Source organism: Aerococcaceae bacterium DSM 111021, assembly GCA_020112395.1.
Lineage (GTDB): Bacteria > Bacillota > Bacilli > Lactobacillales > Aerococcaceae > Ruoffia.
On the sequence record JACCEK010000001.1, the window covers coordinates 1,153,428 to 1,211,098 of the forward strand.

62 protein-coding genes (2 of these 62 cut by a window edge) are annotated in these 57,671 nt (G+C 37.7%); 21 read left to right on the forward strand and 41 right to left on the reverse strand.

Annotated features, from left to right (window positions below; all coding sequences use genetic code 11):
* On the forward strand, positions 1-556 hold the 3' portion of the coding sequence (locus tag HYQ40_05305; GenBank protein MBZ6527188.1) for a hypothetical protein. 74 nt of this gene lie to the left of the window's left edge; only the last 556 of its 630 coding nucleotides appear in the window; its start codon lies beyond the left edge, outside the window; it ends in the stop codon at positions 554-556.
* 126 nt (positions 557-682) lie between these two features.
* Here HYQ40_05305 and HYQ40_05310 read toward each other — a convergent pair whose 3' ends face one another.
* The 4 genes from HYQ40_05310 to HYQ40_05325 all read right to left on the reverse strand — a co-directional run bounded on the left by HYQ40_05310 (position 683) and on the right by HYQ40_05325 (position 4,797).
* Positions 683-1,654, reverse strand: a complete 972-nt coding sequence (locus HYQ40_05310) for an ROK family glucokinase (GenBank protein ID MBZ6527189.1) — start codon at positions 1,652-1,654, stop codon at positions 683-685.
* Positions 1,655-1,820: 166 nt separating this feature from the next.
* Positions 1,821-2,387, reverse strand: a complete 567-nt coding sequence (locus HYQ40_05315; GenBank protein ID MBZ6527190.1) for a chromate transporter — start codon at positions 2,385-2,387, stop codon at positions 1,821-1,823.
* A complete protein-coding gene (locus HYQ40_05320; GenBank protein ID MBZ6527191.1) occupies positions 2,384-2,971 on the reverse strand; it encodes a chromate transporter in 588 nt (195 codons plus the stop codon). Before HYQ40_05320 ends, HYQ40_05315 begins: the two co-directional genes overlap by 4 nt.
* A 491-nt stretch (positions 2,972-3,462) precedes the next feature.
* Complete coding sequence (locus HYQ40_05325; protein MBZ6527192.1) at positions 3,463-4,797, reverse strand: LysM peptidoglycan-binding domain-containing protein; 1,335 nt, start codon at positions 4,795-4,797, stop codon at positions 3,463-3,465.
* Between the two features lie 412 nt (positions 4,798-5,209).
* Here HYQ40_05325 and thiW point away from each other — a divergent pair, with 412 nt between their 5' ends.
* The 6 genes from thiW to HYQ40_05355 all read left to right on the forward strand — a co-directional run bounded on the left by thiW (position 5,210) and on the right by HYQ40_05355 (position 9,281).
* The gene (gene thiW / locus HYQ40_05330) at positions 5,210-5,740 is read left to right on the forward strand and encodes an energy coupling factor transporter S component ThiW (GenBank protein MBZ6527193.1); all 531 of its coding nucleotides are present in this window, start codon (positions 5,210-5,212) and stop codon (positions 5,738-5,740) included.
* A complete protein-coding gene (thiM, locus tag HYQ40_05335; protein MBZ6527194.1) occupies positions 5,727-6,545 on the forward strand; it encodes a hydroxyethylthiazole kinase in 819 nt (272 codons plus the stop codon). The genes thiW and thiM overlap by 14 nt, the downstream gene beginning before the upstream one ends.
* Positions 6,535-7,170: a thiamine phosphate synthase gene (locus HYQ40_05340; protein ID MBZ6527195.1), complete on the forward strand. Its 636-nt coding sequence runs from the start codon at positions 6,535-6,537 to the stop codon at positions 7,168-7,170. The genes thiM and HYQ40_05340 overlap by 11 nt, the downstream gene beginning before the upstream one ends.
* 14 nt (positions 7,171-7,184) lie before the next feature.
* Complete coding sequence (gene thiD, locus HYQ40_05345; GenBank protein MBZ6527196.1) at positions 7,185-7,991, forward strand: bifunctional hydroxymethylpyrimidine kinase/phosphomethylpyrimidine kinase; 807 nt, start codon at positions 7,185-7,187, stop codon at positions 7,989-7,991.
* Positions 7,992-7,994: 3 nt separating this feature from the next.
* Positions 7,995-8,342: a DUF3850 domain-containing protein gene (locus HYQ40_05350; protein MBZ6527197.1), complete on the forward strand. Its 348-nt coding sequence runs from the start codon at positions 7,995-7,997 to the stop codon at positions 8,340-8,342.
* Between the two features lie 486 nt (positions 8,343-8,828).
* On the forward strand, positions 8,829-9,281 hold the full coding sequence (locus HYQ40_05355; GenBank protein MBZ6527198.1) for a hypothetical protein: 453 nt from the start codon (positions 8,829-8,831) through the stop codon (positions 9,279-9,281).
* A 29-nt stretch (positions 9,282-9,310) separates the two neighbouring features.
* Here the strand turns inward: HYQ40_05355 and HYQ40_05360 are convergent, their stop codons facing one another.
* From HYQ40_05360 to HYQ40_05380, 5 genes are all read right to left on the reverse strand, one after another.
* Positions 9,311-9,934 (reverse strand): TVP38/TMEM64 family protein, encoded by a 624-nt coding sequence (locus HYQ40_05360; GenBank protein MBZ6527199.1) that lies wholly within the window; start codon positions 9,932-9,934, stop codon positions 9,311-9,313.
* A gap of 116 nt (positions 9,935-10,050) precedes the next feature.
* Entirely contained in the window at positions 10,051-10,680 is a 630-nt protein-coding gene (locus tag HYQ40_05365) for a hypothetical protein (protein MBZ6527200.1), read from the reverse strand.
* A 106-nt stretch (positions 10,681-10,786) separates the two neighbouring features.
* A complete protein-coding gene (locus HYQ40_05370) occupies positions 10,787-11,215 on the reverse strand; it encodes a hypothetical protein (protein ID MBZ6527201.1) in 429 nt (142 codons plus the stop codon).
* 245 nt (positions 11,216-11,460) lie between these two features.
* Entirely contained in the window at positions 11,461-12,012 is a 552-nt protein-coding gene (locus HYQ40_05375) for a 3'-5' exonuclease (GenBank protein ID MBZ6527202.1), read from the reverse strand.
* A 178-nt stretch (positions 12,013-12,190) separates the two neighbouring features.
* Positions 12,191-12,721, reverse strand: coding sequence for a GNAT family N-acetyltransferase (locus HYQ40_05380; GenBank protein MBZ6527203.1), 531 nt, complete (start codon positions 12,719-12,721; stop codon positions 12,191-12,193).
* Positions 12,722-12,845: 124 nt separating this feature from the next.
* Between HYQ40_05380 and HYQ40_05385 the strand changes: the two genes are divergently transcribed.
* The 4 genes from HYQ40_05385 to HYQ40_05400 all read left to right on the forward strand — a co-directional run bounded on the left by HYQ40_05385 (position 12,846) and on the right by HYQ40_05400 (position 15,746).
* Positions 12,846-14,270 carry a Y-family DNA polymerase gene (locus HYQ40_05385; protein MBZ6527204.1) on the forward strand — a complete coding sequence of 475 codons (1,425 nt, stop codon included), beginning with the start codon at positions 12,846-12,848 and terminating at the stop codon, positions 14,268-14,270.
* Positions 14,267-14,635, forward strand: coding sequence for a hypothetical protein (locus HYQ40_05390; GenBank protein ID MBZ6527205.1), 369 nt, complete (start codon positions 14,267-14,269; stop codon positions 14,633-14,635). Before HYQ40_05385 ends, HYQ40_05390 begins: the two co-directional genes overlap by 4 nt.
* On the forward strand, positions 14,625-14,915 hold the full coding sequence (locus HYQ40_05395) for a hypothetical protein (GenBank protein ID MBZ6527206.1): 291 nt from the start codon (positions 14,625-14,627) through the stop codon (positions 14,913-14,915). The genes HYQ40_05390 and HYQ40_05395 overlap by 11 nt, the downstream gene beginning before the upstream one ends.
* A 288-nt stretch (positions 14,916-15,203) precedes the next feature.
* Positions 15,204-15,746 (forward strand): DUF308 domain-containing protein, encoded by a 543-nt coding sequence (locus HYQ40_05400; GenBank protein MBZ6527207.1) that lies wholly within the window; start codon positions 15,204-15,206, stop codon positions 15,744-15,746.
* A 286-nt stretch (positions 15,747-16,032) separates the two neighbouring features.
* Here HYQ40_05400 and HYQ40_05405 read toward each other — a convergent pair whose 3' ends face one another.
* The 5 genes from HYQ40_05405 to HYQ40_05425 all read right to left on the reverse strand — a co-directional run bounded on the left by HYQ40_05405 (position 16,033) and on the right by HYQ40_05425 (position 22,356).
* Complete coding sequence (locus tag HYQ40_05405; GenBank protein ID MBZ6527208.1) at positions 16,033-17,850, reverse strand: ABC transporter ATP-binding protein; 1,818 nt, start codon at positions 17,848-17,850, stop codon at positions 16,033-16,035.
* Positions 17,850-19,607, reverse strand: a complete 1,758-nt coding sequence (locus HYQ40_05410) for an ABC transporter ATP-binding protein (GenBank protein MBZ6527209.1) — start codon at positions 19,605-19,607, stop codon at positions 17,850-17,852. Before HYQ40_05410 ends, HYQ40_05405 begins: the two co-directional genes overlap by 1 nt.
* A gap of 234 nt (positions 19,608-19,841) precedes the next feature.
* Positions 19,842-20,930 carry a HAMP domain-containing histidine kinase gene (locus HYQ40_05415; protein MBZ6527210.1) on the reverse strand — a complete coding sequence of 363 codons (1,089 nt, stop codon included), beginning with the start codon at positions 20,928-20,930 and terminating at the stop codon, positions 19,842-19,844.
* Positions 20,930-21,601: a response regulator transcription factor gene (locus HYQ40_05420; protein MBZ6527211.1), complete on the reverse strand. Its 672-nt coding sequence runs from the start codon at positions 21,599-21,601 to the stop codon at positions 20,930-20,932. Before HYQ40_05420 ends, HYQ40_05415 begins: the two co-directional genes overlap by 1 nt.
* Positions 21,602-21,930: 329 nt before the next feature.
* Complete coding sequence (locus HYQ40_05425; protein ID MBZ6527212.1) at positions 21,931-22,356, reverse strand: MaoC family dehydratase N-terminal domain-containing protein; 426 nt, start codon at positions 22,354-22,356, stop codon at positions 21,931-21,933.
* A gap of 195 nt (positions 22,357-22,551) precedes the next feature.
* On the opposite strand from HYQ40_05425, the gene HYQ40_05430 reads away from it, so the two are divergent.
* Positions 22,552-23,661, forward strand: a complete 1,110-nt coding sequence (locus HYQ40_05430; protein ID MBZ6527213.1) for an Ldh family oxidoreductase — start codon at positions 22,552-22,554, stop codon at positions 23,659-23,661.
* A 42-nt stretch (positions 23,662-23,703) separates the two neighbouring features.
* Here the strand turns inward: HYQ40_05430 and HYQ40_05435 are convergent, their stop codons facing one another.
* The 23 genes from HYQ40_05435 to HYQ40_05545 form a co-directional block, all read right to left on the reverse strand.
* Positions 23,704-24,828 carry an NADP-dependent malic enzyme gene (locus tag HYQ40_05435; protein ID MBZ6527214.1) on the reverse strand — a complete coding sequence of 375 codons (1,125 nt, stop codon included), beginning with the start codon at positions 24,826-24,828 and terminating at the stop codon, positions 23,704-23,706.
* Positions 24,829-24,888: 60 nt separating this feature from the next.
* On the reverse strand, positions 24,889-26,304 hold the full coding sequence (locus tag HYQ40_05440) for a hypothetical protein (protein ID MBZ6527215.1): 1,416 nt from the start codon (positions 26,302-26,304) through the stop codon (positions 24,889-24,891).
* A 160-nt stretch (positions 26,305-26,464) separates the two neighbouring features.
* A complete protein-coding gene (gene ugpC, locus HYQ40_05445) occupies positions 26,465-27,568 on the reverse strand; it encodes a sn-glycerol-3-phosphate ABC transporter ATP-binding protein UgpC (GenBank protein MBZ6527216.1) in 1,104 nt (367 codons plus the stop codon).
* 68 nt (positions 27,569-27,636) lie between these two features.
* Positions 27,637-29,073: a glycoside hydrolase family 32 protein gene (locus HYQ40_05450; protein MBZ6527217.1), complete on the reverse strand. Its 1,437-nt coding sequence runs from the start codon at positions 29,071-29,073 to the stop codon at positions 27,637-27,639.
* Between the two features lie 2 nt (positions 29,074-29,075).
* The gene (locus tag HYQ40_05455; GenBank protein ID MBZ6527218.1) at positions 29,076-30,710 is read right to left on the reverse strand and encodes an extracellular solute-binding protein; all 1,635 of its coding nucleotides are present in this window, start codon (positions 30,708-30,710) and stop codon (positions 29,076-29,078) included.
* A 49-nt stretch (positions 30,711-30,759) separates the two neighbouring features.
* Positions 30,760-31,647 carry a carbohydrate ABC transporter permease gene (locus tag HYQ40_05460; GenBank protein ID MBZ6527219.1) on the reverse strand — a complete coding sequence of 296 codons (888 nt, stop codon included), beginning with the start codon at positions 31,645-31,647 and terminating at the stop codon, positions 30,760-30,762.
* Positions 31,644-32,507 (reverse strand): sugar ABC transporter permease, encoded by an 864-nt coding sequence (locus HYQ40_05465; GenBank protein ID MBZ6527220.1) that lies wholly within the window; start codon positions 32,505-32,507, stop codon positions 31,644-31,646. The genes HYQ40_05460 and HYQ40_05465 overlap by 4 nt, the downstream gene beginning before the upstream one ends.
* Before the next feature lie 129 nt (positions 32,508-32,636).
* Positions 32,637-33,602 carry a LacI family DNA-binding transcriptional regulator gene (locus tag HYQ40_05470; GenBank protein ID MBZ6527221.1) on the reverse strand — a complete coding sequence of 322 codons (966 nt, stop codon included), beginning with the start codon at positions 33,600-33,602 and terminating at the stop codon, positions 32,637-32,639.
* A gap of 13 nt (positions 33,603-33,615) precedes the next feature.
* On the reverse strand, positions 33,616-34,488 hold the full coding sequence (locus tag HYQ40_05475) for an ROK family protein (GenBank protein MBZ6527222.1): 873 nt from the start codon (positions 34,486-34,488) through the stop codon (positions 33,616-33,618).
* Positions 34,489-34,811: 323 nt separating this feature from the next.
* Entirely contained in the window at positions 34,812-35,369 is a 558-nt protein-coding gene (locus HYQ40_05480) for a hypothetical protein (protein ID MBZ6527223.1), read from the reverse strand.
* 49 nt (positions 35,370-35,418) lie between these two features.
* A complete protein-coding gene (locus HYQ40_05485; GenBank protein MBZ6527224.1) occupies positions 35,419-36,555 on the reverse strand; it encodes a glycerate kinase in 1,137 nt (378 codons plus the stop codon).
* A 129-nt stretch (positions 36,556-36,684) separates the two neighbouring features.
* Positions 36,685-38,037 (reverse strand): CHAP domain-containing protein, encoded by a 1,353-nt coding sequence (locus tag HYQ40_05490; protein MBZ6527225.1) that lies wholly within the window; start codon positions 38,035-38,037, stop codon positions 36,685-36,687.
* A complete protein-coding gene (locus HYQ40_05495; GenBank protein MBZ6527226.1) occupies positions 38,012-38,242 on the reverse strand; it encodes a holin in 231 nt (76 codons plus the stop codon). The genes HYQ40_05490 and HYQ40_05495 overlap by 26 nt, the downstream gene beginning before the upstream one ends.
* The gene (locus tag HYQ40_05500; protein MBZ6527227.1) at positions 38,229-38,495 is read right to left on the reverse strand and encodes a hypothetical protein; all 267 of its coding nucleotides are present in this window, start codon (positions 38,493-38,495) and stop codon (positions 38,229-38,231) included. Before HYQ40_05500 ends, HYQ40_05495 begins: the two co-directional genes overlap by 14 nt.
* A gap of 69 nt (positions 38,496-38,564) precedes the next feature.
* Positions 38,565-38,795, reverse strand: coding sequence for a DUF2922 domain-containing protein (locus HYQ40_05505; GenBank protein ID MBZ6527228.1), 231 nt, complete (start codon positions 38,793-38,795; stop codon positions 38,565-38,567).
* A gap of 46 nt (positions 38,796-38,841) precedes the next feature.
* Positions 38,842-39,042, reverse strand: coding sequence for a hypothetical protein (locus HYQ40_05510; GenBank protein ID MBZ6527229.1), 201 nt, complete (start codon positions 39,040-39,042; stop codon positions 38,842-38,844).
* 143 nt (positions 39,043-39,185) lie between these two features.
* Positions 39,186-39,323 (reverse strand): hypothetical protein, encoded by a 138-nt coding sequence (locus HYQ40_05515; protein ID MBZ6527230.1) that lies wholly within the window; start codon positions 39,321-39,323, stop codon positions 39,186-39,188.
* A gap of 512 nt (positions 39,324-39,835) precedes the next feature.
* The gene (locus HYQ40_05520) at positions 39,836-42,688 is read right to left on the reverse strand and encodes a DEAD/DEAH box helicase (GenBank protein MBZ6527231.1); all 2,853 of its coding nucleotides are present in this window, start codon (positions 42,686-42,688) and stop codon (positions 39,836-39,838) included.
* A gap of 8 nt (positions 42,689-42,696) precedes the next feature.
* Positions 42,697-43,098, reverse strand: coding sequence for a (deoxy)nucleoside triphosphate pyrophosphohydrolase (locus HYQ40_05525; GenBank protein ID MBZ6527232.1), 402 nt, complete (start codon positions 43,096-43,098; stop codon positions 42,697-42,699).
* 271 nt (positions 43,099-43,369) lie between these two features.
* Positions 43,370-44,011 (reverse strand): pentapeptide repeat-containing protein, encoded by a 642-nt coding sequence (locus HYQ40_05530; protein ID MBZ6527233.1) that lies wholly within the window; start codon positions 44,009-44,011, stop codon positions 43,370-43,372.
* Positions 44,012-44,621: 610 nt separating this feature from the next.
* A complete protein-coding gene (locus HYQ40_05535; protein MBZ6527234.1) occupies positions 44,622-45,815 on the reverse strand; it encodes an MFS transporter in 1,194 nt (397 codons plus the stop codon).
* 142 nt (positions 45,816-45,957) lie between these two features.
* On the reverse strand, positions 45,958-46,800 hold the full coding sequence (fghA, locus tag HYQ40_05540; GenBank protein ID MBZ6527235.1) for an S-formylglutathione hydrolase: 843 nt from the start codon (positions 46,798-46,800) through the stop codon (positions 45,958-45,960).
* A gap of 41 nt (positions 46,801-46,841) precedes the next feature.
* Positions 46,842-47,951 (reverse strand): S-(hydroxymethyl)glutathione dehydrogenase/class III alcohol dehydrogenase, encoded by a 1,110-nt coding sequence (locus HYQ40_05545; protein ID MBZ6527236.1) that lies wholly within the window; start codon positions 47,949-47,951, stop codon positions 46,842-46,844.
* 189 nt (positions 47,952-48,140) lie between these two features.
* Here HYQ40_05545 and HYQ40_05550 point away from each other — a divergent pair, with 189 nt between their 5' ends.
* The 4 genes from HYQ40_05550 to HYQ40_05565 all read left to right on the forward strand — a co-directional run bounded on the left by HYQ40_05550 (position 48,141) and on the right by HYQ40_05565 (position 51,549).
* Positions 48,141-48,368, forward strand: a complete 228-nt coding sequence (locus tag HYQ40_05550) for an AbrB family transcriptional regulator (GenBank protein MBZ6527237.1) — start codon at positions 48,141-48,143, stop codon at positions 48,366-48,368.
* Positions 48,365-48,712, forward strand: coding sequence for a type II toxin-antitoxin system PemK/MazF family toxin (locus tag HYQ40_05555; protein MBZ6527238.1), 348 nt, complete (start codon positions 48,365-48,367; stop codon positions 48,710-48,712). The genes HYQ40_05550 and HYQ40_05555 overlap by 4 nt, the downstream gene beginning before the upstream one ends.
* A gap of 630 nt (positions 48,713-49,342) precedes the next feature.
* Positions 49,343-51,193 (forward strand): heavy metal translocating P-type ATPase, encoded by a 1,851-nt coding sequence (locus HYQ40_05560; GenBank protein ID MBZ6527239.1) that lies wholly within the window; start codon positions 49,343-49,345, stop codon positions 51,191-51,193.
* Between the two features lie 71 nt (positions 51,194-51,264).
* Entirely contained in the window at positions 51,265-51,549 is a 285-nt protein-coding gene (locus tag HYQ40_05565; GenBank protein ID MBZ6527240.1) for an iron-sulfur cluster repair di-iron protein, ric, read from the forward strand.
* 253 nt (positions 51,550-51,802) lie between these two features.
* On the opposite strand, the gene HYQ40_05570 is transcribed toward HYQ40_05565, so the two are convergent.
* Entirely contained in the window at positions 51,803-52,156 is a 354-nt protein-coding gene (locus HYQ40_05570) for an MmcQ/YjbR family DNA-binding protein (GenBank protein ID MBZ6527241.1), read from the reverse strand.
* Positions 52,157-52,480: 324 nt separating this feature from the next.
* Here HYQ40_05570 and HYQ40_05575 point away from each other — a divergent pair, with 324 nt between their 5' ends.
* Positions 52,481-52,915: a helix-turn-helix domain-containing protein gene (locus tag HYQ40_05575; protein MBZ6527242.1), complete on the forward strand. Its 435-nt coding sequence runs from the start codon at positions 52,481-52,483 to the stop codon at positions 52,913-52,915.
* Position 52,916: 1 nt separating this feature from the next.
* Positions 52,917-53,264, forward strand: a complete 348-nt coding sequence (locus tag HYQ40_05580; protein MBZ6527243.1) for a hypothetical protein — start codon at positions 52,917-52,919, stop codon at positions 53,262-53,264.
* A gap of 142 nt (positions 53,265-53,406) precedes the next feature.
* Here the strand turns inward: HYQ40_05580 and HYQ40_05585 are convergent, their stop codons facing one another.
* On the reverse strand, positions 53,407-53,733 hold the full coding sequence (locus HYQ40_05585) for a hypothetical protein (protein MBZ6527244.1): 327 nt from the start codon (positions 53,731-53,733) through the stop codon (positions 53,407-53,409).
* Between the two features lie 465 nt (positions 53,734-54,198).
* Here HYQ40_05585 and HYQ40_05590 point away from each other — a divergent pair, with 465 nt between their 5' ends.
* The 3 genes from HYQ40_05590 (at position 54,199) to HYQ40_05600 (ending at position 56,185) form a co-directional block, all read left to right on the forward strand.
* A complete protein-coding gene (locus HYQ40_05590) occupies positions 54,199-54,612 on the forward strand; it encodes an Rrf2 family transcriptional regulator (GenBank protein MBZ6527245.1) in 414 nt (137 codons plus the stop codon).
* 67 nt (positions 54,613-54,679) lie between these two features.
* Positions 54,680-55,582 (forward strand): NAD(P)/FAD-dependent oxidoreductase, encoded by a 903-nt coding sequence (locus HYQ40_05595; GenBank protein ID MBZ6527246.1) that lies wholly within the window; start codon positions 54,680-54,682, stop codon positions 55,580-55,582.
* A gap of 75 nt (positions 55,583-55,657) precedes the next feature.
* Complete coding sequence (locus HYQ40_05600) at positions 55,658-56,185, forward strand: class I SAM-dependent methyltransferase (GenBank protein MBZ6527247.1); 528 nt, start codon at positions 55,658-55,660, stop codon at positions 56,183-56,185.
* A gap of 139 nt (positions 56,186-56,324) precedes the next feature.
* Here the strand turns inward: HYQ40_05600 and HYQ40_05605 are convergent, their stop codons facing one another.
* Entirely contained in the window at positions 56,325-56,810 is a 486-nt protein-coding gene (locus HYQ40_05605) for an S-ribosylhomocysteine lyase (protein ID MBZ6527248.1), read from the reverse strand.
* Between the two features lie 530 nt (positions 56,811-57,340).
* Positions 57,341-57,671, reverse strand: the 3' portion of a protein-coding gene (locus HYQ40_05610) for a hypothetical protein (protein MBZ6527249.1). It continues 119 nt past the right edge of the window; only the last 331 of its 450 coding nucleotides appear in the window; the start codon falls outside the window, past its right edge; the stop codon is at positions 57,341-57,343.

A 57,671-nucleotide genomic window follows, 5' to 3' on the forward strand; every position in this document is an offset into this window, starting at 1 on the left:
TCGAAAGTTAGACGATAGTCTAATTATCCAACAAAATGGAACCAACTACTTAACTGAACGTGCACAATTATTAATTACTCAAGCAATTCACGACTTAATGAATCCGCCTACTGCTGAAGATGTTCAAGTAGTTCAAGATGACTTAGCAGAAACTGCTCAAACAGTCGATATAGCTGACACATCTGAAGTAACTGCAGAGACTAAAGAGATTAAAGTGACGGAAGATGATGAAGAAGCTGCTGAGGAAACCGATAAGTCCGATACAGTGAGTGAAGATGATGAAGATAAACTTGTGAATGAATCTAGTCAAGAGATGATGGATTTATTATATGAGTGGATAGATAATTTAGATGATCAAATCGAAATTCATCAAGCACAATTGGATGTTTACCACGACCAATTAAAAGCTAAAGATGAACAAATCGATAAATTAACGCAATTATTAAATCAATCACAACAGTTACAATTACAACAACAAAAACAACAATTACAGTTGGTTGAAGATATTGAATTTGAAAAGAGCCTTACTTGGTGGCAAAAGTTATTCGGTAAGTAGTTAACCACCGTTCACTCATCACTGTATAAAGTGGTTAAAATCTTTAACCACTTTATACACATTTTTATTAAAAAGAAGTTCTAACCTCTTAAGAGATTAGAGCTTCTTTTTTTATAGCTAGACAACTTATACACCGTCATTCACTAATTCAGCTGCCCCTAAAAGAGCAGCATCGTTACCTAACGACGCAATCACAATATCGGTTTTACCTTTCAGTGCTGGAAAGATATATTCGTCACAATATCTAGCGACTAACTCACGTAAGTATTCTCCAGCTTGCGCTACCCCACCACCTAAAATTATTTTAGCTGGGTTCACCATATTAACGATATGTGAACAACCCAAACCAAGGTATTCACCAAACTGTTCTACAACATGTTTAGCAAAAACATCTTGCTGTTCTGCAGATTCGAAGATGTCTTTCGCACTCAGTTCATCTCCATTATCGATACGTTGTTTAATCTTAGAATCTCCACTATATTCTTCAGAATATTCACGGGTTAAATTCATTAAACCTGTTGCTGAAGCTAAAGCTTCTAGACAGCCAATTTTTCCACACGTACATGGGATACCACTATCTTTATCAATTGTCATGTGTCCGATTTCGCCAGCAGCGCCAGTATGTCCATGGACAATCTTTCCGTCGACAATAATACCTCCACCGACACCTGTACCCAAGGTCACCATGACAACATCCGAGGCATTCTCCCCTGATCCATAACGTTGTTCTCCTAAAGCCGCAATATTTGCATCATTATCCAAATAAAACGGTAGATCAAATGCTTCTTTAAATTGTTCTCCGACATTAATTGTCCCTTGCCAATTTAAATTATACGCACCAGTTACCGTTAACTCAATGTGGTTAACTGTCCCAGGACTTCCCATTCCAATCCCTAAAAAATCAGTGGGAGTTAATTGATATAACTCCATTCTTTCTTGAATCGATTCAATTAAGTTGGGAACAATAGCTTGTCCACCATTCAAAATAAGTGTCTTCACTGACCATTTTTGAAGTATTTCACCCTTTATAGATACAATAGCTAACTTTGCGGTTGTTCCGCCTAAGTCAATAGCGATAATTTTGTCTCTTGTTGTCATCTTCTTGCCTCCATTTTCAACTGTTACACTCCATTCGTCTATCTACAATTTCCCGAATGAAAATGCTTACTTTGATATTGTATCAAATAATAGGTGATTAATCACACACAGTGACAATTTTTTCATTAAAAAAAGCTGATTAAATTAATCAGCCCTTTTTACTTCTTTATACAGCCCCTATAATCAGTGACGCTACTACATTCAACACACCTGCTAATAACATCACTTTCACCGGATCGACTTTCCATTTTATTAATAAGAATAGACATACACCAAAGATAAGGACAGCTGTAATCTTAATTGTTTCAATTCCCATCACTTCTGTACCCCAAAACGAAGACACTAATATTGATACACCCGCTGTTGCAATCATTGCGACAACTGCTGGACGTAATGACGTTAGGATATATTGTAATACATCCATTTGTCGGTACTTCATATATAAGTAGGCTAACAAGGTCACTAATATAACTGACGGTAGAACTGACCCAAGTGTTGCAACAACTGCACCAAAGACACCAGCAACTTGTGTTCCAACAAAGGTTGCTGAGTTAATCGCAATAGGCCCGGGAGTCATCTGCGAGATGGTAATTAAATCAGTAAATTCTTGTAGACTAAGCCATTGATGTGAATCAACGATTTCTTCTTGAATCAATGGCAAAGCAGCATACCCGCCTCCAAAACTAAAGGCACCAACTTTTAAAAAGCTAACAAATAATTGCCAATATATCACTTTGAGTCTCCTCCTTTATTCTGACTAATAAAGAATTGAATTAAGCCAATTCCAGCCGCCACTAAAATGATGAACACCACATTAACATTGAAAATATAATTAGCGATAAAAGCAATAAACATCGTTGTAATTAAGAGCGGACTCTTTGTACTCGTCACTTGTTGACCCATACCAATCACAACGGCTGTAATCACAGCACCTACCCCTGCTTGCATCCCTTCAAGCATTAAAGCGATCAATGTATTTTGTCGAAAAGCATCATAAAATACCGCAATCAAGGAAATGATTGCAAAGGGTGGAATAATCGTTGCGAACACAGCGGTTAATACGCCAATAAAACCAGCCAATTTATAGCCTACAACAATGGCACCATTGACCGCAATCGCACCCGGTGCAGATTGAGCTATAGCAACTAGGTCTAACATCTCATCTTCGTCAATCCAGCCAAAATCATCAACGAAGGTCTTCTTCATTAGTGTAATAATGACATAACCTCCTCCAAACGTGAATGCACTCAACGTTAACGTCGATAAGAATAATTTCTTTAAAATTTGGCTTTTAGATTGGTTTTCTTTAATATCCATGCAACTCTCCTTTAAACTTCTACATTTTGTTTATATTAGCTTAAATAACTCCAAATGTGAATAAAATAAAAAAAGAGCAAATCATATTGACTGAATCTTTCGTTGAGCCAAATGGTGATTCCTATGTAAACTCAAGTTCTGGAAAATCAAAGATTGTTTAGTCTCACCTTTAATCACCGGCGCTATGATATCAATTCGCTTATCTATATTTTTTACCAATTGCATGTGCTCCATATATCTCACCCATTTTAGAGTTCAATACTAACTTCAACATAATTTCCGTCGCTCCAGAATGATACAAGCATGGTATTCTCATTTGTTTAATCAACTTCATAAGTCAAACCTGACTATTTCGCAATTCGTTCAAATATTGACGAGTAATAGGAATTATCGTCGCTGAGAACTTAAATTCATGCGTAGAAAATCCCGATTCCTCACGTGAAGATCAAAAAAAGCCAAAGCGATTAAATCACTTTGGCTTTCAATATATTTTAGTAAGCTGGGTTGAATGACACGTGAACATGGTCGTAATGGTTAGCCGTTAAACTTCCACGGTCTTCCATTGCTGTCCATTGGTTGTTCCAGTCACCATATATTTGTTGTTCCCAAATAACGTATGAGATATCGTTCGATGCCATATTGTTTACTGAATAGTTGGCAATATCGTCACCTTGTTGAGATCCAACAGGTACCATAAAATCAACTGCTAGTCCGGCACCGTGATCTTGTGTATCACCTGGGCGGTAAAGACTGTAATCTTCTACTCCAAACATTGCGCCCACTTCTTCTTTATACGCTGCAGCATGTGGCTGTAATCCTGCGTTTTCAGGATTTGTCATTGGGTCTGTTGCTGGCTCTTCAACAATCGGCTCCTCTACAACAGGTTCCTCATAGACTGGTTCTTCAACCACTGGGATTTCCTCTTCAACTGCTTCCCATGATTGGTCATTTTCGTCAACAGTTAAGTCTGTTTCGTAAGTTGGTTCTTCAACCGGCACTTCTTCTACAGGAGTTGCTTCGATAACTTCTTCCACAGGTGCTTCTTCTACAGGAGCCTCTTCATATACTGGTGCTTCCTCAATCGGTGCCTCTTCAACAGGTGTTTCAGGGTACACTTCTTCTTCAACAACTGGCATTTCTTCAATCACTTCAGGTTCAGTATAGACCGGTTCTTCAACCACTGGGACTTCTTCATAAACTGGCGCTTCTTCAACTGGAGCTTCTGCGACCGGTTCAGTTTCAACCCATGCTGGAACTTCTTCAATAATTGTGTTTGATGCAGGAGCACCACCGACAGTTGCTTCTGTTTCTGAATCAGTTACTGGCTCTTCTGGAGCAACATCTTCAACTACTGTTTCTTCAATAACAGGCGTTTCTTCAACCACAGGTGTCTCTTCAACAACTGGTGTTTCAGTTACTGGCGCTGCTTGTTCCACTTCAGGAATCGTTGATAAGTTTACTGGAATACTTACTTCTAATGTATCGCCATTTGGTGAATCAACGGTTAAGCTACTTGCGCGGTCATTCGCATCATATTGAGCTGTTAACACTGTTTCAGGGAAGATTAAGTCGACATCTTCAATATTGTTAATTTCTGCTAAATAACGTAATTCGATATTCATCGCTTCTGAGATAACACTTAATGTATCTCCGTATTTTACTGTATAAGATACTTTGTTGTCTTCTGTGACAACAATCTCTTCAAGGACTTCTTCTAATTGGCGAGCTTGCCATACTGTATCGGAATCAACCGCCATTGCGATTGGGCCATGTGACATCAAAGCTAAAATTGAAGATCCAAGCCATAATTTCTTTTTAAAGTTCATATATAAGTTCACCTTTTTTAATCGTATTTTTCTGACAAGAACTACTTTAGCACAGACTATTAACCAAGCCAACGACATTTCATGCTTTTAAAAGAACTGTAGTTCTTTTGTAATATTACACTTAAGTGAACATTTGATTGTAACAATTGACCCTTGTTTAATAGGGTTTCCCATTGCATACGTTTGCAACTTATTTCACTGTGTTGTACAATATTTTATAGAATTGATAATACAAATACGGGGAGCTTCGTTTGAATCGAGGCTGAGAGGAACTACTTGTTCGACCCGCTGAACCTGGCTGCTCAGCAGTGGAGGAATCATATTTTTACCACTTTGAGTTGAGGTGGAGATGACCTAGGCTGGGATTCTCTGCTTTTTTGTGTTGTAAAATCGAATTTAAAGGAGTGAAAAAATGATTCCATCACGAACCCGAAAGATTGTTTTATCCGGCATCTTAGCTGGTCTAGCTGTTATTGGAAGTTTAATATCCTTTCCGATTTTAGGCTCACGTGCTGCGCCTGTACAACATATTATTAATATTATGTGTGCGGTTATTCTCGGTCCAAGTTATGGTGTCACTGTCGCTTTTATTGCGAGTTTACTTCGTAATTTATTTGGGCTTGGCACCATTATGGCCTTTCCTGGGAGTATGATTGGGGCATTTTTATGTGGTGTCATCTTTTCTAAAACAAAGAGCCTCTTCCTTACCAGTTTGGGTGAAATAATTGGCACAGGCATCTTAGGTGGGTTAACGGCTTGGCCACTGGCTATCCTTCTTCTCGGCGAAGATATAGGAAACCTTGCTTTTTATGCGTATGTGATTCCTTTTCTCATCTCGACGGTTGTTGGAACTGTAATCGCAAGTGGCATCATTGGCATTATGAAACGAAGTGGCCATATGAATTGGTTCGAAAGGAGTGATGATCTTAATGATAGATATTGATACGTTGTGGCGTAAAGTTCGTGAGGCCAATCCGCTCGTTCACACAATTAGTAACTTAGTCAGCGCCAATGACTGTGCGAATTTACTGCTTGCAGTAGGGGCTAGCCCAATTATGGCGAGCGCAATTCAAGAGATGGAAGACATTACCCGAATTAGCCAAGCAACAGTTCTTAATCTAGGAACACCTAGTGATACAAAGTATGCAACGTGTACGAAAGCAGGCGTTAACGCCAATGCTTTTGCGCATCCAGTCATTATTGACCCTGTTGGCGTCGGTGCGAGTCGTTATCGTAAGGAAAAAATCACTGAACTTCTTCACCACGTTCAACCGACAATTATCCGAGCAAATGTTGGTGAAATTCAAAGTTTGCTCGGTTCAAAAAGCCAAGCTCGTGGGGTGGATAGCTTTGGACAAAATACAACGGATGGTCAGTCAGATGCAGTACTTTTAGCTCGTCAACTTAATTGTGTTGTGTTGATGACTGGTCCGAGTGATTTTATCACCGATGGAATGAGGTCTTATCTGATAAAAGGTGGAAGTTCATTACTTACTCGATTGACTGGGACAGGGGATATGCTCTCTGTCTTGTGTGGTGCTTTGAGCTACATTACTGACCCACTTACAGCCGCTACTTGCGCTTCATTCACATGGAAAATCATTGGAGAACTTGTCAATGACACAGCTTCCGGCTTAGGTCAAGCGCATATGCAACTATTCGATTATGCCAGCCAAATGGAGCAACTCACAAATAAAAATCATAATGTATCTATTGAAGAAGTAGGAGGCAAAACACATGACGATTAAACCAAATCAACTCACTTTATACGCCATTACAGACCGATCTTGGTTGAAAGGCAATAACTTAGAAAATCACGTGGAAGAAGCTCTTATTGGAGGTGCCACGATTTTACAGCTTCGGGAAAAAATGGTGTCGGATGCAGAGTTTCTTGAACAAGCTAAACGGCTAAAACCTTTGTGTCAGACTTATAACGTCCCACTCATTATTAACGACAATGTGAATATTGCCCTTGAAGCGGATGCTGATGGGGTTCACGTTGGCCAATCTGATATGCAAGCTAGTCAAGTCCGAGCACAGTTAGGTCCTGATAAGATATTGGGCGTATCTTGTCGGACAGTTCAACATGCGTTAACAGCTCAAGAACATGGTGCAGATTACTTAGGGGTTGGTGCGATGTTCCCAACCCAAACTAAAACTGATACAGAATCAGTGACTATAGATACATTGAAAGCCATTTGTAACGCTGTAGATATTCCTGTTGTGGCGATTGGTGGCGTAAAATTAAATAATATGGCTCAATTAAAAGAAACCGGAATCGCTGGTATTGTAGCGATTAGCGCTATTTTTGCTCAGGATGATATTCAATATGCGGCACATAATTTAAAAGAAGCCGTTTTAGACTTACTTTAAGGAGGTAACATTAAATGAAAACAGTATTAACCATTGCAGGGAGCGATTCAAGTGGAGGCGCAGGAATCCAAGCTGATTTGAAGACGATGATTAGTCACGGTGTGTATGGCATGAGCGCCATTACTGCCTTAACTGCACAAAACACCTTAGGAGTGACCGATATTTTAGAAGCTACACCTGAGTTTTTGGCCGCGCAACTGGACGCCGTGTTTACTGATATTTATCCTGATGCCATTAAAATTGGTATGGTTTCAAGTGTCCCATTAATTAAAGTGATTGCTGAGAAACTAAAGGAATATAATGTTCCTTTAGTCGTTTTAGATCCAGTAATGGTTGCGACTAGTGGTTCTTCTTTGTTAGATGATGATGCGACAGCCACACTAAAGAACGAGTTACTCCCTCTTGCGACTGTTTTAACGCCTAATATCGAAGAAGCTGAATTATTATCTGGTCTTAAAATTGAGACACATGACGATATGGTTGCGGCTGCAAAGCTAATCAATAATGAATATCATTGTGCAGTCCTATGTAAAGGTGGACACCGTCAATCGGATGCCAATGATGTTCTCTATCATGAAGGTGAAATCCGTTGGTTCAAAAGCGAACGCGTTGATAATCCAAACGCGCATGGAACGGGCTGTACCTTAGCGAGTGCCATTGCCTCCAACTTAGCCAAAGGCTTTGACTTAATCACATCAATCGGACGTTCAAAAGACTATTTAACTGGCGCTTTAAAAGCTGGACTCAATTTAGGTAAAGGTTCTGGCCCGCTAGATCATGGCTTTGATATTCAATCTAAATTCAGTCACAGGAGTGAATAAGTCATGTTACATACGATGAAATTGACTGCAAGTCCGTTCGAGATGATTCAAGACGGTCGTAAAACAATCGAACTCCGATTAAATGACGACAAACGCCAACGCGTTCAAGTTGGCGACCAGATTGAATTCGAACATCTGGACGATGTAGATAAAACGATATTGGTCGAGGTCCTCGCCTTGCATTACTTTCACTCCTTTGATGAGTTATACCAGACACTTCCATTACTGAAATGTGGTTATACTCTTGATACACTCACCACCGCTTCTGCGAGTGATATGGAAAGCTATTATTCACTGGAGCAACAAGCCCAGTACGGGGTTGTTGGAATTGAAGTGAGAATTGTTGACTAATTAAATGTAATAAAATGAAAAAAGCCAGGTAGACCTGGTTTTTTTTATGGGTAGGAATACTTAATCGACTTGTCAGGTGGTGACACGGTGAGTTAGACTGCTTAAGCGACTTGTCAGGCGGTGACACGGTGAGTTGGGCCGCTTAAGCGACTTGTCAGGCGGTGACACGGTGAGTTAGACTGCTTAAGCGGCTTGTCAGGCAATGACACGCTGAGTTAGACGGCTTAAGTGACTTGTCAGGCGGTGACACGGTGAGTTAGACCGCTTAAGCGACTTGTCAGGCGGTGACACGCTGAGTTAGACGGCTTAAGCGGCTTGTCAGGCAATGACACGCTGAGTTAGACGGCTTAAGTGACTTGTCAGGCGGTGACACGGTGAGTTGGACGGCTTAAGCGACTTGTCAGTCGGTGCCAGTTTGAATTAAGTTTCAAAACTTATAACTATTATCTGTTATAATAACAAAACAAAGGAGTTGTTTATTTACCTATGCTAACTGTTATTGTTCTTATATTAATTGCCTTATTAGGCTACATTCTCTTTCACCAAGTAAAAGCCGTGCTCCAGATTAAAGTCCGCGAAAGCCACAAACGAATTTATTATATGACGCCAGTTATTATTGCGATTATTTTTCTAGAAGTAGGTTTTGAATACGGGGAAGAGTTTATTCACTATGTCCTATTTATTTTAGTCGCTCTGAACTTTGTAGCGATTCCATTTGTATCCGGACTTTCTAAAGAAGCCGTCTATTATAAACCAAACAAACGAGGCATCACGGGCTTTATCCCGCAAGCCAGACCTTTATTAGATGTCCAGGAAAGTCATATTGAAAAAGTGGATGACCATTTTACCGTTGATTTTTCTTTTGAAAAGGAAATTGTGAGTGTTCGCTTTTCAAACGAGAACTTGGATGACGTTCTACAAATATTAGAACGCACATAAAAAGCCAGACAGTCGCCTGGCTTCTTTATTTAGAATAAATTTGATAACAGCCTCAAGAAATTATGCACGCCTGCCATATATAAAAACATCGTGACGGGTTTAAATATCAGTTGGATAATAATCATCCGCTTATACGAAAGATCACTAAAGCCCGCTATCATCAGAAACAACTCATCAGGTAAGCCCGGCACGATAAATAAAACGGCCAAAACCCATTCAATATAATACCCTCTATCAAGGTAACCCAATCCTTTTTCAACAGTTTTTTCATCTAAAAAAGCATATAAAATTGGTTTACCAAATCGCTTCGCTAGCGAGAACAAAATAAATGACCCAATAAAATTCGCTATGAACACCAGAGTGAATCCAAATACTGCTCCAAACATTGTATAGCCAATCACATTACCTAAACCACCTGGAACGATCGGATAGAATGTATTCACAATTGACAGGACAAAAAAGACGATTGGCGCAAATGTTCCAGTACTTTCCAGTCTTTCTTGAATAATCTCAGGATGATTAAATAAATCAATTTTGAAAAAATAGGTAAACATGACAATTGTAAGGATTGTCCCGAAAATGGCCACCCACTTTAACACTTTTTTATTTCGTTTAAAAAATAATACATCTTTTGAGTGTGGCACCATATCCATAAAACCTACCCTTTCCTGTCACAACGAATTATCTATTAGTCTCCTCATATTAATATACTCCTAAATAAAATTCATTAGGCTAAAGGACTAATTCAATCAAGGATAAACATTTCCCTTTAAATCTTTGCCGCAATCGTTTGAGTAAAGCGGGTTGAGAAAAACTCAATAAAAGGACCTGCTAAAAAACCTGTAATAAACGTTGCGATGCCCACTGGTCCGCCGATGGCCCAAGCAATTAAAATGACAATAATATCTTGCGCTATACGAGTCAATACGTAATTCCATGATGTCCGTGCAATGATAATCGGCGTCACTGCATCATAAGGCGAAACCCCAAAATCCCCATCCATAATCAGTGCAATCCCAAACGTAAAGAAAGCAATCGCAACGATTGTTAAGATGATTCTAATAACGAGATTCACAAAAGTTGCATCCAATGTATTGTCAAAAAATATAATAAAGAACTCAACCATATAACCAATGAAAAACACTGTATAGATTGTTCCCCAGCCGATTCGACTTGGATTGAATATCAGGACAAAGACAACTAATAATGCATTCACAATCATTGACATTATTCCTAATGAGACATTAAATACATCCGCAAAACCAGTATTAAATGCTGTAAAAGGATCCAACCCCATCCCCATCTTCATACTCAGCGCTGCTCCAAAACTGAGAAATAACATTCCTACCAACACCATGATGGATCTTAATATAAATTGGCGCTTATCTAATTTGAACATTGTTCACTACCTACTCCCTACTAGATTGTTTACATCTTAAGAATAACTAATAAAGGGAACGTTTTCAATGGTGTTTTCTCTAAGAAGCTAATAACTTATCTCTCAATTATTTTTTATTTAACTCATATAATAAGCGATTGGCTAAGTCATCGATTTGAGTTGCCAGCTCTTCAAGTTGCTGGTGCACTTTTTGAATATCATTTTGAACAGATATATCTGTAAAAATATTATCTAGCCATACGTCTAAAAATTCAGAAGCAGTGTTCACAGAAAAGCCATCAATTGACCACTCTTCGATATCGTCTAACTCGCCATTTAATTTATATAACTCATGGTCGATATCATCTAACAAATCATTCACATCGCGAAGCTTTCCCCGTTTCATCATGCTGGAGAATATCCCACCTGAAAAGATATCGTAAATTCCCCAATTCTTGGCAGTGTTCAACTTACCGAGTGCTTGATCAATAAGATTTAATACTAATTCTGCTTGGTTTTTCGCTTCTATAAGCTCATGTTGATTGTTATTTCTCATCTTAACCACTCCTTTGTGTGTTAATAGGAGTATATCGTAAATTATAATTTCTCTACAAAAATAACTTGATAAAAGGATGAAAACATTGTGAGATGTTATTAATTTACCTATAAAATTATTGAGATGATGAACACTCCTTTTTAAAATCTCGACAGAACTGCATATAGTGATAATTAATCATATATAAATCCGTATTCAAAAAGAGTCGTGCCATTCACTTTTGAATGACACGACTCTTTCTATTCTTACAATCGGTAAAACTGTTTCACATTCCCAGCCTTCAACAAAGCTTCAACCGTATCCGTCTTTGAATACATCGTTAAAGCATGGATAACATACGCAGCTGCTCGCGCATCTTCTAGAGCATTATGGTGATTAAACTCAAACTTAATCTGTTCGCATAAGGTTTTTAAGCCAAAGCTGGGAAGCTTCCCGCGCCATAAGTTTCGTGCTAGTTGGCAAGAATCAAAGTAGTCCATCCCTAGTTCCGATAAATCAAACTGCTCATTTGCTGCTCGAATCACACCTCGATCGAATTGAGTATGACTCACAACCGGTGCATCGCCAACAAACTCCTGAAACCGCCCAATTACTTCATCGTAAGTCGGCATACCCCGCACTTGATCAGGAGTTATCCCATGGATACGAATATTATTTGGTGCAAAGGATGTCCGTGGATCAATCAATTCATAGAAATGCTTAACCATTATACCGTCCACTACTTTTACTGCACCTAATGAACAGGCCGACCAACGCTGACCGTTCGCCGTTTCAAAGTCAAATGCCACGTATTCCATTGAATACCCCTTTTCTTTTTACTTTTTTGAATCATCAGTAACCTTTATATAGGTTGTGATATATACGTTTCAAAAATTAATCATTTAAGTAGATATAGTATAAACACTTAATCCAAGTCATTCAAGCAATAATTTTAACGTCTTTATTCCTTATAACTTTATTCAGTCTCTCCTTTGTTTAATAGAAGAAGCTTAGAATTGGACCATAGTAATTTTTGAACAAAGCTTGATATTCTTTTTCATAAACTTTATCCCCAAAGTACAGTATCTCATAAACGATATTTTTCTTAACCGTTTTAATTTCGAAGTCTATATTCTTAAAACCATTCTTCTCATAAAATAGCTTTCTTTTAAAACGTTGCTCATAGTTATCAGATACTTCGTCAATTTTTTCAATATTTAAAAGCAGTCGCTTGTCTTTATAAGTCTCCTTCAAATATTGTAATACCTTACTCCCGTAACCTTTAGATTGTTGCGATGGGTCAATAGCTAAATAAAAAATATATACAATATCTTCGTAGTAGGTTAAATACAACAAACCAATATAGTCATTACCGTGATGAATAGCATATAAATCAGTATGTTTGTTGTAAGTTTTATATATTAACATCCAGTAAGGTACACATTCATATTCTGGGAATTCATTCAGATATAAATCCTTTACCCTCAGCATTAGATTAGTTTGATTTACTGGAATCAAATTAATCATTTAATGTTGTCCCTCTCCTCATACATATATCTTCTTAGTATATTGAAATCCCTCTTGCAAACAAGAACATTTGTTCGTATAATGAACTAAAGGTTTTATTGTTTCACGAAGGAGGATTATTACGATGGGAAACATTCAGTATGATAAGGAACCTAAATCTGATATAGCTTTCATTGATATGAAGTCTTTTTACGCCAGTGTTGAGTGCGTAGAGCGTGGGCTTCATCCTCTCAAGACTTCGCTGTGTGTCATGAGCCGTGCGGACAATGCGAACGGATTAATTTTAGCCTCCTCACCTATTTTTAAGAAGGTTTTTGGTAAAGATAATGTAGGAAGAAGCTATGATCTGCCTTTTAACATTCATACGAGACGATTCAACTACTACGCTGCAAAGCGCCAAAATTTGCCGATTAACCGCGAGTATGTCCGCTTTATTGAAAGTTGGGCACGCAAAACACACATTGTCCCTCCAAGAATGAGTTTGTATATTGAGAAGAACATGATTATTCATGAAATCCTAGAAAACTATGCACCTAAAGAGGAGATTCTACCGTATTCCATTGATGAAAGCTTCATTGATTTGACGCGCTCATTGGATTATTTTGCAAAATACAAAGACATATCTCGCCGTAAGAAGTTAGATAATCTTTCTAGACAAATCCAGTTCGCGATTTGGAAAGCTACCGGTGTCTTTTCAACCGTAGGTATGAGTAATTCTAACCCTCTACTTGCCAAATTAGCCCTCGACAATGAAGCCAAGCACATGCCTAATATGCGAGCCAATTGGTCGTATGAAGATGTTGAGACGAAAGTTTGGAAGATTAAAGAACTGACTGACTTTTGGGGGATTGGCCACCGGACGGCAGTTCGACTTGAACGGATGAAAATCCATTCCATTCGGGATCTAGCTAATAGTAATCCTGAACTACTCAAAGAAGAGTTTGGTGTGATTGGACTACAATTATGGTTTCATGCCAATGGTGTCGATGAAAGTGATGTGCGCTATCCATACAAAGCCAAATCAAAAGGCTTAGGTAATTCACAAGTCTTGCACAAAGATTATCATAAGCAAGCTGACATCGAACTTGTCTTAAGTGAGATGACTGAACAAGTAGCCATTCGTCTTCGAAAAGCCCATAAAAAAACAACGAGTGTAGCGATATCAATTGGCTTCTCTCATGATGCAGAGCGAAAATCTATTCATGTGCAACGAAAAGTCGACCCTACCCAAAACACAAAACAACTGATTGAACATGTAATCAGTCTTTTTCGTTCAAAGTATAAAGGTGGTGCTGTTCGAAATATTGCGGTTCGCTATAATAACTTTGTTGACGAAAAGTACGCTTATATCTCTTTATTTGATGACTTTGAACAAGTAGAAAAAGAAGAAAACCTTGAAAAGACCATCGACGACGTCCGTGAACGTTTCGGCTTCTTATCCGTTCAACGAGCAACGGTACTTAAAGAAAACTCTCGCAGTAAAGCACGAAGCCTACTGATTGGTGGCCACGCCGCGGGTGGTGCTGGTGGATTGGATGGGTTAGCATGAACGTTGATAGAAGCTACTTACCTTACCGTTCTGCTCGTAATTATCAAGACCGGAAGATGGCTAAATGGATGGGGTTTTTCTTATCGGAACATACAACAGCACTCTCAACCGAGGTAGAGCCCGTTGATTTTAGCCGATCGATGGCGTTAGATGAAAAGCTATTATTACTCAATCAATTATATGTTCAAAAACTAACCGGCATCTTCCAAATCATAAAGGACGGCAAGTCCCACGAGATACGCGGCAAGATTGATTCAGTACAAGCGAATCAGATTGGGATTCAAAGCGAGGACGCCCATTACTTTATATCCATTAATCACATTATTTCAGTCAACATAGAGGAGGAATTGGACGATGAATTCTAGAAAACTACAGAGTAATAGTGTTCAATTCGATTATTTCAGTGAGAATTTTATGCGGTTTGAACAAGACTATTATGCGTATTCAACGATGGACACCCCATTAACTTTTATCACTGATGATATCTTATTAGCAATGAGCGAAGCCCAAATAAATTATTTTAGACTTCCAGCTAGTAAAGCAAAAGATAACAAAAATCATTACTTCATCTTCAAAGTGAAAATGCAAGAGAATAACAAACAAGTGCGGACCTATGAATATGTTCGTCATGCGTCGGCTTATTAAACAGAGAGTTATTTAGAATCTGCATCTAAATAACTCTTTTTCTTATTACTCACCCTATTTACATAAGAAAAATCCCACTCAAAATAAGTGGGATGAGAGGAGTATATCTTAGTGTCATAAACTTTCAGCGATAATTTGCAGCCTCACTTGCGTGGTATAATACAAAGTGTTCAAGAGGTATATCGAATATTTTCACTTCTTTCGCTACAATCGATTCGATTCAAGAGTTACATTTAATCTTTGATGATGTAAACTAGAGTTATAGAGTATTTTTAAGGAGGTAGGCAAATGTCTGAGCAAAAAAAGGGCACTTTATTAGGTCATTTTATTGGTGGATTTATTCTTGTAGGGATTATTTTTTTAATTGTGGCTATTTTCACTCAGATTCATAGAGAAGGGATAGTTGGTTACATCTTCCAATGGATCATCGCCATCTACTTGTTCATATTTAGTATTGGCCTATTAATTGATCTGTTTAAAAAATGGCGAAAGAAACGATGGTATACGAAACTAATCCAATTGTTTGGTGTGATACTCATGGGCTTATTAAGTGTAGGCTATACGCTTAATGCCTATCAAGATTGGCCGTATCTCAACCAACCAAGTTACGTCGAACTCATCAATCCCGATGTGAGTGTTGATTTTACGAGGGAGCGAAATGATTATATTTTAAGTGGGAAAAGCAGTAGTGGCGCTGAGTTTGAATTTAACTTGACCAAATCACATTACAATCAAGCGCTGGACTTAGAAGAAAAGGATGAGTTTAACAGTGCTGAAGTTTCATACTTGCCTCACTCGCGTATTATTATGGAACTAACATATAATCAATAACGAAGCGATTTGCCGAATATAAAAAGACTTGTAGAGAATTTACACTCACTACAAGTCTTTTTCTTAGTTTAGTTGTTGTTATTTTCTTATACGGATATCGCACGCTTTTTATACCCGCTCATGGCTTGTGATGAAGTTCGCCAAACTACAACGGGATCAGCTATCCTGTTTGCGAAGTTTAATAGCATATCTGCTTTGACACATTTCACTCTTACCATCTTTATACTTACGAATCAACACCACTCCCGATAAATGCGAATTAAGTAAATCTAACTACATATAATTTCTAAGCTATTTCAAACTGGCTATTATATAAGTCAGCATAAAAATCACCTTGATTTAATAAGTCACCATGTGTACCGCTTTCGATGATATCGCCATCTTTCATAACAAGAATTAAATCAGCATTCTTAATAGTAGAAAGACGGTGAGCGATAATAAATGAAGTACGGTTAGCCATTAATTTATCCATCGCTTCTTGAATATGTAATTCAGTACGTGTATCCACAGAACTTGTTGCTTCATCTAAGATTAACATGGGTTTATCCGCAATCATTGCACGAGCAATTGTGATTTGTTGCTTTTGCCCTTCGGATAAACTGACTTGGTCATTCAATACTGTATCATACCCTTCAGGTAAGGTTTGAACAAAGTGATGTAAACCGACGGCTTGACTCGCTTCAATGACTTGCTCTTCACTCACATCTTCGGTTGCGTAAATTAAGTTTTCACGAATTGTTCCTTCAAATACCCACGTATCTTGAAGGACAATACAGAATTGGTTATGGATTGCCTCACGCGTTAAGTCACCCGTTGGAACACCATCAATTCGAATCTCCCCACTATCAATTTCGTGGAATCGCATCAGTAAGTTAATCAGTGTTGTCTTACCAGCACCCGTTGGTCCAACAATCGCAATCTTTTGACCGGGTTTTGCTTTTGCAGAAAAATCAGAGATAACTGGTTCACTGCTTCCTTCATAAGCGAAGCGAACATTCTCAAACTCAACAAAGCCTTCAGCTTTTTCTAATATGTCTGTCTTATGCTGTTCATCTGACATTTCAGTCGCATCTAACATTTCAAAGACACGCTCGCTTGCTGCCGCTGTTGATTGAAGCGTTTGGGCTGCTTGAGCAATTTGACTTAATGGTTGTGTAAAGTAGCGAACGTACATAATAAACGCAACAATCACTCCGAAAGAAATGGTTCCATTAATTGCTAACATCGCTCCAACAATACAGACTGCAACATAACCAAGGTTCCCAACAAAGCCCATAATTGGCATCATTAAACCAGATAAGCTTTGAGCACGAAACCCACTATCGCGCAAACTCTCATTAATTTCGGTAAACGTTTCTTTTGCATTCGCCTCACCGTTATAAACTTTAACGATTGTATGTGAACTATAAATCTCCTCAACATGACCATTCATGCGTCCGAGATCTTTCTGTTGTCTTAAGAAGAATTTTTGCGATTGGCTCATGATAAGTATCATCAGTCCAAATCCAATTAACGTTGCCCCTACTGCAGTCAACGTCATGAGTAAGTTTGTTGTTAACATCATATAAAGCGAACCTAATAGCAGTGTTATTGCTGTAACTAATGTCCCAACACTTTGGTTTAACGATTGAGCAATCATATCAACATCGTTGGTGACACGAGATAGAACATCCCCTGTTGTCGTTTTATCAAAATATGAAATCGGCAGACGGTTAATTTTTTCTGAGATGTCTGTTCTTAATTGGTTCGATATACGCTGTGTAACAGTTGCCATCACTTGCCCTTGGACTAATGATAGAACCGTACTCAATAAATAGAAGCCAACTAACGTGAAACCAATACGCATCACACTTTCCATATCAATACCGGTTACAATACCAGACGCAATAATATCAGTCATCTCAGAAAGGCGATCCGGTCCGATTAATGTTAGAATCGTCCCACCGATCGCACTAACAAGAGCAATAGCCATAACAATCCAATAATTACGACAATATGTTAGTAATTTAACCCAAGTCGCTTTAAAATCTTTAGGTTTTTCAGTGATTTTTTGGCGGTTAGGTCCATGATTTATTGGTGTTTGTTGTTTTTTATCTTCTGTCATTATGCTAATTCCTCCTTCGATAGTTGTGAGTAAGCAATTTCTTGATATACGTCACTTGAAACCATTAATTCCTCGTGCGTACCGTTGCCTACAATTTTTCCTTTATCTAGTACAATAATACGGTCAGCATCTTTAATTGTCCCAATCCGCTGCGCTACGATTAATTTTGTCGCATCTTTACAATCACGTTGTAAAGCTAGTCGCAGTTGACGGTCGGTTTTATAATCGAGGGCCGAGAATGAATCATCAAAGATAAAAATTTCTGGACGTCTTGCAATCGCTCTAGCAATCGACAAACGTTGTTTTTGACCACCAGAAAAGTTCGTCCCTCCTTGTGATACGTAACTATCATATCCTTCTGGCAAACTCTCAATGAAGTCCCCAGCTTGTGCTGTATAAGCCGCTTCAATAATGTCTGACTCTATGAAAGCTTCTTTACCATTATCACCATATGCAATATTTGATTTAATTGATCCTGTGAATAAGGTTGCTTTTTGTCCTACATACCCGAGTTTGTTATGAAGTGCTTCTTGGGTATAGTCTTTCACATTGATTCCATCGACTAGAACTGCACCTGAAGTCGCTTCATATAAACGAGGAAGCAAATTGATGACGGTACTTTTACCTGATCCGGTCGCTCCGATAAAGGCCACTGTCTCACCTTTATTCGCTTTGAAGGAAATGTCTTTTACGACATACTCCTTAGCACCTGGGTATTTGAAACTTACTTGACGAAACTCAACTTCCCCTTTAATAGGCGTATTAGATTCGGTTATAGCACCATCATGAATAGTTGGTTCTGTTTCCAATACTTCTAAGATACGCTTCGCAGATACGGTTGCACGAGGTAGCATGACAAAAATCATAATCAGCATCATGAAAGCCATCACCACTTGCATCGCATAAGACGAGAATACAATCATATCTGAGAACAGAGTCATACGTTCAGTTAAAGCCGCTTGATTAATTAAGATAGCTCCCAACCAATAGATAGCTAAGGTTAACCCGCTCATAATTAATTGAATATTAGGCATTAAGAAAGCCATCACTCGACTCGTAAATAAATTTGTTTGAGTGAAGTCATCATTCACTGTTTCAAACTTAGCTTGTTGATAGTCCTCAGCGTTATATGCTCGTACCACTCGCAATCCATTTAAGTTTTCACGTGTCACGTGATTCAATCGGTCTGTCATTTTTTGCAGTAATTTGAATTTAGGTAAGGCAATCGAAATCGTCACACCAACAATCAGAATGAGTGCTAACACTGCCACACCCGTTGCGGTCGTCCATTGCCAGCTCTTTCCAGCAATCTTGAGTACAGCCATCACACCTAGAATAGGTGCTTTAATCATAATTTGCAGCCCCATGACGATTAACATCTGAACTTGCGTAATGTCATTGGTTGAACGTGTAATTAAACTCGCTGTCGAAAAGCCACTAATCTCTTGCAATGAAAAAGTCTGCATCTTATTGAATAGATGACTTCTTAAATTCGCTCCAAAATCAGATGAAATTCGAGCAGATAAGATTGCGACAATAATAGCTGCCACTAAACTACCAAATGCACAAGCTAACATGTACATTCCTGCTGAAATAACATCACTCATCTGACTTCCTTGAGTCTGAATCAGCATGGTAATCTGACTCATATAGTCTGGTAATTTTAAATCGAGCCAGACTTGCCCAATAATAAACATAATACTAATCAAAATAAGACCCAAATCTTTTTTAGTTAATTGTTTAAATAGTTTTATCATGAATCAAAACCCCTCCTGTATTCTCTATCTCTTCATTAAGTAAATGACTCACCGCAAAATAAAAACAGGTAGCATGTTTAGTACAACATGCGCCTGTCCTTATTAGGTAAATGTTTTACTTGAGGAGTAGAACATCACGAAAGTAAACATAAGGCCCTGCTTACTCTCATAATGTTATATTACGTGTCTAACATTAATTGAAGCTTAACAAATACAAAATCAGCACAAAATAAGTCATCTCAAAGCGTACCCTTCAAGCAAATGAACATTAGGTAAAGTGACAGCGAATGTTGTAAATTCCGTGTCACTCGTGACATTCACTTGTCCTTTATGTAATTGAAGCACTTCCTTCACAATCGACAGACCAATTCCAGATCCTTGAGTTGAATGTGACGTGTCAGCTTGCCAAATCTTATTAAAGATTCGGTCTATATCTTCTGGTGTAATAAACTCGCCTTTATTGCTAATTTTAACGGTTGTATGTGTATCTGTTTGGTTAATTCTTACCTGGATTTCCTCTGCTTCTGGGGAGAATTTAATTGAATTATCTAATAAATTTATCCAGACTTGTTTCAATATTTCCTCATTGGCTTGAATAAATATCTCATCATATCCCAAATCAAATACGATGTCCTTCTTCATCCATTTTTGTTGGAGTAATAGAATCGAACTTCGAATTTGTTCTGATAGGTTAATCCTTGTAATATCTGTTAAAATTGTTTGATTTTCAATTTTGGTTAAATCAAGAATATTAGTAGACATTGACGCTAACCGGTTCATCTCATCGACAATAATCTGTAAGTACTCTTGTTCTTTTTCTTGGGTAATATTCCCTTTCTGCACTAATTTGGCAAAGCCAGTGATTGAGACAATCGGCGTTTTGAATTCGTGTGAGAAGTTATTAACAAAGTCAGAGCGCAACATCTCAGTATTATCTAATTCTTCTGCTAGTCGATTAAAACTAGTCGCAATTTTTTGTCCAATGACATTTTGTCCTACTTCAATCCGGATAGAATAATCACCTTTGGATAATGCATCCATTCCGTTAATTAAATTCGCAATAAAACCCAATGGAATCCCACTCACCATCGCTGCAACTAAGGTACCAATGAAAATACTAACGATACCAAAAAAGGCTATAGGAATAATAATATTCGGGGACGCAAGATGATCTTCTAAATAATCAAAATGATTCAAAGCAAACATGAGTAATCCAACAATAAGCATCGTAATAACTAAAATACCAAATACAATGAGCGTAAAGAAAATCGTTAGAAGTGTTCTTGGTAACAGTCTTTTGTATACTCGATTAGATTGCTTCATTATTTTTTCACCGCGCGATAGCCTAGACCTCGAACCGACTCAATTTCAAAATCATCCCAGTCGCCAAAGCGTTTACGAATACGCGCAATATGAACAGTCACTGTATCCCAACCTGTATCACTATCGACTCCCCAAATCTCATCCATTAATTGAATACGGGTGAAAATTTGACCAGGATAAGATAAAAGTTTGAATAACAGTAGAAACTCTTTCTGTGGTAAGACTTGAATCTCATCCCCTTTCTTAATAGAAAAGTTGTCATAATCCAACGTCACTTCTCCAACTACAATATGACGGTCCGATGCAATCTTCGCCCGCCTTAATAATGCTTTAATCCGAAGCAACATCTCCTCTTCCTCCACTGGTTTTGTCATATAATCATCAATCCCAACCAGGAAACCTTGCTTCTTATCCGCTGGCAATTGTTTTGCAGAAATCATTAAGATAGGAAGATCATCGTGCATATCGCGGATAATCTTCGTGAACTCATACCCATCCATATTAGGCATCATAATATCCACAATCGCTAAATCAATGTGTTGCTTATCCAAAATATCCATCGCGTTTTCGCCATCTACAGCAGTATGGACCGAATACTGCTCATCTTCCAAGACAGCTCGCATCAGCTGGCGCGCATTTTTATTATCGTCAACCACTAAAATTTGAAACATATCAATCACCTCACCTTCATTATAAACAGTTTTATTAAGTTTTGGTAAACATATGAGTGAGAAGTTTATGGGATTGAGGGGAACTTCCACAGGATGGGATGGGATGCGGATGGAGTTCTTAATTCGCACTTATTAGTTGTGGTATATGCGAATTAACCGTATTTCACACTTACCAATCGCCATAAGTGCGAATTAACCATATTTCGCATTTACCAATGTCTATAAATGCGAATTAACCGTATTTCACATTTACCAATCGCCATAAGTGCGAATTAGCCGTATTTCGCACTTACCAATCGCCATAAGTGCGTATTATCCGTATTTCGCACTTACCAATCGCCATAAGTGCGAATTCCAAATAAAATACCCTCTTGATTGTAGGCTTTACTTTCAATCGTCAAAATCGCTTGATTGGGATTTGACTTTGATGGGGCAATGTCTTTAATTGTACTCAGGACATAGATTTCATCCGCAGGTCGTACTGGTACTTTCCACTTAACGGATGCACCCGTGCCAATAATTCCTTCCGCAATGTGCACACTTTCTACGATTAACCGCATCATAACCCCACTAACATGCCAGCCACTCGCACTCAAGCCTTTAAAGAAGGTCTCCTTCGCTAATTCATTATCTAAATGAAAAGGCTGAGGATCAAATTGTTTGGCAAATGCTTTAATCTCTTCCTCTTCAAAGACATGAGTCCCACACTTATATCCATCACCAATATGCAGATTATCCAAATACAGTTTAGTCATTTTGACACTTACTTCATTTATTCTTTAATGTAAAAGCCATTTTATCCTAAGCTACTTTAGAATCATCTTCAAATAATTAGTTCACTCCCATTATAAAATATATTTATGAATAGTCTTGTTATTTAAGTGAGGGTGTGATAATTTTAAATAGAGAGAACGCTTACAGTTCATTTAAATCACTAGGAGGAATTAAAAATGAGTCAAACATTTAATGTTGAATGGGATTGGATTACGAAGTTTGTGACTGATGTTTTTATGGCGTATGGAATTCCAGCAGAAGACGCTGAGATTTGTACAGATATACTGCTTGCATCAGACCGAAAAGGGATTGAGTCTCATGGGGTCAACCGGTTCAAGCCGATCTATCTAGACCGAATCAAAGACGGAATTCAACATCCTGAGACGAACTTTGAAGTTGTGCGTGAGACACCAACGACAGCGGTAGTTGACGGGAATGACGGGATGGGACAAGTGATTGGGTATAAAGCAATGCAGATGGCGATTGATAAGGCTAAAGAATTTGGGATGGGGATGGTCGCTGTGAGAAACTCAACGCACTACGGTATTGCGGGTTACTATACAGATATGGCTGCTGAAGCGGGGTGTATTGGGATGACTGGAACGAATGCGCGTCCATCGATTGCGCCAACCTTCGGAGTCGAGAATATGTTAGGGACGAATCCCTTAACACTAGGCTTTCCAACTGATGAACCTTTCCCGTTCTCACTAGACTGTGCGACGTCGATTAGTCAACGCGGTAAGATAGAATATTATGCTCGAGTTGGACAAGACACGCCAGAAGGTATGGTAATTGGACGGGACGGTAAGGCGATGACCGATTCACCTGAGATTCTTGAGGCATTGGTAAAAGGCGAAGCAGCTTTAGCACCACTCGGTGGAATTGGCGAGGAACTCGGTGGGTACAAAGGGTATGGTTATGCGACATTCGTTGAAGTCTTATCAGCGGCTCTACAACAAGGAAACTTCTTACATATGCTATCTGGTATTGGAGATGATGGCGAGAAGCAGAAATTTCACTTAGGACACTTCTTTATTGCGATTGATACAGAAGCGTTTGTTGGCTTAGACAGTTTCAAGAAAACAGCCGGAGATATCTTACGCGCACTCAGAAATTCACAAGTCGCTCCTGGTGAGGAACGCATCTATACAGCTGGAGAAAAAGAATACTTAGTTTGGCAAGAGCGTAAAGAAACTGGCTTACCGTTAAACGAAGCTGTTCAAAAAGAGATGATTGCGATTCGAGATGACTTAGGCTGGTCGGACTATCCACTGCCATTTGAATAAAAATAAGGGGTCGGAAGTATGCCTTCCAACCCCTTTTATATGTTATTTAACCGCATTGCGTACACTATCCGCAACAATTTCTGCCACTTTTGGATTAAAGGCATCAGGTATAATATTTTCAATACTTAATTCCTCATCTGGAATCACCCGAGCAATTCCTTGTGCCGCCGCAATCTGCATCTCATCGGTAATATCACGGGCACGGGCATCTAGAGCACCGCGGAAAATCCCAGGAAATGCGAGAACATTATTAATTTGGTTTGGGAAGTCACTTCGTCCTGTTGCGACGATGAAAGCACCGCCCTCTTTCGCTTCATCTGGCATAATTTCAGGTGTTGGATTTGCCATCGCAAAGATGATTGACTTGTCGTTCATAGATGCAATCCATTCTTTCTTCAATACACCTGGAGCTGACACTCCTACAAACACATCCGCCCCAACTAAAGCATCTTCTAAAGTTCCTTGAAGCTTTTCTTTATTTGTGCGACCTGCGAGGTCTTGATGACGTTCAGCCAATTCAGGATTATCTGAAGAGATAATTCCATCAATATCACATACAACAACATGTTGAACGCCAGCTTTTAATAATTTATCGGTAATCGCCGTTCCGGCTGCTCCCCCGCCATTTACAACAACTTTCACTTTGTCTATTTGTTTATCTGCGACTTTCAACGCATTGTATAAAGCGCCTAAAACAACAATCGCTGTTCCATGTTGGTCGTCGTGGAATACTGGAATATCTAGTTCTTCTTTCAAACGTCTCTCAATTTCAAAACAGCGCGGTGCAGAAATATCTTCTAAGTTAATACCTCCAAATGAAGGTGCGATTGCCTTAACATGTGAGATAATCTCTTCAACATCTTGCGTGTCTAATGAAATTGGAACAGCATCCACACCTGCGAACACTTTGAACAAGGCAGCTTTCCCTTCCATCACTGGAATCGCAGCTTCAGGTCCAATATTACCTAAGCCTAATACAGCCGAGCCATCGGTCACAACCGCAACCAAGTTACGCTTCGACGTATACTTATAAACAGCCTCTTTATTTTGGGCAATCGCCGAACTCACGGCCGCCACACCTGGTGTATACGCAACTGATAACTCTTCCATGTTAGTAATCGCAACTTTTGGAGTAACTTCAATCTTACCGCCTAATTCTTCGCTCATCTTTAATGCTTTTTCTCTTACATCCACTCTATATCGTTTCCTTTCTTTGACTTATTTAATTTACCACTGGGCGTTCTCTAATTCCGACTCCGTCCAAGGATATGGCGCAACGGATATTTTTTCGCCTGTATCTGGGTGAGTGACTGAGACGATGTTGGTTGTTTTATTATACATATGACCAGGTACATTTATATAGAAATGCCCCGTGGAATCTGCTTGAGTTGTTTCAATCATTCCTCCAGCATAACCATTTAAATTTTGGACAGTGACTTCAGCATGTGGATACGTAAAGCCTTCCATATAATCTTGTTCTATAAAATAACGTTCCAACGTCAAGTATCCAGAATCATGAGCAAGCGCAGTTGGTCGATATTCATATACATCCAACGTATTTTCAAATACTACTTGACCAGTCTCATTTAAAACCCTAACCGTTGGAGGTGTCCCAATTGTAATATCTAAATTCAATGAGAAATACCCCGATGAATCTGGTGTCGCTGTGACTGTGTTTGAATACTCTCCGCTGTATACTTGTTGCGTATAAGCCTCCACGGAATAACTCGGTGGAATGAACCCAGACACAACATTCTCTTGCGTAAAGACTGGCTCAATCGCAATCGATTCACCATCTCCAACCGACGTCAGCACCCAAGTTACAGGCGGCACATCTTGTCGTCTCGGTGATAATATCCGCCAATCATAGGGTAAAGCCCAGTTGGATGACGTTTTGGAAGTCGCGTTACCCGTCAACGCTTCAAATGATTCAAGTGTAAAATGTTCAGGGTATTCATTTTTCGGATTTTCTAAATCCCATTTAATCAAACTTAATGAGCCGCTCTTATTATAGAAGAAGTAAAAAATATAATCTGTTCGGTGAGCCGATAATTCTTGTACGACGACACTTGTGTTCACCTTCACAGTTCTCGCGATCTCGTCCGATGGATAGACAGCAAATTCTTGAGTCACATTATCTTGTAACGTACCATTGTATTGTCTAATATTTTTGAGATGAGTTTTATGTGCATTATATTCATTTTCATTAATAACTAATGTGCCATCTTTATTCTCAACAACAAATACTTCATATCCATCGCGGTAGAAGGTCATCTGATCAGGTAATTCATTAAAGTCTACGGCATAAGGATATAAAGTTTCGTACTCACTCTCGTCAGTGTGAGTATCGAAATATCTTTGTAAGTAATCCAGAACCATCAGACCTTGTCCTGTTGAATGGTTACCTTCTATCCCGTAACTAGATAATGAGTGCGTTGCACCTGTATCAAGTATTGCTGCTTCTTCTTCCGCTAGATATGCATCCACCTCTTCATAGGTAAACGTCTCTGTTATCCCCATCCGCAAATTTTCAATAATTGCCTCCCTTTCCTCCTCAAGCGTCTTTGCATGCCCTACTTCGCTATGAGAAAAGATAAGCAATAAACTAAATGCTAACACTACCTTCATCAGTTTCTTTATCATCGTTACCCACCTTTATTGTATACTCATATAAAAATTATATATATAGCTAAATTATAGCATGTCAAAAAGACCTTTAGCTAATTATTCACTATATATGCAAAAAAGAAACAAAGAAGCTAGCTTTTCCTTAGCCTTCTTTGTTCCTTTTTAATGATATCCTTTATTTAATGACCGCACCTGATTCTTTATCGAAAAAATGCCCTTTATTCATGTTGAAAGAAACCTCTAATGTATTTCCGGCTTCATGGTAATCTCTTGAATCAACTACAGCCACATATTCTGCTCCAAACACATCTAAGTATAATATCGATTCAGCTCCAGTTAATTCGGATACAATGACCTTTGGTTCAACAATAGTGTCCGAACCAGCTTCTAAAGCAATTTGTTCGGTTTGTATGTCTTCTGGACGAATTCCAAAGAGTAATTTTTTTCCATCATAACCTCGTTCATTTAAAGTATTTCTCATAGGTTCTCTTACTACGAGATCTAAGCCATTGCCATCTGAGATTCTACCATCTTGATATGTTACTTCATTAATGTTCATAGCTGGCGAACCGATGAAGCTAGCTACGAACGCGTTATTAGGAGCGTTATACACTTCAAATGGTGTTCCAATTTGTTGAATGACTCCATTATTCATAATGACAATTCGATCAGCTAATGTCATCGCTTCTGTTTGATCATGCGTAACATAAATCATCGTCGCTTCTAGTTCATTATGTAGCTTAGCGATTTCTTTTCTCATATGAACACGAAGTTTAGCATCTAAATTCGATAATGGCTCATCCATTAAGAAAACTTTTGGATCTCGAACAACAGAACGACCTAAAGCGACACGTTGTCTTTGACCTCCTGACAGTGCAGCTGGTTTTCTATCTAATAATTCAGTAATTTGTAATAATTCGGCTGCATGTTCTACACGCTCTTTAATTTCTTTTTTTGGTGTTTTTTTTAATTTTAAACCGAAAGCCATATTATCAAACACCGTCATATGAGGGTACAAAGCGTAGTTTTGGAATACCATTGCAATATCCCGGTCCTTAGGAGGGACATCATTTACAACCCTGCCATCAATGTACAATTCTCCATCAGTTATTTCTTCCAAGCCTGCAATCATACGTAAGGTTGTTGATTTCCCACAACCAGAAGGCCCTACGAATACAATAAATTCATTATCTTCAATGTCTAAGTTAAAGTCAGTTACTGAATAATTATCAGCATTTTCATATTTTTTATGAATACCAGATAAGTTTATCTCTACCACATTAAGATCTCCTTTACACTTTTGTCCTTTTGCTCTTTTCTTCTGCAAGTCAAAGCATTCACGCTTAATTAATCAATCTTACTTAACGTTACTTGTTTATTCTCATTGGACTTACTTAATATCTCAATTGTATTGGCTGGCTCATGAAAATAAACCGTGTTACTCATTGTTTTTCCATTTGCAAAAAGCTCAATAGATGATGCATCAACAAGTACTTCAATTGTATTCACACTATCGATATCCATTGTTCGTTCATGAGTATAAGTTGCTTCCCCTTTAATATCTGGGTTCACATTTTTTCTTGAAATTGAAAGAACCTGGTCTCTAAGTTCGATTGAGAAGTATTCTTCTTGATCATTGCGAATATTTACTGATAAATCAGTTAAATCAGTTTGGGATTCAATCTTTAGATAGTTGAACTCATTGCTATTCATCGTATGCTCTTCTTTTACATTTTTCTTTTCATATACTGTTGTTAATCTATCGTAAAATTCGCTTGGAATCTCTTGGACTAACTTGTTATCTTTTACAGACAACACTCGCGGAAATGTCATCATTCCTGACCATCCATGTCTTTGTTCATCCAAGATATTAGTTCTACCCCACATTTGTTGCCAAGCAACAATAATTCGTCTACCTTGATCATCGAAACAAGTCTGTGGAGCATAATAATCCAATCCTTGATCGATTTCATGATAATGGTTTATCTCAAATGACAGAGTTTCCCAATCCACCTTCCCAAATATAGCAATAGAAGAGTTCAGATTCTGATACTGGCTTCCTTCTTTTGGCATATTCATTGGACTTAAGACGAGTACGTCTTCTCCGTCGATTTCAAATAAATCAGGACACTCCCAAATATTACCTAACTGGTCATTTCCTTCAAGCAGTACTGATGCTTTGGACCATTCAACTAAATCTTCTGAAGAAAAGATGAATATTTGTCCTTGTGTTTGCTCGTTTGTTAATGTTTTTGAAGCTACAACTGAATAATATATCTCTCCTCGCTTGAAAACTTTAGGGTCTCTAAAGTCGACCGTTGTGCCTAATTCACCTAGATTAGATTGACCAATGACTGGGTTATTCACATGTTTTTCAAACGTTATGCCATCTGTTGATGTAGCAATACATTGGACTTGATTAACGATTCCATTCTCTTCGTATACACCTGTATACATCAGCACAAGTTCCTCATCAACGACGATAGCAGAACCGGAGAAACACCCATCTTTATCATATGGTTGATCTGGAGCCAATGCTATTGGGAGGTATTCCCATTCAATTAAATCTTTTGATTTAGCATGACCCCAGTGCATTGTATCCCATTTACTATCATATGGATTTGCTTGATAAAAGAGGTGATATTCACCTTCAAAATACACAAAACCATTTGGATCATTCAACCATCCATATTCTGGAGCTAAATGATATTTAGGTCTAAATGTTTCAACCATATTTAATTTATTCTCTTTAACAAATGTGTTCGCTTTTTCTAATAGATTCATTCTTATTCCTCCGCATTACTAAGATATTGTTCGTAATTTCTTTCATAAATTTCCATTAATTCTGGTAAATTTAATCTGTCTAATTCTTCTAAATACGTGTTCCATTCTTCATCGGTTACACCACCAATAATCCATTCTGCACGTTTTTGTTTAACGTATGGATCTAAATCTGCAAGTATTTGATCTAATCTAGCAGAATCTTCATTATTCATAAATACTTGTGGGTAGTTATAATCATTTTCAATAAATTCTAAATAATACTCATGCATCAAATCAAGTCTCCATTGGGCATCATCAGGTGATGTTGTATAGACACCATAGTATTCATCTAACACCGCTAATGGTCCACTCGCTTCAGTTCTTTGTCTTAGTTCCCCTGGTGCAGCTCCTTCTAAATCAGCATGTTGTAACATAGGTTCTCCAGCTTCGTTTGTTCCCAAGGTGAATATGTTTTGTTGCTCTTCATCTCCATAAGTACCCCAGTTATTTTGGACTGATTGAAGAGGTGCATACATCTGATCTGCCCATTTCGCTGTTAATTCTAAGTTTTGATTAGCGCTAGTAATAACAAAACGCCCTCTGTGGAAACCAAAATTATTTGTTCTAGTTATTTTTTTATCTCCGTCGGGCCTTTCTAATACTGGGAGTACGTCATAACTATCATTTGAACCAGTTATATTTGCTTTATCCCATGTAAAATACACACCGTATCGCTGATCATTCCCTTTTGAAACATACGCATTCCAGTCATGCTCAAATGCCTCATTATCGATTAAGCCTTTTTGGTATAGTTCACCAAAATACTCAATCCCTTTACGATATGCTTCATCATCTGCCGTATAGTTTAGTGTATGGTCATTATTAACTACTAAGTGATTATCATTGTCCCCATCACCACCAAAAGCTGCCATTAATATTTTGAAGTCTTCATTTCCACCCTGATCAATGAAACTCAATGGAATCTCATCAGCTTCACCATTTCCATTCGGGTCATCATTTTTAAAGGCTTCTAAAACAACCATTAAGTCATCTGTGGTTTCAGGCATCTCAAGACCAAGGTTATCTAACCATTCAACATTAATCCAAGCCATTCCATTAACAGTATGAATAGACTCCTTACCTTCTCCTAATTCTTCAATCCATGGGAATGAATACATATTCCCATCTGGGGCAGTCGCTAATTCTTTGTATTGAGGATATTTTTCATAGATGGCATTTAAATTAGGCATAAATTCTTCTACCAAGTCATTAACTGGAACGATCACCCCATCTTCAGCCCAAGATAATAACTCTTGATCACTTGCAGCTGAATTAAACATGGCATCAGGTAAATCACCTGCCGCAATAGCTAGGTTACGTTGTTCAGCGTAATCATCAACAATATTATTCCATTCAATATGGACTCCTGTATCTTCTTCTAATCGTTGGAATATTAGCTTTTCATTTGGATCAGATGGTGCTAATGGTGATGAATTGGTCATTAAATTTAAAGTAACCTCTTCTTGTAATGGGAATTCAATATTTTCTAATTCATAATCTACTGCTGAAGTGCCTGAACCTCCACTGTTACCACATCCTGCTAATATAAATGACGCTGTAAGTAAAGATGCTCCTAAAATAAATTGTTTTTTCTTCATGTCTTTTTTCCTTTCGTATATAATATTAAGAAATATTTTTTTACTTGAATTAACCTTTAATAGAACCTTGCACGACACCTTCTTCAAAGTATTTTTGAAAGAAAGGAAACATAATAAGTAAGGGCGCACTTGAAACAACAATTGTTGAATATTTGATGAGTTCTGCTATCTTCTGCATTTCAGCCATAGCAGTTTGAGCACCAATCATATTAGATTGAGGCTGATTTTGTACTAATATTCTTCGCAGTACAAGTTGTAATGGTTCTAATTCAGGACTGCTAATATATATCATTGCTTCAAAGTAACTGTTCCACATCCCCACAAAAGAATATAGAAACACTACAAACATGATGGGTTTACTTAAGGGCAAAATCATTTTAATAAAAATTTGGATATCATTCGCTCCATCAATTTTTGCTGCTTCCATCATTTCATCTGGTAATCCTCTGACAAACACCGTTGCAAGTAATAGATGCCCAACAGATAAAGATCCTGGCAGTATCAAGGCCCATGGAGTATTTAACATACCAAGATTTCTAATTAGTAAGTAAGTTGGAACTAAGCCTCCTCCGAAAAACATCGTTATTCCGAAGAAAATCATTAATGGCTTTTTAAACATCAAGTCTTTTCGACTCAATGGATAAGCTGCCGTCATTGTGACTAAAACATTCATAACTCCAAAACCAAGTGAGTATAAGAATGAGTTAACGAACCCTCTTAATATTGATGAATCAGCTAATACTCGAGAATAACCCTCTAAAGTCCAATCACTCGCATTAAAACTTATACCATCATTAATTAAGACTGTTGGGTCCATAAAACTAGCTGCTAATATATAGATAACAGGCAATATAATTGACGCAACAACTAGCATGAGTAGAAGTGAATTGATTATCTTAAACAATCGATCTCTACCGTCATAAGCTAAGGTTTTCATTTTGCGACCACCTTTCTATTATTCATTCTGTTAATAATTAGTGTTGTAGCTAATAGTAATACTAGATTAATCGCAGTATTGAATAAGCCTATAGCTGTCGAATATGAATAGTCTCCAGATTGCAGTCCAACTTTATAGACATACGTATCAATTATTTCTGAGGTTGGAAGATTCAAGCTCGTCTGCATTAGGTAAGCTTTTTCATACCCCAAGTTCATAATTCCACCTACCGATAGGATTAAGTTAATAATAATCAGTGGCTTCATTGTTGGTAATTCAATATATCTAATCTTTTGTAAGATCGTTGCTCCATCGATTTCTGCTGCTTCATATAGCTCTGGTGGTACTCCAGATAACACAGCCGTATAGAGTAATGAAGCCCATCCCATACCCTGCCAAATTCCAGAGAAAATATACAATGATCGGAATGAACCTGGATTGGTTAGGAAATTTGGTACATTCATTCCTATTGATTCTAAAATCGAGATAATCGGCCCGGAAGAAGAGAACAGCAAGAATATAATTCCGACAATAATAACGGTCGAAATAAAATTCGGCATATAAAGTATGGTTTGTAATGTACTTTTTATTTTTTGCGACATAATCTGATTAAGCATTAAGGCAATAATTATAGGTGGGAAAAACCCCCATAGAAGTCCATATATAGATAACTTCAACGTGTTTTCTAATAACCGTGAGAAATTGGGCGACGATAGAAAGTTTCTAAAATGCTCCAATCCAACCCACTTACTTCCAGCGATACCTAGAATAGGATTGTAATCTTTAAAAGCTAAAACAATTCCATACATAGGAAAGTATTTAAAAATCAATGTGATTAATACCGCAGGAATCATTAGCATTAATAAATACTTCTGGTTGTTAAGTTTAGTCAAGAACTTATTTCTTTTTTTCGTATTTTTTACTTGCGTCACATTTTTCACTCCTTAATTTGAAACGTTTCATTTTTATATGAAGAACAATTAATTTTATTAATTAGTTGTTCCTCCTTCCATAAACTTGATTGGAAGATTTCTTTGTTCTTTATATTCTGGATTTTTAATTTGCTTCATTAATATTTCAAACGCATTATACGCTATTTCTTTAACAGGTTGAACAATCGTAGATACTTGATAATCTCTTTCGCTACTCAATTTAATACCATCAAAACCAATCAATTGATAATCAACTAAGACTTCCTTATTCATATCCTTTAATTTATCTATAATGTCTAAACCTACAAAATCATTAATAGTGAAGATTCCGTCGATTTCTGTATATTTACTCATCATTAACTTCAAATCATCCGTAAAATCATTATTTGGTTCCAATAAATCGATGATATGATACTTGATTTTATTCTCTACACAATATGATTCAAATCCTTGACGTCTTTTCATCGTTTCGTTAGACATCAAATTATGAGATCCAACAAATAATAATGTTTTTGCTCCTTTTTCATAAAGTGTTTGAGCAGCTAATCTTCCCCCTTTAAAGTTATCACTCGATACGATACTGATATCTTTATTAAAGTGACGGTCAATACTAACAAATGGAAGAGAACTTTCTATATAAGAATCGATATCTCTATAAGTTATAGCAATAATTCCATCAACTTTGTTTTTTCTTAACATTTTAATGTAATTTAATTCAGTTTCTTCATTGTTATTTGAATTACATAAAAAGACATGATAGTCATTTGCTTCCGCAATTTCTTCTAGATAAAAAGCAATCGAAGAAAAGAATGGATGCCAAATAGTTGGTAGAATTAAAGCAATTGTATTTGTATGATTTAATTTAAAGCTTCTAGCTAAATTATTTGTTTCATAATTTAGTTCTTCCACAGCTGAGATAACCTTATTATAGGTGGATTTTTTAACTTTTATCCCATTAAATACATTACTAACACTACCAACACTAACCCCTGCTAGTTTAGCTACATCCTTCATCGTTGCCATGTTTACCCTTCTTTCATTCGTTATTTTCTGCTTTTTCGGCTAATTTATAACAACCTTTTAGCGCAGCCTCATCCCCTAATTTAGGCATTACGATATATGTCTTAATATCGTCAATGTCTAAATAATTTCCAGCTAATTCTTGATACTGATTTTGAACTTTTTCTAGTAATAATTCCTTATTCATGACACCACCACCAAGGATCACTCGCTCAGGACGTAAGGTATACGTTATATTATACACTGCTTGAGCAATATAGTATGCCTCAATATCCCATTCAATACTGTTAGTATCTAAATCTTTCCCTTTGACTCCCGTTCTATGTTCAATTGCTGGTCCACTTGCTAACCCTTCCAAACAAAAGTCATGATAAGGGCAATTTCCGCTTTTTTCTGCGCTACTATGTGGATGAACAATCATATGTCCCATCTCTGGATGGGATGCTCCTCCAATGAATTCACCATTTTGAATAGCTCCTCCACCAACACCCGTTCCAATCGTCACATATACAATACTAGATAGGTCCTCGCCATGTCCGAAGTGATACTCACCATTCGCAGATGCATTAACATCCGTGGTCCAATACATAGGTATATTAAATACTGACTTTAATGTTCCTAAGAAATTGAAATCTTTCCATAATAGCTTTGGTGTATTTGTAATGAATCCATACTTATCAGAATTAATATCACTATCAATTGGCCCAAATGATCCAATCCCTATACTTGAGATTTCTGCTTTATATTTATTGAAAAAATATATAACTTGTTCTAAAGTTTCCTCAGGATTTGTTGTTTCTATACTTATTTTATCCAAGGTCTTATATTCTTTGTTTCCAACTGCACATACAAATTTCGTGCCCCCAGCTTCAATAGCCCCATACAACATTTAACAGCCCCCTTAAAATTTGAAACGTTTCATATTTTTATTATAGAATATTATTTAATTAAGTCAAGGACTTTTGTAAGGGATTTCATTTCTGTTTATCAATGTGTGTTTACAGAAAAATTAAGTATCGTTGATAAATTCTTTTTTTGAAATTTTTAAGTTTAAGTTAGCCACTACTAAAAAATAATGATGGGAATAAAAAGGTGAATCAATTTACGTTCATTCTTACTCCTTCCCATTTTAATTCCTTATAATAAAAAAACGATTGAAGATTTTTTAACTCTTCAATCGTTTAGATATTTTTAATCGGTATCACAATCACTCTACTTTGCCAACACAGCTTCCTTAAACTGAACATTCCCAATCGGATCTGGGATTAGTCCATCCAGATAATCCTGTGTTACATATGCATTACTATAGAAATAAACGGGTATTGCTGGCATCTCTTCCATAAATAACGCCTCTGCTTCAAGAAGATATTCAGTACGTGTCTCTGGATCCGTTTCATTCGCTGCTTTATCTAATAATTCTTTAAATTCTGCATTCTCCCATCCCGTATCATTGCCTCCAGTATCAACGGTTTCGAACATCCCTAAAAATGCGGTCGCATCATTATATCCTGGGCTATATCCCATACGCCCTACTTGATAATCTAACATCGCCATACTCTCCATATGCACTTGCATCTCTTTATTGTCCATCACCGCATTAACACCAAGGTTTTGTTGCCATCCTTCTATAATATATTGGGTCACAATTGAATGAGACTCATTACTATTAGATGATACTTCAAAACTAATCTCACTTGGGTCAGATAGTCCTAACTCTTCCATCCCCACTGCTAAAAACTCTTGCGCTTTAAAGTAATCAGCAACATTCAATTATCCAATTGGATTAGCCCTAACAATCCCTTTATCATTTTTTGTTTTCTTATCTTATAGTTCTTACTACATTCTCCACAGTCCGGCTGACATTCACTCCCGCATCTTCAACCAATGCCTCTAACGTACTCGCCCCCGGAGCCGTGCCAAACACCGCGTCAATGCCTTCTGAATACAACTCTTCGATTCCTTCGCCTATCTTCCCAACTACCGCAATTACTTTTGCTTTGGGGCTCACTTCATTCATTGCTTGAGCAACGCCATACGGTGTCTTGCCAAACTTTGTTTGAAAATCCATAGCGCCCTCACCTGTTAAACACAGATCAACACCTTTTGCCTTCGCTTTAAAGTCTGAATACTCAATCACAATATCAATCCCGCGCTTGAGCTCTGCTTGCGTAAAAGCGAGTAAGCCCGCACCTAATCCACCAGCTGCTCCAGCCCCTGGTAGATGGATGACATCACGCCCGATATCGCGCTTAATGACCCTTGCATAGTACTTTAGATTCGCATTTAGTATATCAATCATCTCAGCGGTTGCGCCTTTTTGAGGCCCAAAAACACTCGATGCACCGTCTGGCCCACATAATGGATTATTCACATCCGATGCGACGATAAAGGTAACATCTTTCAACTTAGGGTGAACTTGTTCCACTCCGATCCGGTCCAACTGGTCCAACGCCCCACCACCGAATTCAATCGGCGACCCGTCAAACTTTAATAATTCATAACCTAACGCTTGTGCCATACCTGCACCTCCGTCATTCGTCGCCGAACCACCTAAGCCAAGTATAATCTGAGTAATACCACGGTTGATTAACTCAACAATCAACTCGCCCGTACCATAAGTTGTAGTTACCAGTGGATTTTGAGTCAAAGCATTCACATGATGTAAGCCACTTGCTTCAGCCATCTCAATCACACCTGTTTTACCATCACCTAATACCCCATAAGTCGCGGTAACTGGGTTCCCTAAAGGTCCTGTGACTTTTGCTTTTAATAACTCCCCATTCGTCGCATCCACTAGTGATTGAACCGTTCCCTCGCCCCCATCGGCCATCGGAACTTGAACAATATCAACATCTGGTAAGACGCGCCTAATTCCCTCTTCCATTGCTTTGCATACCTCTAATGCCGTTAGACTTCCCTTGAACGAATCAGGTGCGAGTAATATTTTGTTGATCATAAGTAACCTCCTTTTATAAAAAATACTGTTTCTAGTGTTTACATTATATCAATATACTTTAAGTAAACAAAAAACTTCTCAAACCAATGGTTACCCACAATTCTGAGAAGTTTCTCACTATCTATCCACTTACATCCCAACAACATCTTCTTCCATTAACCAACCGATCGCTATGCCATTACTTCCTAACAGATATGCCTCTTGCGTGACTTCTTTCTTTTCCATCACATCAAAGGCTAACCCCTTGACCCAGGGTGCCATTCTCTCGCCTGTTTGCCAAGTCGTTGCTCGGTTGGATACGATGACTTTTTCGGTTGGTTTCTTTTCTTCTTTGGCCCATTCTGAATCTAGCCTTTTCAGAGTGCCGACATTCTCTTTCTCAATGCCAATCTTTCTAGCTTCCATTCTTTCTAAGTATTTCGGATAACCTAGTGCTGCATAATCATACTTCGCTCCACCAACCCGAAACAGACCTTTAACCGCCTCTTTAAAGCCTTTCTTACCACTAACCTTATACGTTCCTCCAAGTCTCAGTAAGTAGACCCAATCCTCTAAGAAATCCTCCACAGAAGTGTAGCGAATATAATGTCCACCTTCGTTACTTGGTCGTTGACTACCCTTAGTCTTCTTAATTTGAGGGTTACCGACATAACTATCCGACCACGTCATCCCACCCCAATTATTATCTTTTCTTGAGACGTTGGAACTTCCCCATACCCCTTCAAAGTGCAACATCACAATCAGCAAACTCGGCAAGATATCATATTGCTTAGCTAAAGTTAACACTTTAGCCATATGCGCCTTTGATAACATGGACCCTAAGTAAGTCATGGCTGGTTCTGCTTGGTTGATAGGTTTTCTCACAACATCTAAAAACACTTGGTTGACTTCCTTTTGGACTAACTGCGCGTCATATCCAACCGCAATGAGTTTCCCTATTCGTTCTTGTCCAGAACCCCACTTTCCAGCAATCACTTCTTGAACAATGACTTCAACCGCTTTTTTCACTTCGCCGACAATCTGATACTTGGGTCTGGCGTATCCCATAATTCGCTTATCATTCCATAGGAAAGTATTTCGTTGAACGCGTTCGTTACTATTGCCTTCAATTGTCGTCACCCGGTTATTTTCAACTGACTCGACAAACCCAATGTGATCCGCCCAACCATTCCCATCCCAATCAAAGGTAATAATATCTCCCGCTTTAGGGAACTGCCTGCCTAACCAAATCCCTTTCTCCTTGAATATATCAATATGACGTTGAACACCGCATTCTCGACCAATCAATTCCGTCGCCCCTGCCTTGTCGGCAATCACCGTTACAAAGGCATCACACCAATCATCTGTAAACTTGACCATATACCCCATGGGAACAGGTCTGACTGAATTATAGTCATTAATCAAGCCTTTAAAGCGACTGGTTCCCTCACTCACTCCGATATAACTTTGGGCTACTTTAAGCAGCGACTGTACTGTGACCATCTCCGTTACCTCCATGATAATATTTACTTGATATTTGTAGAATTGTTCCGACAAAGGCTGCGAACATATTAATCGTTGAAACAACTACCTCAGTGCTTGCATATCCATATAACTCACCTAAACTTTGGAACAAGACCGCCACGGCTGGTAGGACAATTAAGACAAACCACTTCAACAAGTCATAGGTCTTGTTAGCTAAACGCATACGATATGATCTCCTTTACTTGGTTGGTTAGTGATAAAGTATCCATCTCTAATGTATGAAGCTTCGTATCATGGATGTTCACGCGTTGGGTTAAGTCGTGAATACCGTGTTTACTCGTTTCAATCTCTGTTTGCATTGTGTCTAGGCGGTTAATTAGATTCTGAATGGATGTAATTAAACTCACCATCTTTGTAATAAGTGTCACGACCGCAATCATTGCTCCTGCTAAACTCCCTAACTCAATAACAGACATATTTCTCCTCCTTTTTTGTAAAAAAATAAGCCCCGCTAATCGGTTTAGCGAGGCAATGAGTTGCAATACTTATGCAGCAATGTAGATATCTTCAACCGTACGGCTAACGTAGCGAGCTCCTACACCTTCAGCATATGAGTCTCCGTTGTCTCCAACGAATATCTCAGCACCAGCGATTGTGTCGATTGCTGATTGAACATCTTGTGATGTTAAGCCTAGTTTAGGGTTACGTAATGTAACTTTCTTGCTTGAGCCTGCTTCGTCTTTGAATAATAATTCTAAGTTATATGTATCTTGCATGAATTGTTCCTCCCTTCTCTCGTTTATTCATGAATATCAAGCCTTGTTACGCAAAAGCATAAGTTTGAACGGCTTGAACTGCTCCGATTGGTTCGTCAATCACACTTTGTAGTGCGTTACGAACTGATTCAACTTCTGCTGGATCCGCATCTTGCGTTAAGTCATTTAACGTCACTGTTGTCTTCTTCTCAGTGATTGGGTCAATGGCAGTTAGTTTTAAACTAGCTGATAAGAACTCTTTGTTCATACTATCTCCTCCTTCTTCATTCGCTCTGTAAGGTTAAGCAACTTACACCCCTATAAACGTAAATCAGAGAGAAAGTGTCACCCCTTATTTTGAAATTAGTTTGAAAGGGGGTCTGAAAGAGTGTCTCGCTTCAAGCTCAGTGGTTAAAAATTAGTTTTTAGTTTGTTGAATCGATCGAAGAACGAATCGTAGTGCGAATCGTGGTACGATTCTTCATTATCATTCTCATTCTCATTCTCATTTTCAATAGCATTATCATTAACATTGTCATTATCATTCATAGGAATTAGTACGACTTTTGTGTTTGCTTTCAGTTACGAGTCGGGGTTTTGGTGGTGAAGAATTTTTAAAAGGTGATGTTAACTCAAAAAAACACAACATTACTTTCATACAGAAAAGTAATGTTGTGTGTTATATTGACTATTTTAGTTTATATTCACATTGTTCTGTTGCATTATATTGAAGTAACTAAATAAACACACTTTATAATTTTATAGACTTGATTCCGAAGTCTAAGTATTCTGGAAAGTTAACATTAGAATAACTTCCCTTTTTTAATAAAAAATCTCTTGCTTCATCACTATCCATTTCATAAATATAGCGTCTATTCATATTAGCTCCTTGTAAATAATATAATACTTATTTCGAACACTCGATACATCAAACAACGAACCTCAGTCTAGTTATACTTTGTAAAAACTAACGCTTGTGTTTATTATCTTTTTGTAAAATTATATAACTTTACAAAAAAACAACCACCCTAATTTATCACTCCATAAATAAGATAAGAATATTATTGCAAATACTTAAACAGTCTACTATCAATTGGCTCTTTAAATTTCAACTCCATCTCAACAACACTCTTGCTCTTACCGTCATCAATAGGCTTATCCACTTGATTTATTGTGTCTACCTTAGGTTGCACCTCACCTAAGTAATAGAAGTCAATTCCTTCATCGTCTGATTTCTTAACGAAGACATGAATTGCCCAATCTTCTGGTCCTTGCATTATTTGAATTTCTGGAGATGTTAATTTACGGCCTGCTTTACTAACCCAGTGCATTGTAGTCTCATCAAGCAAAGCATCCTCATAGGCTATCTCCGCACCTTGAAAGTCTTCCCCTTTATCCAGAGTAACAAAAATAATAAATACTTTTTGTTCATTGTCTCGAACATAACCTCCAATATTTTGATCGACGACTTGTTCTTTCCAGCCTAATAAACGAATTGTATCCCGTCGATAATACTTTTGATAACGTGTTAGTGGCATTGTATGATCAAAATCTTTACTTAATAAATAAGCAGTTTTGAGGACATCCTCAACCAAATCAATGAAGTACTTTGATTTCATTGCAGCAATAAATGGTTCAGTAAGCTTAATTGCATCTCCAACTTCTTCGATTATTTCTGCTCCTTTATAAGCCATCTTCATTGTTCCTGTGTAGAAATCTAATGATAATGTTCTGAGAACCGAATTCACTATTCTGTTTGAATTATTCAATTCAGATTTTTGGAATAGATCAATAACTTCCTCTCTACTCATTCTATAATCTGATGTTTCCATCAATGCCTTTACTAATACGATTTCATGGATCCTTTTACCTGCTATTATTTCTCGGGAAAGGAATTTTAATAGCTTATTATCTATCTCCGATAGCTCAATCTCAGTGTCTTTCATTTTTTTAACAAATTCATGATAATTATCTGAACGGTTCATAATAATCAATGGATCCAGTGTATTCGTTTCTTTAAAATCAGATAATTTTGGTACCCTATTTAGCCGCTCCTTCAACTTAGTGTACGACTTTCTTAATTCTGAGATAGTATCTAATTTCGCTTGATCAATAGAGGCAAAGATTCGTTCTTTAGCTACTTGTTCAAAGTTTATAGAAGACAGTCCTGTGATATAACTCGTCTCAAATGTATCACGTCTTAAGTTGTCTTTATTTCCTGATATATCTCCTGATAATGCCATAGGAATCATATAGTTATTCTTATAATTACCAATGAAGTCTACTATCGTTACAAACTCTTTTGACTTATGTTTACGTAATCCACGTCCCATTTGTTGGATAAAGATAATACTTGATTGCGTATTACGCAACATCACAACTTGATTTACCATTGGGATATCAATACCTTCATTGAAAATATCAACAGTAAAGATATATTCTATCTCTCCATTTTCCAATCGTTCAATCTCATATTCACGTTCTTCGATAGAATGATCACCAGTTAGATGAGATGATCGTATACCAAAGTGGTTAAACCTTTCTGCTAATAACTCAGCTTCATTTTTTCGACTACAAAATACTAAACCACGAACTTTATTACGCGAGACTCCATAATATTTCAACTTATCAATTAAAAATTTTACGCGGTCATTCATCGTAAGGTATTTTAAATCAGTCACCTCTGAAATGACTTCTCCATCTTTTTCGTAGTCGGTGACACCAAAGTAATGGAACGGGCTTAGTAAATCTTCCTCCAATGCTTCTTGAAGCCGAATCTCATGAGCGGTATTGTAATCAAATAATTCAAAAATATTAACCTTATCTGTTCGTTCCGGTGTTGCTGTTACCCCTAGTAGAAATTTAGGTTCAAAGTAGTCTATTGTTTGAATATATGATTTAGCACCAGCTTTATGCACTTCATCGATGAGAATATAATCAAATTCATTTCGATGGAACATCTCTTGATACTCTGGCTTTGAGATAGTTTGAATTGTTGCGAATAGATATTTTGCATCAATTTCTTTTCGATTTCCAGATAGAATGCCGTAATCAGAGCTACTTCCTCCAATAACCCTTTGGAAAGATCGCATTGCGTCCTTTAATATCTGTTCTCTATGAACAATGAACAACATTTTATTGGGCTTCGCATTAAGAACATCAAAAGCAGCAAGATAGGTTTTCCCTGTACCTGTCGCTGATATCACAAGTCCTTTTTGTTCGCCAGATTCTCGTAATGCCTCAAGTTTCGAGAGTGCGACTATTTGCATTTTATTTGGGACAATATAATTTTCATTAAGTGGTGGATCCTTAATAACTATCGCATTATTTATCGCTTCTGGTTGATAATTTTCACGATAGTCTTTTATCCACTCTTTTGTTAAAGGTAGTGCCTGTTCCCACTGTTCTTCTAGATGCTCCTGCATCTGATGAATAATTTCACCATGGTTATATGAAGTCAATCTAACATTCCATTCATAGTTTAACTTTAACGCACTCATTGTTAAATTTGAACTACCTATGATAAAAGAGTAATAATCTTTATGTTCAAATAAGTAACCTTTAGCATGGAAACCACGCTTCTCAGATAATTTCACTTCTAAATTGGGTATTTCCATTAAAGAATCAAAAACATCAGGATTATTGAATTGTAAGTAGGTTGATGTAATCAAACGGCCTTTAATTCCCCGACGATTTAAATCTGATAAGTATGTTTTAATCGCATTGAGTCCGTCCTGAGTAACAAAAGCAATTGAAAATATGAAGGATATACATTTTTCAGTCTCATCTTGCAAACTATTAAGTAAAAATTCTCTCTTTTCTGGTTGATTAATAATTAGTTTGGGATCGTATTGTGATCCGATTTCTCTTCGATTAATAAAAGCTTTTCGTAAAGATTGCTCTAATAGGTCCATAATTTACCTCAACTTAACTTTAATTGACTTAATTTTTCGACTGTTGGAATATCAGCCGGTGCCCAATCCAATGATTTGATTACTCTTGGGTCTAACCATTTGATATGGACATGCTCTGTTAGAACTGGTTCCCCTGCTTCTAAGCGGCATATAATCGTTGTGAGATTCACAATGCCAAAATCGTATTCATAGCTTACTACATCAAAAATATTGTCTTCAACCTTGACTTCAATCTTTAATTCCTCGATCAGCTCTCGTCGTAGAGCTTCCTGAGGTGTCTCTCCTGCTTCAATCTTACCACCGGGAAATTCCCATAAATATGGCAATGATTTTTCTCCACCTCGTTGCGCACATAATATTTTATTATCTTTAATTAAAATAGCTCCTACTACATCGATTGTCTTAGTCATCTTCTCACCTTATCCTTATATATCATAAAATTTAATTCACATCATTATAGTTATTATTCTATATAAAAAAACACTTATATTCTACTGTATAAGTAATTAATAGACGATCATGTAGACTATTATTCTTGATTTCCTAAATAAATCTACATAATTTATCTTTCTAACATCGTATTGGACACTATTCACCGCTAGTGTATATGGATGGCTTTGATACACAGCTCAGCGTCTTCATATGTGTCATCATTTTCTAATTGAGTTTAATATCAATGAATCAATCAACCACTACCAACCCCATCAATGCGGACAGTAAGAATGCTTGATGGCTTGATACTTTACAGCCCTTTAAATCCTCGATTGCTACAATTAAGTTCTCGAAGCTAGATGTACTCATATTAACGTTTTTTAAAGGTGTTTGGTCAAACGTCGCATCATTCAGATTACAGTTGTCAAAGACAACATTGTTTAATTTACACTCAAAGAAGTCAGATTCTTTTAATGATGATCCGGTAAAGATTATTTTTTCGAATTTATCAAAGGAGAAAGACGCTAAATCTAGCACCGTATTTTTAAACTCAACATTACCAATACTCGTTTCAAGAAAACGCGCACCAAGTAACTTACAATTCACAAATTCAACACGATGAATCGATGCTTTACTTAAGTCAACATTAGAGAAATCACAATTCACAAACCTTACATCAGTTGCATCCATCTCACTCAAATCCATATTTGTGAACACACAGTCGCTTATTTGACACTTATAAAACCGAAACGTCTCCACTACCTTATGAGTGAAATCTAATTGCTTAATTTCACCGCCATCACACTCAATGATTGATCTATCTTTATCAAAAATTGCATCTAATTCTAGTGTCATTAATTCATCTGTTAGCTCAGGGTGATTGATTTTCATCGGATACCTTCTTTCAATTGTTCAAGTTTACTGTGTATTGTAGCATACACAAAGTAATTATTGATTTCTCTATTTCAAAAAATAAAGGCTTATAAAACATCATTTTACTTAGCGAGGACTATCCCTAGTATAAATACATTTGTCGTTTATTCACACTTACCACGTTCCATGAATGCGTATTATCGTTTATTCACACTTACCAAGTCCCATAAATGCGTATTACCGTTTATTCGCACTTACCAAGTCTCATAAATGCGTATTACCGTTTATTCGCACTTATCAAGTCTCATAAATACGTATTACCGTTTATTCACACTTACCAAGTCTCATAAGTGCGTATTACCGTTTATTCACACTTACCAAATCTCATAAGTGCGTATTACCGTTTATTCGCACTTATCAAGTCCCATAAATGCGTATTACCGTTTATTCGTACTTACCAAGTCTCATAATTACGTATTACCGTTTATTCGCACTTACCACGTTCCATAAGTGCGTATTACCGTTTATTCGCGCTTACCACGTTCCATAAGTGCGTATTACAATTTATCACCGCATACACAAAAAAAGCAGGACAATCACAGTCAAAAACTGCGTCTGTCCTACTTTTTTAAACTTTCTTACTAGATAAGCCTTTCTGGAAGCAGATAACGCCTAATATGGTTGAGATTAAACTTAACGCTAAAGCATACTTAATGGAAAACTGCCCGATAATCCATCCCCCAACGACCCCACCAATAATCGCACCCGTCGTTTGAAACGCAGCTAAAAAGGCTTGACCTTTCGTCTTATCATTACCTTCCATAAGCGTATTCGTGTAGTAAACACACGCTACAATATAGATGGCGAAGGCTAAAGCTTGAGTCAATTGAGCCAAGTAGAACACATAAATCGAACCCGCTAATAACGTAATTAATGCTTTGATAACAAAAAACACACTTGAAAATTTCAGCGCCGTCTCATGGGTGATTTTCTTTGTTATTCGTGTGTAGAATACCATCGTCGGTACCTCAACGAGTGCAGCAAGCGAGAACGCAAAGCCCATCTCAGTTGATCCGCCTCCGAGATTGTCGACGATTTGGAACATAAAAGTATTGATAATATTGTGGCTAATAAATAAGTTAAGCGCTCCGAATAGAACCCACGGGAAAGTTGGATATTTCTTAAAGAAAGGTGTCTCTATATGATCTAGTGGCGCTTGGTCGACATTTGTATTAACGACCCAACGCTGCTTCTCATCATTCACTAAGTATTTTTTGTTGACCAAGGTGTTGGCTAAAAAGTAGATGAAAGCACCCAATAACCCCACATAGATAATCGCATCCGTTCCCCAGCGAGACACCAACAAACCTACTCCAGTCGAAGTGACTGCAAACATAAAGCTCCCCATCGCACGGCTCACACCAAAATTAACATTGTACCCCTTATCGATTAAAAACATAATTAAGGAATTATGAAAAGGCATCAAAACTGCTAACAAAGCGAGTGCCATCGTATAGAGCGCAAATAATATAATGACATTTTCTTTAAAAAACAAGATAGCTACTAAACTTGTGACGACTAGGAGCAAAGTAATGGCGATATAATGGTAGAGTGAAAACTTTTTGCTTCGATCGGCCATATTAGCCAACACGGGTTGAGTTAAGGTAGCGATAAGATTAGCCAACGCAACCATATTCCCAACCATCACTTCATTCATATCATTCGCCAATAGAAAGACCATACTGAAGGAGGATACAGCTCCCATAATCATATCGTAGGAGCCCGTGATTGCTGATGTATTGTAGTTTATTTTATTATCCATGTTTACCTGCTTTATCGTTTTTGTGTTGAATCATTCACTCAATTGTATCTACTTTGCCTACAGTAAGCAATCAAAGAATAACTCGTTTTATTCAACAAAAAAGGATGTTGGCACATACTACCAACACCCTTTTAGTGACATGTTACTTGTTTAATTCATTCATATGAAACTCAAGATGCTCTTCGATAAACGTCGCAATCGTATAGTAGCTATGGTCATGCCCGTTTTGCATACGAAGCGCCAATGGATAATCAACTTCTTTAGCTATATCAACGAGTTTAGTTGGTTGTAATTCGTTTGGGTAGAAGGAATCAGCGTCACCTTGATCGATTAGGATAGGTACGGCTTTACCTGAATAGTCTTTCATTAACTTTGTTGCATCCCACTCTGCCCACGCTTCTTTATCATCTCCAAGATAGTTCTCAAAGGCTTTGATACCCCACGGAACTTCACTTGGATTCACAATCGGCGCAAATGCTGTGATGGATTGGAAGCGGTCAGGATTGCGTAAACCTAAAACTAACGCTCCGTGACCTCCCATTGAATGACCCGAGATAAATTCAGGTCCATCCAAAGCAAATTCAGCTCGGACTAGATCTGTTAATTCTTCCATAATGTAGTCATACATCTGATAATTGGCTGCCCAAGGCTCTTGCGTTGCATTCAGATAGAAGCCAGCACCTTGCCCTAAATCATACGCCTCTGAATCAGCTATGTCTTCACCACGCGGACTCGTGTCTGGCATAATCATCGCAATTCCTAGACGCGCTGCTGCTCTTTGTGCGCCTGCCTTATGCGTGAAATTATCATCTGTACACGTTAATCCTGACAACCACCATAGTAAAGGCGGTTCAGGAAATTTTTCTTTATTGGGTAAGAACAAACTGAACGTCATCGGACAGTCTAATAAGTCTGACTGATGACGATATTTGTATTGCATCCCGTCAAAACTACGGTGTTCTTCTAAAATTTCTACGTTCGACATACTATCTCCTCCTCATAATCATCTGAATGGAATCAATCAACTTAATAAGATAGAACCGTTCGAATTGATTCACCTTTATGTAATAGATCAAATGCTTCGTTAATAGCATCAAATTCTAAGCGATGTGTAATAAATGAATCTAAATCAATTTCTCCATTCATGTAATCTAAAACCATTCCTGGTAATTCAGTTCTTCCTTTTACGCCACCAAATGCAGATCCACGCCATACGCGTCCAGTAACTAATTGGAATGGTCGAGTGCTGATTTCTTTTCCAGCTCCAGCGACACCAAGGATAATACTTTCTCCCCAGCCCTTATGACAAGACTCCAGTGCAGAACGCATCACATCCACGTTACCAATACACTCAAAACTATAATCCACACCACCATCTGTCATCTCAACAATCACTTCTTGGATTGGACGGTCATGTTCTGTGGAATTAACAAAGTCAGTCGCACCCATTTTTTTAGCTAATTCCCATTTGGCTGGGTTAATATCAATCGCAATAATACGTTTCGCATTGGCTTTTTTAAGTCCTTGGATTGCTGCTAAGCCAATCGCACCTAAGCCAAATACTGCAGTAACGGCACCTTCTTCAACCTTAGCCGTGTTTTTAACTGCACCCATACCTGTTGTTACACCACAACCTAGTAGACACACCTTATCTAATGGCGCTTCCTCATCCACTTTGACTAAGTTGACTTCGTTAACGACCGTATATTCACTAAATGTACTTGTTCCCATATAATGGTAAACTGGCTCGCCGTTATAAGAAAAGCGCGTCGTTCCGTCAGGCATTAAACCTTGACCTTGAGTCTCACGAACCGCACCACAAAGGTTTGTTTTACCAGAAAGACAGAACTTACACTTGCCACATTCTGCGGTATAAAGCGGAATAACGTGGTCGCCTGCTTTTACAGATGTCACACCTTCACCGACAGATACGACAACGCCCCCACCTTCATGGCCTAAGACGGCTGGGAATACGCCCTCTGGGTCATCTCCAGATAATGTGAACGCGTCTGTATGACACACTGATGTATATAATATTTTAACCATCACTTCATTTGCTTTTGGCTCTTCAACATCGATTTCAACGATTTTAAGTGGTTCACCTGGACCAAATGCTACTGCTGCTTTACTCTTCATTATTTATCCTACTTTCGCTATGCATAATTTGTTAATCATCTCATTATAACAAGTGCGAATAAAATAGCTAATAGAACCCTTTTTAACTTTAAGGTACTTGAAGATAGACTCAAGAATTCCGGTAATTACATTAAGTTACACCTTTCAACACCTCGTGTTGCGTGATATAATATGATTGAGGTGATCGATATGTTAAAAACAAAAACGAGAATGCAAGGAAGCTCTGTCGTTGTCACATTACCATCTGCAACAGATTTTAAAGTTAATCCTAATGAAGAATATATCGTTGATTATTCTGATGATGGTTCTATTACACTCGTCCCAAAAATTAATAATCCTTTTGCAGTAGCTGAGAGTGGTGCCTTTTATGAAAAAGATACGTGGGAAAAAATGTCACCTACTGGGAATGAAATATGATAAATTTTTCTAATTCAGCTTATGTTCCACGAAAAGGGGATATCGTTTGGATTGATTTTTCTCCTTCCTCGGGTCATGAAATTCAAAAACGTCGCCCAGGCCTTGTTATCTCTAATTATCAATTTAATAATTCAACCCAATTTGCGGTAATTTGTCCTATAACGAGTACTTTAAAGAAGTTTCCTACACGTTATACATTACCTAATGAGATGAGTATTGCTGGTCAAATCATCCTCTCACAACTCAAATCTCTTGATTTTACTTCTCGAAGAATCGAATTCGTCGAAAAGTTACCTCATTCAGATTTAGCTCAAATTGATCAAATCATCCAATATATATTCTAAAACAACTTGAAAACACTCTGGAATATTGGGTTTACCCTCCTTATGCATTTGTTCCAGAGTCTTTATTATTGATTTACTTATCTCATAAAAAGAAACCCATTTTTCTCTCTTTAAATTGTCTACCAGTTGTAAATTGGATGAAACAAATCTTTAAAAGATTCCAATAATTTGGGATAAGTAAGCATAAGAAAAAAGATTCTGCGAAAATAGTGTCATTTTCACGGAATCTTTTTTTATTGTTGCTACTTTTCCACTCCAAACGACTGATTTCCTCATCTGTTATGACGACATCCCAAACTACGTAACTGATTCGCTGAGTCTGATAGACAAAGTTCGCAACCCTTAATATATCTGCTTTGAATGCCTCCCAATGAGGAGTACACCACCAAATCGACTATCACAAATAATTTCCTTCGTACTTTCCGTGATTGAATCATTTATCTTAAACCTCTCTTTCGTCTTCAACTTTATTACACCTTTAACTTTAAATAAAGCTGTTATATTTTTCCCTTCGTGTCATGCATGATAGACCCACAAGTTTTCCTTGGATAGTTGACACCCGTCAATTACAGCTTCCCTGAAAGAACGTATAGTTGTGTTAACAAAACAAATACAAAAGGACGTGACGACATGCAACGCATTATATTATCAAACAAAAATTCGATCACTTTAGCTTCAGCTATACTCATTATTTCAGGATTTATTGCCTATTATGGCTTCTCTAATCACTTAATATTTGAAACGACATTCATTATCGCCTCCATCATCGGTGTTGCACCGATTGCGATTCAAGCTTATCAAGCCTTAAAAGTAAAAGTCGTTTCAATCGATGTGTTAGTGACCATTGCCGTTATCGGTGCGTTCATTATCCAAAACTATGAAGAATCAGCAATTGTCACTTTTTTATTCCTATTTGGGTCTTATTTAGAACAAAGAACATTGAATCGGACACGATCAGCCATTAAAGAATTAACAGAAATGGCACCAGAAGTTGCTTTAGTTCAACAAGCTGACGATTCTTGGGAAGAAACGGACGTTGACTTTGTTGATGAAGGTGACATCATCATGGTTCGAACTGGTGGTAAAGTGCCGGTAGATGGAACCGTCATCTCAGGTTCTGGCCATATCAATGAAGCATCGATTACAGGCGAATCAGAGACGGTCTCTAAAGAAGCAGGTTCTGAGGCATTCGCTGGAACGATTTTAGAGAATGGGACCATTCAGATGCGTGCGGATAAAGTGGGCGAAGATACAACCTTTGGTAAAATCATCGAACTTGTTGAAGAGGCCCAAGATTCAAAATCAGAAGCCGAACGCTTTATCGACCGCTTCTCTAAGTGGTATACACCCGTTGTTTTAGTCTTAGGTATTCTCACTTGGCTGATAACACATAACGTTGAATTAGCTGTGACTGTTCTTGTTTTAGGATGTCCTGGTGCTTTAGTCATTGGTGTACCCGTTTCGAACGTTGCAGGAATTGGTAACGGAGCGCGTCATGGTGTTCTACTTAAAGGGTCTGAAGTGATTCAAGACTTCTCAAGCATTGACACTATCCTCTTCGATAAGACAGGAACATTAACCCTAGGTAACCCGAAAGTCGCTGAAGAAACACTTTACCCTGCTCATTCTACTCTTTCTCAATCATTACTAGCGAGTGTAGAATCAGAATCAGATCATCCACTTGCCAAAGCTATCCTTGAACACTTAGGGTCAGATATTGAATTATTCAATGTAGATGACACTGATGTTGTAAAAGGTGGAGGGATTGTCGCTCAAGTAGCCGGACACCGTGTTGCTGTAGGTAATGTTTTCTTAATGGAACAAGAAGATGTCTTATTGAGTCATGAAGTCCGACGTGATTTCGAATCTTATGAAGAACGGGGTAATTCTCTAGTCATTACAGCTATTGACGGTGAATTACATAGTTTAATCGGTATTCGCGACCAAATTCGACCAGGTGTGAAGCAACAATTGCAAGAGATGAAGTATTTAGGCGTAAAGAACTTAGTTGTTCTCTCTGGTGATAACCAAGGTACGGTTGACTTAGTCGCTCGTGAGCTGGGACTAACTGAAGCCATCGGTAATCTCTTGCCAGAAGATAAAGCAACCCACCTTGAAGAACGTCAAAGAAAAGGTGAAACCGTCGCCTTTGTTGGAGACGGTGTGAATGATGCCCCATCCTTAGCACTAGCTGACGTCGGGATTGCGATGGGATCCGGTACAGATGTCGCCATTGAAACATCGGATGTTGTCTTAATGAACTCTGACTTTGACCACTTAAATCATGCTTTAGGCTTAACTCAAGCAACAAGTGCCAACATGAAGCAGAATATTCTAATTGCGATTGGTGTCGTTGTAGTACTTTTAGTTGGTCTATTCTTCAGTGACTGGGTCTCAATGTCTATTGGTATGTTAGTTCACGAAGCTTCAATCCTAGTTGTCATTTTCAACGCCATGAGATTATTAAGATATAAACGCTAATACTTGATGCACATCAATGACTTAATTTTAGTCGCCGACTATACTATAGATAAATCAAAGGAGAGATAAAAATGACACAAGTAAAAGAACATTTATTAAATAACAATGAAACCATGGATTTATACACAACGGCTATCACTCGCGCTCATGTTACGAATCACCCAGAAGTCATTCAAGTCAGAGAAGAGTATGTTAATTTAATCAAGCAAGCTGAAACAGAAGATGCAAATTATGAATCGTCTTTCGACTCATTAAGAAAGTTAACAGATAACTACACAATTCCCGCAGATGCATGCCCTACTTTAACCGCCGTATACGAGCATTTACAACAAGCCGATCAATTAGAAGATGCGTAAAAAAGGAAGTTTGAGCTAGATTGAATTACCCCCTATCAAATACTCAGGGGGTAATTCAAAGGCTAAACTTCCTTTTCTTTTTATTTTGAATATAAACTGATAACGCTCCAAGTGATTAAAGTGATGAGGCCGTCTAAATAGATTAACTAGTCAGTGAACACTTTAACCACCAGTTGGAGAAGGTCTGTTTAACTGATTCATTCGATTAAGTATCAGCGTTCAATTTAATCACCACGTTAATCGGTTAAACTGATCACTTCGTTAAATCATAACTTAAATCCAAGAGGTGAGTAATGTCGTCCTCTGGAACAGACCCATCTAATACGATGCTAACCCAATGCTCTTTATTCATATGGTAGGCGGGTAAAATGGCATCTTTCTTCCTCAAGATATCTACTAGTTCTGGATCGCATTTTACATTCAGTATTTGTATTTCTCCCCCGCCATCCATATTTAACTTCTCTTTGTTCACATTCATCAGCAAGCCGTACCATTTGTTATTTTTATCATGTCTGAGTGCAGCAAAATCTGGAAATTTATTCCAAGGATAATCAGGTTCTGTTCTATAGCTATTTTTTGCATATTTTAAAACATCTTCTCTATCCATTACAAGCTCCTCCTCGTATTATTAAAAGCATCAGTATATCTCATATACTAACGCCCTCATTCTTAAAATACAAACATCTGAAACTGCGTTAAGGTCCCTTTCAAATAACCATCGCCGATAGAATTAAGTTTATACACTCAATTTCTCATTCTTTTTTTATTGTGCTAGCTAATCCAATTTATTAACACATTCCAAAAAATGCAGTTTCTCTATTTACCAAGGTTCTATATCAGATGTTAAAGATGTTTGCGCAATTGAATATGACATTTGATAGCCATTAATAGATTTTTCACGTATTATTTTACTAGGAGGTACGAAAATAAGATGAAATTTGATGAAAAAGTATTTCAATTAAGAAAAGAATCGCGCCTATCTCAGGAAGAAGTGGCAGAGCGTATGAATGTCTCTCGTCAAACAATTTCCAATTGGGAAAACGGATCGGCTCAACCAACCTTAAGTAAAGCGGTCGACTTGGCTGATTTATTTGAAGTCTCTTTAGATGAGTTGGTTGGTAAGACAGTTCGCAATATAGAAAAGACTAGCCCAATATTATCGGCCTTAGTCGGTCAAATCGTGACGATTTACTTGAATCCAGAAACGGATGCTTGGATTTCAGTGAGCAAAACGGAATTAAAGCATTGCGACGTCATAGAAGTCACCCCCAGCAATTTGAAGGTAATTATGACAGAGAAAAAGCAAAGAGTGGAACGATTATTTTTCTTAAAAGATATTATTGCTTTTAAAAAGGAAGGTGAATAGTATGTGGTGGCTATTTATAATAATGATTCTCCTAATATTATTTTCTAAAATAGATGATATTAATGAACTTTTTAAACGGAACAATCCGAACTATCGAAAAGAAAAAGAGCAGGAACGACACGAGCAATTAAATAAACAACTCGAAATTATGCAACGTTTGAAACAATTGCTTGGAGAAGAGTGTCAACTTGAAAGCAATCAACTTTATTTAATGTCGCTTCCAAATAAGGTTCAAGCGAGAATACTTGCAGTTGATGAAGGCTGGGTAGAATTTACGGTTAACAAGAAAAAGAAAATCACCCTAGTTCTCAAAATTGAAGATATCAGTGCGGTCAGTCGTATTTTGTAAAAATCGTCTGGTCTTTATATTTTCAACCATGAGTCTTTTAAACTTGCAGATGCATAAGCCAAAAGAAACTGACCCGTTGAATTGGGTCAGTTTCTTTACTTTCCTTATCTTCTTTATAGATATGTTTAAGCAAGTTGTATCACTAAACTGAGACAGTCTTGAATTTGGTTACTGGTTGAAGATTCTCACCTGTATTCATGTCGAAAAATTGTGCCTTATTCATGTTTACAGCCAGTTCTACTTTATTCTCTGGTTCGGAGTGATCACTCGAATCAATTTTTGCGATAAATTCATTGCGGTCTCTTTCTAGATTGAGCATTGTTTCCGCTTCTAATAATTCTGCTACCGTGACCATGGCTTCTAAGATTAAGTTTGGGGAAGCATCAATAAAAAGCTGTTCTGAATGAAGATCTTCTGGACGAATACCAAATGTGATGTCTTTATTTTGATATCCTTTCTCTTCTAACATTTTACGTTGAGGTTCGTGTGACTGTTTATTATTATGATTAGATTTAAAGTAAAAAGTGCTTTATTTTAAAGAGCGGACTTGTATTTTAGTTAAGCGGATTCTATTATTACAAATAGTGTCCGCTATTTGTATTTGCAGACTCTATTTATGAAAATAGTGTCCGCTAGTCGTGTTTGCGGATTCTATTGATGAAAATAGTGGCCGCTATTCGTGTTTGCAGACTCTATTTATGAAAATAGTGGCCGCTATTTGAATTTACAGATTTTTTTTTAAAAAAATAGTATCCGCTATTTAGACTATCTTAAATAGTACTTGCTAAGCGAGTTATCTTCACATAATCAAAATACATTTGACGAGCTACTTCATTTCTAAAATAATAAATTTTAGCAACTTGTTGACTTGAATCCTAAATTACTTTATATTTAATTACAGACAATTATAGTCTTTAATTAAAGAGGTGATTATATGAAATATTCAAAGGCTACTAATTATGCCTTACATTCGATGGTTCATTTAGCAATGGAGTCGAATAACGAAGCGGTGCGGGTCGAGGATTTAGCTAATCGCCAACATCTTTCGCCAACATATTTATCAAAAATTTTGACTAAATTATCCAAAGCAGGCTTAATCACATCAACGCCTGGGGTTAAAGGTGGTTACCGATTACTTCGTTCACCGGAAGAATGTACATTCTTGGATATTATTCAAGCGATTGAAGGTCAAGAATCTTTACTCACTTGTACGATGTCGCATCAAGGTTCACATCACGAAGAGTGTTTGATTGAGCGAGCAGTTGCACAAGCAGAAGACAAGATGTATGAGGCCTTAGCACAAAAGACAATTGCTGATATTTTGACACAGATGCATGCGAGACACTAATCAGTGTCGAGTTTTATTTTAATTATAGATATTAAAGGTCTTTAATAGAGTTTATAGGAGGAAATACATGATAGATGTAGTAGTAATTGGTGGAGGTCCTGCTGGAATGAGTGCAGCTTTAGTTGCCGGCAGAGGTAGAAATGACGTTTTACTTATTGACGAAGAAAAACCAAGAAATGCTGTAACGAATGAATCACACGCTTTTTTAACTAGAGATGGAATCACACCAGAGGATTTTAGAAAGAAAGGGCGACGGGACTTACTTAAATACCCAACAATTACAATCCAAAACGAAAGAATCGCTTCAATTGCTCGAAATAAAGATGGTTCATTTCAATTGACGACAAGCTCTGAGGACATCATCCATACTAAAAATGTTGTCTTAGCTACTGGTTTAACTGAGACACTCCCAAATGTGAAAGATATTGAGAACTACTACGGAAGCAGTATCTTCTCTTGCCCCTTCTGTGACGGTTGGGAAATGAAAGAACGCCCGCTGATATTCATTACAGAATCGAACCAAGCTTTTCATGTCGTGAAATTATTGAAAAACTGGACCGATGATTTGATTGTCGCGACCAACGGTCTGGAGGTCTTTGATACGGAACAAAAAACACTCATGAAAAAGAACAACATCCGCCTCATTGGTGATAAAATCACTCAATTAAACGGCACAAATGGTGAGCTCCAAAGCGTTGAGTTTGAAAATGGCGAAACAATCCTTCGAACAGGTGGCTTTTGTTCAACAGACTTAAATAATAAACTACCATTCACCCAACAGCTTGGTATTGAAGTCAGTGAAGCGGGGTTTATTACAACTGACATGATGGGACGCACGAATATTAACGGTTTATATGCTGCAGGAGAAATTACCGGACCGTCACAACTCATCGTTTCTGCAAGCCAAGGACACATGGCTGGTATGGGCATTATCGCTCAGTCTAGCGAAGAAAATTTTAAAACCATATAAGGAGACAATGCATTGGGACATATAGATAAATTCAACCAACTCGCAACACACTATGACACACCCACTAATATAAAAATGGCCAAACTAGCAACTGAGGCAATCCGCCCTTTTCTAGATAAAAACGACTCGAAAACAGCAGCCGATATCGGATGTGGTACAGGTCTAATCGGACTCGAATTACTCGACGACGTTGAGTCGATGTTATTTGTCGACGCATCTGAAAAAATGCTTCAACAAGTCGAGATGAAATTAACCGATAAAGCGTCTAACAACGCGTCAGTCCTACTGATAGATATTGAAAAAGACATCCAACTTCCATATAAAGTAGACACAATCGTTCTGTCATTGGTCTTACACCATATCCCCAACCATCCAAAATTATTGTCTAACCTCTACGATAATTTAAATGACAATGGGCAATTACTTATTATTGAAATGGAGAAACAAGTTAAAAACGGTCATGGAGTGGATCGAGCTGAGTTAGCGACTGAATTAACAGAGCTGGGTTACAAAAAAGTCCAATCAAAGATTTTCTATAATGATCAAAAAGAAAATCACATTCATGATACGTCTCGGTTTATTCTGAGTGCTCGAAAAATTTAATAAAAAAGAAATAAGCCACTTCAAAAAAATAACTCCTTGAATGATGTGACCCCCGAAAGTTAGAGTTAAACAACTCACTTTCGGGGGTCACATCAGCGACAAGTAAGAACAGTACTTTTTTAATTATTTTCTTCATAATTTATCCCTCTTTCGATTCATAGGCGAATGACAAGTCAGTAATTTCAGTTAACACTTGATAATAATTTTGACTATAATAGCGAGCCATCGGCAAGTTTTGATCTAAGAAATTACCACAATCGCGTGCTGTGGCTCCTGGAATCTCATCATCAAATTCAGAGATAAATTTAAACGTATCTTGAAGTAAAGAAAGCACATCTTGCGGTTCAACGGCATCCGTTAAAATTAAGTAAAAGCCCGTACGGCAACCCATAGGTCCGAAATAGATGACTTCATCTTTAAATGTCGGGTCATTACGTAAATAAGTCGCTCCTAAGTGCTCAATCGTATGTATCTCTGCCGTATTCATAACCGGTTCAAAGTTAGGTGCCGTAAAGCGTAAGTCGTAGGACTTTAACCCACGATTTCCCACCTTATCTTCTCTCGATAAATATAGTCCTGGTGTTAAATTTAAGTGATCCACTGTGAAGCTTGCGATTTTTTCCATGTGTACATTCTCCTATTCTTTTCATCAAAATTTTGAACTTCGATGGTACTCAAGTAAAATTCTGGCCAGAACATTTTATTAAGTAAATTTTTAAAATTGCTAAAAAAAATACCCATCCCTTTATCTATCAATACTTTGATAAATAAAGGGACGGATACTTCCGTGTTACCACCCTCGTTTATGCCTGTCTCACAACACACACCTCAACAATTCCGCATCTCTGCTGAAATCTGGCAATATATCGGTTGCTTCCCGTTCGAATAGCGTTAACCATCCAAAAACTCAGAGCTCATCTTCACTGCTTCTATCATGGACCCTTTCTCACCAACCGGGCTCTCTTGACCTGATTTCATCAGTTACTCTTCTCTTCAATGTAAAATTTATATTAAAAATATGATAATCACATGAGTGATTGATTAGATATTATCACCACTTCCAAATTAAGTCAAGCAGTGACCTCTACAAAATGCATAAAAAACTCCCCACAAAAAAGTGGGAAGTTCTCCATACTATTATTAAAGCAAGTAAATCTACCTCACCACGTCAAAGTCTTGATAGAACTTTCTAACTTGTGAATCTGCTAAGAGTGGGTGATGAACTTGATGAAGGCTGACGCCAGGCAAGCTGTTACCTTCCAAGAGACTTATGCCTTGATCCGTTAAAACAACGTCCCAGCCTACATAACTTATTTGCTTAGTTTGATAGGCAAAGTCAGCAACGTTCAATATGTCTTCTTTAACTTTCTCCCAATGGGGAATGACTAGACCCTTAATTTGAACTCCGCTATCAGGATGAACCACATGCCAATTTACTCTGCCATCGATTGGGATTATGGCTGCGTCACCCAACAGACCCGTCTCA

Bases quoted from the DNA above. Each gene is read 5' to 3' on its own strand.
- HYQ40_05310 (MBZ6527189.1), bottom strand. From the start codon at position 1,654: ATGACAACAAGAGACAAAATTATCGCTATTGACTTAGGCGGAACAACC.
- HYQ40_05320 (MBZ6527191.1), bottom strand. From the start codon at position 2,971: ATGGATATTAAAGAAAACCAATCTAAAAGCCAAATTTTAAAGAAATTA.
- HYQ40_05325 (MBZ6527192.1), bottom strand. From the start codon at position 4,797: ATGAACTTTAAAAAGAAATTATGGCTTGGATCTTCAATTTTAGCTTTG.
- thiW (MBZ6527193.1), top strand. From the start codon at position 5,210: ATGATTCCATCACGAACCCGAAAGATTGTTTTATCCGGCATCTTAGCT.
- thiM (MBZ6527194.1), top strand. From the start codon at position 5,727: ATGATAGATATTGATACGTTGTGGCGTAAAGTTCGTGAGGCCAATCCG.
- HYQ40_05340 (MBZ6527195.1), top strand. From the start codon at position 6,535: ATGACGATTAAACCAAATCAACTCACTTTATACGCCATTACAGACCGA.
- thiD (MBZ6527196.1), top strand. From the start codon at position 7,185: ATGAAAACAGTATTAACCATTGCAGGGAGCGATTCAAGTGGAGGCGCA.
- HYQ40_05350 (MBZ6527197.1), top strand. From the start codon at position 7,995: ATGTTACATACGATGAAATTGACTGCAAGTCCGTTCGAGATGATTCAA.
- HYQ40_05355 (MBZ6527198.1), top strand. From the start codon at position 8,829: ATGCTAACTGTTATTGTTCTTATATTAATTGCCTTATTAGGCTACATT.
- HYQ40_05360 (MBZ6527199.1), bottom strand. From the start codon at position 9,934: ATGGATATGGTGCCACACTCAAAAGATGTATTATTTTTTAAACGAAAT.
- HYQ40_05365 (MBZ6527200.1), bottom strand. From the start codon at position 10,680: ATGTTCAAATTAGATAAGCGCCAATTTATATTAAGATCCATCATGGTG.
- HYQ40_05370 (MBZ6527201.1), bottom strand. From the start codon at position 11,215: ATGAGAAATAACAATCAACATGAGCTTATAGAAGCGAAAAACCAAGCA.
- HYQ40_05375 (MBZ6527202.1), bottom strand. From the start codon at position 12,012: ATGGAATACGTGGCATTTGACTTTGAAACGGCGAACGGTCAGCGTTGG.
- HYQ40_05380 (MBZ6527203.1), bottom strand. From the start codon at position 12,721: ATGATTAATTTGATTCCAGTAAATCAAACTAATCTAATGCTGAGGGTA.
- HYQ40_05385 (MBZ6527204.1), top strand. From the start codon at position 12,846: ATGGGAAACATTCAGTATGATAAGGAACCTAAATCTGATATAGCTTTC.
- HYQ40_05390 (MBZ6527205.1), top strand. From the start codon at position 14,267: ATGAACGTTGATAGAAGCTACTTACCTTACCGTTCTGCTCGTAATTAT.
- HYQ40_05395 (MBZ6527206.1), top strand. From the start codon at position 14,625: ATGAATTCTAGAAAACTACAGAGTAATAGTGTTCAATTCGATTATTTC.
- HYQ40_05400 (MBZ6527207.1), top strand. From the start codon at position 15,204: ATGTCTGAGCAAAAAAAGGGCACTTTATTAGGTCATTTTATTGGTGGA.
- HYQ40_05405 (MBZ6527208.1), bottom strand. From the start codon at position 17,850: ATGACAGAAGATAAAAAACAACAAACACCAATAAATCATGGACCTAAC.
- HYQ40_05410 (MBZ6527209.1), bottom strand. From the start codon at position 19,607: ATGATAAAACTATTTAAACAATTAACTAAAAAAGATTTGGGTCTTATT.
- HYQ40_05415 (MBZ6527210.1), bottom strand. From the start codon at position 20,930: ATGAAGCAATCTAATCGAGTATACAAAAGACTGTTACCAAGAACACTT.
- HYQ40_05420 (MBZ6527211.1), bottom strand. From the start codon at position 21,601: ATGTTTCAAATTTTAGTGGTTGACGATAATAAAAATGCGCGCCAGCTG.
- HYQ40_05425 (MBZ6527212.1), bottom strand. From the start codon at position 22,356: ATGACTAAACTGTATTTGGATAATCTGCATATTGGTGATGGATATAAG.
- HYQ40_05430 (MBZ6527213.1), top strand. From the start codon at position 22,552: ATGAGTCAAACATTTAATGTTGAATGGGATTGGATTACGAAGTTTGTG.
- HYQ40_05435 (MBZ6527214.1), bottom strand. From the start codon at position 24,828: ATGAGCGAAGAATTAGGCGGTAAGATTGAAGTTACTCCAAAAGTTGCG.
- HYQ40_05440 (MBZ6527215.1), bottom strand. From the start codon at position 26,304: ATGATAAAGAAACTGATGAAGGTAGTGTTAGCATTTAGTTTATTGCTT.
- HYQ40_05450 (MBZ6527217.1), bottom strand. From the start codon at position 29,073: ATGAATCTATTAGAAAAAGCGAACACATTTGTTAAAGAGAATAAATTA.
- HYQ40_05455 (MBZ6527218.1), bottom strand. From the start codon at position 30,710: ATGAAGAAAAAACAATTTATTTTAGGAGCATCTTTACTTACAGCGTCA.
- HYQ40_05460 (MBZ6527219.1), bottom strand. From the start codon at position 31,647: ATGAAAACCTTAGCTTATGACGGTAGAGATCGATTGTTTAAGATAATC.
- HYQ40_05465 (MBZ6527220.1), bottom strand. From the start codon at position 32,507: ATGCTAATGATTCCTGCGGTATTAATCACATTGATTTTTAAATACTTT.
- HYQ40_05470 (MBZ6527221.1), bottom strand. From the start codon at position 33,602: ATGGCAACGATGAAGGATGTAGCTAAACTAGCAGGGGTTAGTGTTGGT.
- HYQ40_05475 (MBZ6527222.1), bottom strand. From the start codon at position 34,488: ATGTTGTATGGGGCTATTGAAGCTGGGGGCACGAAATTTGTATGTGCA.
- HYQ40_05485 (MBZ6527224.1), bottom strand. From the start codon at position 36,555: ATGATCAACAAAATATTACTCGCACCTGATTCGTTCAAGGGAAGTCTA.
- HYQ40_05490 (MBZ6527225.1), bottom strand. From the start codon at position 38,037: ATGGTCACAGTACAGTCGCTGCTTAAAGTAGCCCAAAGTTATATCGGA.
- HYQ40_05495 (MBZ6527226.1), bottom strand. From the start codon at position 38,242: ATGCGTTTAGCTAACAAGACCTATGACTTGTTGAAGTGGTTTGTCTTA.
- HYQ40_05500 (MBZ6527227.1), bottom strand. From the start codon at position 38,495: ATGTCTGTTATTGAGTTAGGGAGTTTAGCAGGAGCAATGATTGCGGTC.
- HYQ40_05505 (MBZ6527228.1), bottom strand. From the start codon at position 38,795: ATGCAAGATACATATAACTTAGAATTATTATTCAAAGACGAAGCAGGC.
- HYQ40_05510 (MBZ6527229.1), bottom strand. From the start codon at position 39,042: ATGAACAAAGAGTTCTTATCAGCTAGTTTAAAACTAACTGCCATTGAC.
- HYQ40_05515 (MBZ6527230.1), bottom strand. From the start codon at position 39,323: ATGAATGATAATGACAATGTTAATGATAATGCTATTGAAAATGAGAAT.
- HYQ40_05520 (MBZ6527231.1), bottom strand. From the start codon at position 42,688: ATGGACCTATTAGAGCAATCTTTACGAAAAGCTTTTATTAATCGAAGA.
- HYQ40_05525 (MBZ6527232.1), bottom strand. From the start codon at position 43,098: ATGACTAAGACAATCGATGTAGTAGGAGCTATTTTAATTAAAGATAAT.
- HYQ40_05530 (MBZ6527233.1), bottom strand. From the start codon at position 44,011: ATGAAAATCAATCACCCTGAGCTAACAGATGAATTAATGACACTAGAA.
- HYQ40_05535 (MBZ6527234.1), bottom strand. From the start codon at position 45,815: ATGGATAATAAAATAAACTACAATACATCAGCAATCACGGGCTCCTAC.
- fghA (MBZ6527235.1), bottom strand. From the start codon at position 46,800: ATGTCGAACGTAGAAATTTTAGAAGAACACCGTAGTTTTGACGGGATG.
- HYQ40_05545 (MBZ6527236.1), bottom strand. From the start codon at position 47,951: ATGAAGAGTAAAGCAGCAGTAGCATTTGGTCCAGGTGAACCACTTAAA.
- HYQ40_05550 (MBZ6527237.1), top strand. From the start codon at position 48,141: ATGTTAAAAACAAAAACGAGAATGCAAGGAAGCTCTGTCGTTGTCACA.
- HYQ40_05555 (MBZ6527238.1), top strand. From the start codon at position 48,365: ATGATAAATTTTTCTAATTCAGCTTATGTTCCACGAAAAGGGGATATC.
- HYQ40_05560 (MBZ6527239.1), top strand. From the start codon at position 49,343: ATGCAACGCATTATATTATCAAACAAAAATTCGATCACTTTAGCTTCA.
- HYQ40_05565 (MBZ6527240.1), top strand. From the start codon at position 51,265: ATGACACAAGTAAAAGAACATTTATTAAATAACAATGAAACCATGGAT.
- HYQ40_05570 (MBZ6527241.1), bottom strand. From the start codon at position 52,156: ATGGATAGAGAAGATGTTTTAAAATATGCAAAAAATAGCTATAGAACA.
- HYQ40_05575 (MBZ6527242.1), top strand. From the start codon at position 52,481: ATGAAATTTGATGAAAAAGTATTTCAATTAAGAAAAGAATCGCGCCTA.
- HYQ40_05580 (MBZ6527243.1), top strand. From the start codon at position 52,917: ATGTGGTGGCTATTTATAATAATGATTCTCCTAATATTATTTTCTAAA.
- HYQ40_05585 (MBZ6527244.1), bottom strand. From the start codon at position 53,733: ATGTTAGAAGAGAAAGGATATCAAAATAAAGACATCACATTTGGTATT.
- HYQ40_05590 (MBZ6527245.1), top strand. From the start codon at position 54,199: ATGAAATATTCAAAGGCTACTAATTATGCCTTACATTCGATGGTTCAT.
- HYQ40_05595 (MBZ6527246.1), top strand. From the start codon at position 54,680: ATGATAGATGTAGTAGTAATTGGTGGAGGTCCTGCTGGAATGAGTGCA.
- HYQ40_05600 (MBZ6527247.1), top strand. From the start codon at position 55,658: ATGGCCAAACTAGCAACTGAGGCAATCCGCCCTTTTCTAGATAAAAAC.
- HYQ40_05605 (MBZ6527248.1), bottom strand. From the start codon at position 56,810: ATGGAAAAAATCGCAAGCTTCACAGTGGATCACTTAAATTTAACACCA.